At 60.2% G+C, this 57,140-nt stretch carries 48 protein-coding genes and 2 pseudogenes (1 of these 50 only partly in view); 23 read left to right on the top strand and 27 right to left on the bottom strand.

The features are described 5' to 3' along the window. Positions 1 to 638: 638 nt before the first annotated feature. A pseudogene (locus AC1DKH_RS06340) lies at positions 639 to 737 on the top strand (hypothetical protein); the annotation flags it as partial. Between the two features lie 212 nt (positions 738 to 949). Here the strand turns inward: AC1DKH_RS06340 and AC1DKH_RS06335 are convergent. Genes AC1DKH_RS06335 through AC1DKH_RS06320 form a run of 4 tightly spaced genes read right to left on the bottom strand, consistent with a single transcriptional unit; the run spans position 950 to position 5,759 of the window. Next, on the bottom strand, positions 950 to 1,975 hold the full coding sequence (locus AC1DKH_RS06335; RefSeq protein ID WP_477797749.1) for a DUF2955 domain-containing protein: 1,026 nt from the start codon (positions 1,973 to 1,975) through the stop codon (positions 950 to 952). Then, a complete protein-coding gene (locus AC1DKH_RS06330) occupies positions 1,965 to 3,083 on the bottom strand; it encodes an HlyD family secretion protein (RefSeq protein WP_477797748.1) in 1,119 nt (372 codons plus the stop codon). The genes AC1DKH_RS06335 and AC1DKH_RS06330 overlap by 11 nt, the downstream gene beginning before the upstream one ends. Further along, entirely contained in the window at positions 3,076 to 4,587 is a 1,512-nt protein-coding gene (locus AC1DKH_RS06325) for an efflux transporter outer membrane subunit (protein WP_477797747.1), read from the bottom strand. The genes AC1DKH_RS06330 and AC1DKH_RS06325 overlap by 8 nt, the downstream gene beginning before the upstream one ends. Before the next feature lie 14 nt (positions 4,588 to 4,601). Further along, positions 4,602 to 5,759, bottom strand: a complete 1,158-nt coding sequence (locus tag AC1DKH_RS06320; RefSeq protein WP_477797746.1) for an AI-2E family transporter — start codon at positions 5,757 to 5,759, stop codon at positions 4,602 to 4,604. 585 nt (positions 5,760 to 6,344) lie between these two features. On the opposite strand from AC1DKH_RS06320, the gene AC1DKH_RS06315 reads away from it, so the two are divergent. The 5 genes from AC1DKH_RS06315 to AC1DKH_RS06295 all read left to right on the top strand — a co-directional run bounded on the left by AC1DKH_RS06315 (position 6,345) and on the right by AC1DKH_RS06295 (position 13,504). Continuing rightward, positions 6,345 to 7,247 (top strand): LysR family transcriptional regulator, encoded by a 903-nt coding sequence (locus tag AC1DKH_RS06315; protein ID WP_477797745.1) that lies wholly within the window; start codon positions 6,345 to 6,347, stop codon positions 7,245 to 7,247. A gap of 126 nt (positions 7,248 to 7,373) precedes the next feature. Further along, complete coding sequence (locus AC1DKH_RS06310; RefSeq protein WP_477797744.1) at positions 7,374 to 8,000, top strand: glutathione S-transferase family protein; 627 nt, start codon at positions 7,374 to 7,376, stop codon at positions 7,998 to 8,000. A 63-nt stretch (positions 8,001 to 8,063) separates the two neighbouring features. Next, on the top strand, positions 8,064 to 10,094 hold the full coding sequence (locus AC1DKH_RS06305) for a pyridoxamine 5'-phosphate oxidase family protein (protein ID WP_477797743.1): 2,031 nt from the start codon (positions 8,064 to 8,066) through the stop codon (positions 10,092 to 10,094). Positions 10,095 to 10,203: 109 nt separating this feature from the next. Beyond that, positions 10,204 to 11,400 (top strand): DUF3142 domain-containing protein, encoded by a 1,197-nt coding sequence (locus AC1DKH_RS06300; RefSeq protein ID WP_477797742.1) that lies wholly within the window; start codon positions 10,204 to 10,206, stop codon positions 11,398 to 11,400. Further along, on the top strand, positions 11,387 to 13,504 hold the full coding sequence (locus AC1DKH_RS06295; protein ID WP_477797741.1) for a hypothetical protein: 2,118 nt from the start codon (positions 11,387 to 11,389) through the stop codon (positions 13,502 to 13,504). Before AC1DKH_RS06300 ends, AC1DKH_RS06295 begins: the two co-directional genes overlap by 14 nt. A gap of 3 nt (positions 13,505 to 13,507) precedes the next feature. Here the strand turns inward: AC1DKH_RS06295 and AC1DKH_RS06290 are convergent, their stop codons facing one another. Then, entirely contained in the window at positions 13,508 to 14,137 is a 630-nt protein-coding gene (locus AC1DKH_RS06290; protein ID WP_477797740.1) for a LysE family translocator, read from the bottom strand. A gap of 145 nt (positions 14,138 to 14,282) precedes the next feature. Here AC1DKH_RS06290 and AC1DKH_RS06285 point away from each other — a divergent pair, with 145 nt between their 5' ends. Continuing rightward, positions 14,283 to 14,756 (top strand): Lrp/AsnC family transcriptional regulator, encoded by a 474-nt coding sequence (locus AC1DKH_RS06285; RefSeq protein ID WP_085723574.1) that lies wholly within the window; start codon positions 14,283 to 14,285, stop codon positions 14,754 to 14,756. A gap of 111 nt (positions 14,757 to 14,867) precedes the next feature. Here AC1DKH_RS06285 and lpdA read toward each other — a convergent pair whose 3' ends face one another. Continuing rightward, on the bottom strand, positions 14,868 to 16,268 hold the full coding sequence (gene lpdA, locus AC1DKH_RS06280) for a dihydrolipoyl dehydrogenase (RefSeq protein WP_477797739.1): 1,401 nt from the start codon (positions 16,266 to 16,268) through the stop codon (positions 14,868 to 14,870). A 215-nt stretch (positions 16,269 to 16,483) separates the two neighbouring features. Between lpdA and hflK (AC1DKH_RS06275) the strand changes: the two genes are divergently transcribed. From hflK (AC1DKH_RS06275) to cfaB, 5 genes are all read left to right on the top strand, one after another. Beyond that, entirely contained in the window at positions 16,484 to 18,442 is a 1,959-nt protein-coding gene (gene hflK, locus AC1DKH_RS06275; protein WP_477797738.1) for a protease modulator HflK, read from the top strand. Continuing rightward, entirely contained in the window at positions 18,439 to 19,482 is a 1,044-nt protein-coding gene (gene hflC, locus AC1DKH_RS06270) for a protease modulator HflC (RefSeq protein ID WP_477752220.1), read from the top strand. Before hflK (AC1DKH_RS06275) ends, hflC begins: the two co-directional genes overlap by 4 nt. Beyond that, positions 19,479 to 20,537 (top strand): protease modulator HflK, encoded by a 1,059-nt coding sequence (gene hflK, locus AC1DKH_RS06265; protein WP_477763089.1) that lies wholly within the window; start codon positions 19,479 to 19,481, stop codon positions 20,535 to 20,537. The genes hflC and hflK (AC1DKH_RS06265) overlap by 4 nt, the downstream gene beginning before the upstream one ends. Beyond that, on the top strand, positions 20,534 to 22,444 hold the full coding sequence (locus tag AC1DKH_RS06260) for a cation-translocating P-type ATPase (protein ID WP_477797737.1): 1,911 nt from the start codon (positions 20,534 to 20,536) through the stop codon (positions 22,442 to 22,444). The genes hflK (AC1DKH_RS06265) and AC1DKH_RS06260 overlap by 4 nt, the downstream gene beginning before the upstream one ends. A gap of 219 nt (positions 22,445 to 22,663) precedes the next feature. Beyond that, positions 22,664 to 23,848: a C17 cyclopropane fatty acid synthase CfaB gene (gene cfaB / locus AC1DKH_RS06255; protein WP_477752223.1), complete on the top strand. Its 1,185-nt coding sequence runs from the start codon at positions 22,664 to 22,666 to the stop codon at positions 23,846 to 23,848. Here the strand turns inward: cfaB and cls are convergent. Then, positions 23,845 to 25,284, bottom strand: a complete 1,440-nt coding sequence (gene cls / locus AC1DKH_RS06250) for a cardiolipin synthase (protein ID WP_477797736.1) — start codon at positions 25,282 to 25,284, stop codon at positions 23,845 to 23,847. The genes cfaB and cls overlap by 4 nt on opposite strands. Positions 25,285 to 25,417: 133 nt before the next feature. Between cls and AC1DKH_RS06245 the strand changes: the two genes are divergently transcribed. Continuing rightward, a complete protein-coding gene (locus tag AC1DKH_RS06245; RefSeq protein WP_223459046.1) occupies positions 25,418 to 25,939 on the top strand; it encodes a DUF3617 domain-containing protein in 522 nt (173 codons plus the stop codon). Positions 25,940 to 26,023: 84 nt separating this feature from the next. On the opposite strand, the gene AC1DKH_RS06240 is transcribed toward AC1DKH_RS06245, so the two are convergent. The 7 genes from AC1DKH_RS06240 to AC1DKH_RS06210 form a co-directional block, all read right to left on the bottom strand. Then, a complete protein-coding gene (locus AC1DKH_RS06240; protein ID WP_477797735.1) occupies positions 26,024 to 26,902 on the bottom strand; it encodes a His/Gly/Thr/Pro-type tRNA ligase C-terminal domain-containing protein in 879 nt (292 codons plus the stop codon). Between the two features lie 120 nt (positions 26,903 to 27,022). After that, positions 27,023 to 27,583, bottom strand: coding sequence for a gamma carbonic anhydrase family protein (locus tag AC1DKH_RS06235; RefSeq protein WP_477797734.1), 561 nt, complete (start codon positions 27,581 to 27,583; stop codon positions 27,023 to 27,025). Next, positions 27,580 to 28,455, bottom strand: coding sequence for a metal ABC transporter substrate-binding protein (locus AC1DKH_RS06230; protein WP_477797733.1), 876 nt, complete (start codon positions 28,453 to 28,455; stop codon positions 27,580 to 27,582). The genes AC1DKH_RS06235 and AC1DKH_RS06230 overlap by 4 nt, the downstream gene beginning before the upstream one ends. 11 nt (positions 28,456 to 28,466) lie before the next feature. Beyond that, entirely contained in the window at positions 28,467 to 29,333 is an 867-nt protein-coding gene (locus AC1DKH_RS06225; protein WP_477797732.1) for a metal ABC transporter permease, read from the bottom strand. Continuing rightward, positions 29,333 to 30,001 carry a metal ABC transporter ATP-binding protein gene (locus tag AC1DKH_RS06220; RefSeq protein ID WP_477797731.1) on the bottom strand — a complete coding sequence of 223 codons (669 nt, stop codon included), beginning with the start codon at positions 29,999 to 30,001 and terminating at the stop codon, positions 29,333 to 29,335. The genes AC1DKH_RS06225 and AC1DKH_RS06220 overlap by 1 nt, the downstream gene beginning before the upstream one ends. Continuing rightward, positions 29,998 to 30,894: a GTP cyclohydrolase FolE2 gene (gene folE2 / locus AC1DKH_RS06215; protein ID WP_477797730.1), complete on the bottom strand. Its 897-nt coding sequence runs from the start codon at positions 30,892 to 30,894 to the stop codon at positions 29,998 to 30,000. The genes AC1DKH_RS06220 and folE2 overlap by 4 nt, the downstream gene beginning before the upstream one ends. 145 nt (positions 30,895 to 31,039) lie before the next feature. Continuing rightward, positions 31,040 to 31,417 carry a glutamine synthetase gene (locus AC1DKH_RS06210; protein ID WP_477797729.1) on the bottom strand — a complete coding sequence of 126 codons (378 nt, stop codon included), beginning with the start codon at positions 31,415 to 31,417 and terminating at the stop codon, positions 31,040 to 31,042. A gap of 141 nt (positions 31,418 to 31,558) precedes the next feature. Here AC1DKH_RS06210 and zigA point away from each other — a divergent pair, with 141 nt between their 5' ends. Further along, complete coding sequence (zigA, locus tag AC1DKH_RS06205) at positions 31,559 to 32,764, top strand: zinc metallochaperone GTPase ZigA (protein ID WP_477763076.1); 1,206 nt, start codon at positions 31,559 to 31,561, stop codon at positions 32,762 to 32,764. 15 nt (positions 32,765 to 32,779) lie between these two features. On the opposite strand, the gene AC1DKH_RS06200 is transcribed toward zigA, so the two are convergent. Next, positions 32,780 to 33,136, bottom strand: coding sequence for an NADH:ubiquinone oxidoreductase (locus AC1DKH_RS06200; protein ID WP_477797728.1), 357 nt, complete (start codon positions 33,134 to 33,136; stop codon positions 32,780 to 32,782). Positions 33,137 to 33,163: 27 nt separating this feature from the next. Here AC1DKH_RS06200 and AC1DKH_RS06195 point away from each other — a divergent pair, with 27 nt between their 5' ends. Continuing rightward, the gene (locus AC1DKH_RS06195) at positions 33,164 to 34,135 is read left to right on the top strand and encodes a CobW family GTP-binding protein (RefSeq protein WP_477752230.1); all 972 of its coding nucleotides are present in this window, start codon (positions 33,164 to 33,166) and stop codon (positions 34,133 to 34,135) included. A 4-nt stretch (positions 34,136 to 34,139) separates the two neighbouring features. Here AC1DKH_RS06195 and AC1DKH_RS06190 read toward each other — a convergent pair whose 3' ends face one another. Beyond that, positions 34,140 to 34,553, bottom strand: coding sequence for a DUF3301 domain-containing protein (locus AC1DKH_RS06190; protein WP_056726805.1), 414 nt, complete (start codon positions 34,551 to 34,553; stop codon positions 34,140 to 34,142). Positions 34,554 to 34,672: 119 nt separating this feature from the next. Between AC1DKH_RS06190 and pdxY the strand changes: the two genes are divergently transcribed. Beyond that, the gene (gene pdxY / locus AC1DKH_RS06185; RefSeq protein ID WP_477797727.1) at positions 34,673 to 35,545 is read left to right on the top strand and encodes a pyridoxal kinase PdxY; all 873 of its coding nucleotides are present in this window, start codon (positions 34,673 to 34,675) and stop codon (positions 35,543 to 35,545) included. Between the two features lie 142 nt (positions 35,546 to 35,687). Here the strand turns inward: pdxY and AC1DKH_RS06180 are convergent, their stop codons facing one another. Further along, positions 35,688 to 36,170, bottom strand: a complete 483-nt coding sequence (locus AC1DKH_RS06180) for an acyl-CoA thioesterase (protein ID WP_046038855.1) — start codon at positions 36,168 to 36,170, stop codon at positions 35,688 to 35,690. A 286-nt stretch (positions 36,171 to 36,456) separates the two neighbouring features. Here AC1DKH_RS06180 and AC1DKH_RS06175 point away from each other — a divergent pair, with 286 nt between their 5' ends. Continuing rightward, a complete protein-coding gene (locus tag AC1DKH_RS06175; protein ID WP_477759772.1) occupies positions 36,457 to 38,220 on the top strand; it encodes a cation:proton antiporter in 1,764 nt (587 codons plus the stop codon). A gap of 22 nt (positions 38,221 to 38,242) precedes the next feature. Here the strand turns inward: AC1DKH_RS06175 and AC1DKH_RS06170 are convergent, their stop codons facing one another. The 4 genes from AC1DKH_RS06170 to uvrD form a co-directional block, all read right to left on the bottom strand. Then, on the bottom strand, positions 38,243 to 38,650 hold the full coding sequence (locus AC1DKH_RS06170) for an SMI1/KNR4 family protein (protein ID WP_077430996.1): 408 nt from the start codon (positions 38,648 to 38,650) through the stop codon (positions 38,243 to 38,245). 206 nt (positions 38,651 to 38,856) lie between these two features. Continuing rightward, the gene (locus AC1DKH_RS06165; protein ID WP_477752233.1) at positions 38,857 to 39,735 is read right to left on the bottom strand and encodes a Tim44 domain-containing protein; all 879 of its coding nucleotides are present in this window, start codon (positions 39,733 to 39,735) and stop codon (positions 38,857 to 38,859) included. Positions 39,736 to 39,914: 179 nt separating this feature from the next. Then, positions 39,915 to 40,355 (bottom strand): EamA family transporter, encoded by a 441-nt coding sequence (locus AC1DKH_RS06160; protein ID WP_116579800.1) that lies wholly within the window; start codon positions 40,353 to 40,355, stop codon positions 39,915 to 39,917. 159 nt (positions 40,356 to 40,514) lie between these two features. After that, the gene (uvrD, locus tag AC1DKH_RS06155; RefSeq protein ID WP_046038860.1) at positions 40,515 to 42,698 is read right to left on the bottom strand and encodes a DNA helicase II; all 2,184 of its coding nucleotides are present in this window, start codon (positions 42,696 to 42,698) and stop codon (positions 40,515 to 40,517) included. Positions 42,699 to 42,954: 256 nt separating this feature from the next. Here uvrD and AC1DKH_RS06150 point away from each other — a divergent pair, with 256 nt between their 5' ends. The 3 genes from AC1DKH_RS06150 (at position 42,955) to AC1DKH_RS06140 (ending at position 47,294) form a co-directional block, all read left to right on the top strand. After that, complete coding sequence (locus tag AC1DKH_RS06150; protein ID WP_477797726.1) at positions 42,955 to 45,831, top strand: EAL domain-containing protein; 2,877 nt, start codon at positions 42,955 to 42,957, stop codon at positions 45,829 to 45,831. A gap of 187 nt (positions 45,832 to 46,018) precedes the next feature. Further along, positions 46,019 to 46,885 carry a transcriptional regulator HexR gene (gene hexR / locus AC1DKH_RS06145; RefSeq protein WP_007954250.1) on the top strand — a complete coding sequence of 289 codons (867 nt, stop codon included), beginning with the start codon at positions 46,019 to 46,021 and terminating at the stop codon, positions 46,883 to 46,885. 199 nt (positions 46,886 to 47,084) lie between these two features. Beyond that, positions 47,085 to 47,294, top strand: coding sequence for a PA3496 family putative envelope integrity protein (locus AC1DKH_RS06140; RefSeq protein ID WP_007971698.1), 210 nt, complete (start codon positions 47,085 to 47,087; stop codon positions 47,292 to 47,294). Here AC1DKH_RS06140 and AC1DKH_RS06135 read toward each other — a convergent pair. Next, complete coding sequence (locus tag AC1DKH_RS06135; RefSeq protein WP_477752235.1) at positions 47,236 to 48,198, bottom strand: LysR family transcriptional regulator; 963 nt, start codon at positions 48,196 to 48,198, stop codon at positions 47,236 to 47,238. The genes AC1DKH_RS06140 and AC1DKH_RS06135 overlap by 59 nt on opposite strands. Positions 48,199 to 48,388: 190 nt before the next feature. Between AC1DKH_RS06135 and AC1DKH_RS06130 the strand changes: the two genes are divergently transcribed. Next, a complete protein-coding gene (locus tag AC1DKH_RS06130; protein ID WP_046038868.1) occupies positions 48,389 to 49,804 on the top strand; it encodes an acetyl-CoA carboxylase biotin carboxylase subunit in 1,416 nt (471 codons plus the stop codon). A gap of 11 nt (positions 49,805 to 49,815) precedes the next feature. Beyond that, positions 49,816 to 51,624 (top strand): sodium-extruding oxaloacetate decarboxylase subunit alpha, encoded by a 1,809-nt coding sequence (gene oadA / locus AC1DKH_RS06125; protein WP_477797725.1) that lies wholly within the window; start codon positions 49,816 to 49,818, stop codon positions 51,622 to 51,624. A gap of 74 nt (positions 51,625 to 51,698) precedes the next feature. Here oadA and AC1DKH_RS06120 read toward each other — a convergent pair. From AC1DKH_RS06120 to AC1DKH_RS06105, 4 genes and pseudogenes are all read right to left on the bottom strand, one after another. Continuing rightward, a pseudogene (locus tag AC1DKH_RS06120) lies at positions 51,699 to 52,781 on the bottom strand (autotransporter outer membrane beta-barrel domain-containing protein); the annotation flags it as partial. A gap of 235 nt (positions 52,782 to 53,016) precedes the next feature. Continuing rightward, entirely contained in the window at positions 53,017 to 53,688 is a 672-nt protein-coding gene (locus AC1DKH_RS06115; RefSeq protein WP_477797724.1) for a GNAT family N-acetyltransferase, read from the bottom strand. Between the two features lie 267 nt (positions 53,689 to 53,955). Further along, positions 53,956 to 54,417: an N-acetyltransferase family protein gene (locus tag AC1DKH_RS06110; protein WP_477797723.1), complete on the bottom strand. Its 462-nt coding sequence runs from the start codon at positions 54,415 to 54,417 to the stop codon at positions 53,956 to 53,958. Positions 54,418 to 54,427: 10 nt separating this feature from the next. After that, on the bottom strand, positions 54,428 to 55,051 hold the full coding sequence (locus AC1DKH_RS06105) for an FMN-binding negative transcriptional regulator (protein WP_477797722.1): 624 nt from the start codon (positions 55,049 to 55,051) through the stop codon (positions 54,428 to 54,430). A gap of 92 nt (positions 55,052 to 55,143) precedes the next feature. On the opposite strand from AC1DKH_RS06105, the gene pdxR reads away from it, so the two are divergent. Beyond that, positions 55,144 to 56,697: a MocR-like pyridoxine biosynthesis transcription factor PdxR gene (gene pdxR / locus AC1DKH_RS06100; RefSeq protein ID WP_477797721.1), complete on the top strand. Its 1,554-nt coding sequence runs from the start codon at positions 55,144 to 55,146 to the stop codon at positions 56,695 to 56,697. 88 nt (positions 56,698 to 56,785) lie between these two features. Here pdxR and AC1DKH_RS06095 read toward each other — a convergent pair whose 3' ends face one another. Then, positions 56,786 to 57,140 carry the 3' portion of a polyamine ABC transporter substrate-binding protein gene (locus tag AC1DKH_RS06095; RefSeq protein ID WP_477797720.1) on the bottom strand. 746 nt of this gene lie beyond the right edge of the window, so the window shows 355 of its 1,101 coding nt (coding positions 747-1,101); its start codon lies off the right edge, out of view; the stop codon is at positions 56,786 to 56,788.

Below are 57,140 nucleotides of genomic sequence, written 5' to 3'. Positions count from 1 at the left end.
CACTAATATTACGTTTCGGAAATATCGTTTTGCAGCGGCTATGATTTTTCGCCGGCATTACAGCTGGCGTCAAACTATTTGCATGGTTATTGGGTTGAAGTTTTGTTTTTACGGATACAACTTACACAGCCTAGTAAATTTTCTTACAGTAACTGGCTACGTTAGAGTCCATTCCGCTGAAGGCCTCGCAGACGTGAGCAACGGGCCACTGAGGGCCAGATTACCTACTCCAGGCCGGCTTAAGTCCCAAAGGCTTGACGCCAGAAAATATGATTTGAATCAATAATTAACCTCCCCCCGTTTCGAGGGAGGCTTTTTCAGGCGTCGCATCAGATGCTTGTCTTGTTCTTTCGGTGTTACAGCAATCTCTTGAGCACGAATGTGGGTCGCGCTCACCAGCTAACTGCTGTTTAACGATCTCCATCACAGCAGCCGTCATCGCTGCGGCTGAGACACCGCACATAAGGATTCTGTTGGCCGGCTCCAGTGGACTGGACAGCCGCTACTGCTCGAAAGCCCAAGGTCGATAGGTCACGCCGGAAAAATACAGTGATTTCGCGAAGCTTTCGAATTCGCGCAGCAGCACGAACAACGCGGCCCAAATGGTCATTTGCATAAGGTTGCTAACCAGCATTACCACCATCCCACTGCAACTGCTGTCGTGCTACGTCGCCGTGCTCAAAGGCACCGACGTTGACCAGCCGCGCAATTTGGCGAAGTCGGTCACTGTGGAATAGTTATCCACAGATGAAGAACCCCCTCTTCAGAGTAATGCTGTTCAGTTAAGGAAATTGTAGGAGCGAGCTTGCTCGCGATGGACTCAAGAGCGCCGCGTTTAGCCAGTAAATACGCGTTATCGTTGGCGACCATCGCGAGCAAGCTCGCTCCTACAGAGAACCACATTCGCTTAACTGAACAGCATTACCCTCTTCAGGGGGTTTTTCTGTTTCTAGGCGGTCGTAATTCGACGCCGCCGCCGCGTATCCAGCAAATGGACCATCGCACAGGCATACAAAGTCACCAGAATGAACAGGCCCATGCGGATGGCGAAGGCGGTGTAGACATCCTTGCCCGCTGCACTGTCCTGTACCGATTGGCCGAGCAGAATGATCAGGGTCGCCAGGCTGTTGAGCCAGAACCCAGGGTTCTGCCGGGTCTGGGCCAGACCGTAGAGCTTTCTGGCCGCCAGCAAACCGAACAGCAACATCCACAGAAAGAACATCCATAGGTTGACGAACAGGCTCAGCGCGCACCAGAAAAGGATCGCCATCAGGCCACCGAGCAGGGTCGAGCCGAGCAATTCCTGGCCGGCGGTGCGGGCGCTGGTCGCGCAGCTTTGTTGGCCGAGGCTGACGGCTTTCATGATGATCGGCAGGTAACTGGCCGGGTCGATCATGGCCAGCAGGAAAGTCGGCAGCACCACCAGCGTGGCCCGTAGCGCCAGCCAACCGCTTTCGGTTGGAGTAAGGCTCGCGCCGGGTTTGGTCGCGGGGGCGCTGGCCGGGTCGGGAAACAGCCAATGGCTGATGGTCAGCGTCGTGACGGCCAGGAACAGTCCCTTGGCCAGGGCCACGATCACCTCAAGCGCCAGGGCGAATTCAGCGGTTCCGGCCGAACTGATCAAGGTCAGGCCCACCACCAGGAAAGTCGCCACCAGCGGGTTGCCGCCGCGCAGGCCATACCCGAAGGCCATGAACAGGCACAGTCCGACCAGCAGCACACCACTGAACGGGTAGTAACGCAGCAGGGGAATCAACAGCAGGCCGGTCCCGGTGGTCAACATCAGGATCAGGATCAGACCCAGGCTGGCCTTGAACGGCAACGGTCGGTTCATCGCTGCCAGCATCATCAGCGCCAGCATCGGCGCGAGGAACGGGATGGGCAGGGCCAGACCAAAGCTCGCCGCCAGGCACAGCGCCGTACCGAAGCTCAGACGCAGGGCGCGCTGAACCCGGGCCGGACGCTCAATACGCATAGGACATCCAGCTCATCAGGCGCAGGAACAGGCGACCCAGAATATTCAGCGGGTTACTTTCACTCGGGAACGCCATGACTTCGGCTTGCCCGCCGGAGCGGATGCCTTGCGGGCTACTCAACTCACCGGGCTCGAACTCGATGATGACCGGGAAGCGCTGGGCAGGGCGTAGCCAATCGCGGCTGTTCTCCACTTTCGGCAGGCTGCCCGGCTGGGTGGTCTGACCGATATCGACGCCGTAGCCGACGCTACGCACATGGCCTTTGAAAATCTCCCCTGGAAGGGCGTCGAGGACGATGGACACCGGCGTCCCGGGCTGGACGCTTCCCAGATTGTTTTCGGTCATGTCGGCGCTGATCCACACATCGTGGATAGCGATCAGGGTCATCACCGGCGCACCGGCGGCGGCAAACTGGCCGACATCGGTGCGCAAATCGGTGATCAGGCCGGCCGAGCGTGCGTGGACCTTGGTATTGCTCAAGTCCAGCTCGGCTTTTTCAAGGTTGCTGGCGGCGCTGAGCAACTGGGCGTTTTCGTCTTCATTACCGCCCTGTTGTTCGCGTGCACGTTGTACTTCGGCCTTGGCTGCGGCGACCTGGCTGATGGACTCTTCCAGGGTGGCGCGGGATATTTCCAGGCGTCGTAGCGAGATGGTGCCCGGGTCTTCGCGGTACAGGCGTTCAAGCCGCTGGATGTCCTGGCGTGCCTTGAGCTCGTTGGCCTGGGATGCACGCAGGGACGCTTGCTTGGAGTCGACGCCGGCGGTGTTGGCGCCCACCTGGCGACGGGTCGACTCAAGGTCGGCGCGGGCGCGATCGACGGCAATCTGGTACTGCTCTGGATTGACTTCAAACAGCAACTCGCCGGCCTTGACGTCCTGGTTGTTGCGTACATGCACCTTGGTCACCCGGCCGGATACCTCAGCCGCCACCGGCACAACGAAGGCCTGCACCCGTGCCTGTTGCGTGTAGGGGGTGTAACGGTCGGCCATCAGGTACCAGACCAGACTCAGGATGATCAGCAGCACCACCCAATTGATCGCTTTTTTCGCAGGGTCGGCGGCGGGTGCCGGGGCTTTCTCGTCGACCGGTTGTTGGCTGTCAGTCATGGGCACTTTCCTTCGGTTCGTCGAGCAGATCGCCCCAATCGGTCCGTTCTTGCATTTGTTTGCGGGTGGCCGGGTCGACCATCGGCTGGTCGCTGTACCAACCTCCGCCCAAAGCCTTGTAGAGGGCGATCAGGCTGTTGACGGCGGTGCCACGGTTGACCAGGTAGATATCCTGCTGGGCAAACAGGGCCCGCTGGGCATCCAGCACGCGCTGGAAATCCGAATAGCCTTCGCGGTATTGGGCATTGGCCAGGGTTACCGAACGTTCGGCGGCCACCGAGGCTTCGCTGAGGATCTGGTCGCGCTCCAGCGCTTTGATCAAACCGGTAGCGGCATCGTCGGCCTCGCGCGCCGCCTGGCGCACGCTGTCCTGGTAGATAACGATCAGCTGCTGCAGGCGGGCATCCTGCACGCGAACGTTGTTGGTGATCCGGCCGTGGTCGAAGATGTCCCAGCGCAGGCTGGGGCCGGCCACGAAGTCGAGGGTATTGGGCGCAGCGTTGAGCGAAGTGGCGGACCAGACGATGCTGCCCAGCAGGCTGATGGAGGGATACAGGTCGGACTCCGCCACACCGATCAATGCCGATTGCGCCGCTACTTGCAGTTCGGCAGCACGGACATCGGGGCGCCGCACCAGCAGGTTGGCCGGCACATCCTGCAAGACCGCGGTATCGAGCAGCGGCACTAAGCCGGTGTTGCGATTGAGGTCAGGGATCGAGCCGGGTGGCTGGCCGATCAGAGTAGACAGCGCATTGCGCAAGCTCGCCACCTGGCTCTCGAAATCCGGGATGGTACTCAGGGTGCCCAGGTACTGGGTCTTGGCTTGTTGCAGGTCGAGTTCTGCTTCGGCCCCGCTGTTGAACAGGCGCTCGGTGATCTCGTAGCTGCGCTTTTGCAATTTGGCGTTACTGCGGGCGATGGCCAGGCGCGCCTCGGCGGTGCGCAAGGCGTAGTAGTTTTGCGCCAGTTGCGCGTGCAACAGCACCAAGGCATTTTCATAGTTGGCCTGGGCGGCAAACCAGGAGGCGTCGGCTGACTCGATGGCACGGCTGAAACGCCCCCAGAAATCCAGCTCCCAGCCGATATCGAAGCCGACGCTGTGTTGCCAGAAGTGCGTGTCCTGGGGGTTGCTGCCGCCCGATTGCTTACGGTTCAGGTACAGGCTGTCGGCGCTGGCCTGCTGCAATTGCGGGTAGCGGCCGGCCAGTGCGATGCCCAATTGTGCGCGGGACTCCATGACCCGCAGGCCGGCGACGTGCAGGTCGGGGTTGTGGGCATCGGCTTCGGCCATCAAATGGTCCAGCACCGGGTCGTTGAACACGCGCCACCATTGGCGGCTGTCAGGTTGCGCGTGTTGTTGGCCGGCGATTTCCAGGGCCGGGCTGTTCCAGTGGTCGACCCAGGGCTGGGCCGGCGACTGAAAATCCGGGCCCAGTTGTACGCAGCCCCCCAGGACAACGGTGCCACAGAGCAGGAGCCGGCTGATGCGAGCAGGGCGTGGCATCAAGCGCAAACTCCTCAGACAGGACGCTGATCGTTCATTGCCTCTGTCTTCGGTGTCTCGTTCAACGCCTCGATCTCGGGTGTCTCGTTCATTACCTCGGCAGACGGTTGGTCCTGGACCCATTGCCAGAACAGTTGGTAGCCCACCGCCAGCGCAACCGGTCCGATGAACAAACCGATGAAGCCACCGCTCACCATGCCGCCCAGGGCGCCAATCAGAATTACCGGCATGGGCACATCGACGCCGCGGCCCAACATCAATGGCTTGAGGACGTTATCGGCCATCCCGGCAATCAGGCTGTAGATGCCAAACACGATGGTGGCCAGGCTGGTCCCTTCGGTGGCGAAGACATAAGCGATCACCGGAAGGGTCACCAGCAGCACCGGTAATTGCATGATCCCCATCAACAGCGCCACCATGGCCAGCAGCCCGGCACCGGGGACGCCCATGAGCACGAAGCCCACGCCGACCAGCAACATCTGAATGAACGCGATACCCACCACGCCCTGGGCGACCGCGCGGATGGTTGCGGTGCAGAGTTCGGTAATGCGTGGGCCACGCTCTGGTCCGGAAAGACGCGAGGTGATGGCCATGGCGCTTCTTTCGCCGTTTTCGCCATAGGCCATGAGCACGCCGGCAATGATCAGGGCGCCGATGAACAACAGAAAGCCCACGCCAACGTCGGCCATTTTGCCCAACAAGGTCAGTCCAACGGACTTGATATAGGGCATCACCTTCATCACCACGCTGCTCATGTCGGTGGCGGCTTGCATCCAGTAGCCGTAGAGCGGCTTGCCAATGAGCGGCAGGGAAGCGATTTTTTCGCTGGGGAGCGGAATCTGCAGCGTATCGGACTTGAGGACCGCCAGGGTGCCCTGGACCGATTCACTGATCGAGGTGCCCAACAGGTAGATCGGCACCATCAGCAAGGCCAGGGAGACCACCACGATCAGGGTGGCGGCACGACCGTCCTTGTTGACCAGCTTGCGCTTGATGAGCGCATGCAGTGGATACAGGGTGATGGCCAGAATCATTGCCCAGAGCATGAGGTTGAGGAAGGGGTGGAAGATCTGGAAGCAGAACAGTACCAGCACCGTAATCAGCCCGGCACGAATCAGTACATCGAGCAAACCACCGGACAGTGCTCTAGCGGAAATGTTAGTGCGCAACATTTTCGAACTCCTTGCTGTGTCACACAGGTTGGCCAGCCAGTTCAAGTTCAACTCTTCCCTACTAAGTGAATCCTTGAAGCAAGATCCACGGACAGCCGTCCAAGCGTTAACAACCCAATAACGCCTTACTTCAAGTAGGGAAAATTTCAACGAGGTACCTACCAAATACTCAATAGGTAACAGGGTGGTTTGTAGTATAGGAGCAGTCGTATATTCCGCCTGTTTATGCAGGCTGGAGTTCTGCTGCAGTTGATGGAGACCGCTGACGAGCCCTTGCCTGGAAACGGTTTGGAAGCTGAACCAATGGCTCTTTTTCTCTACCGGGCATTAGCCGTTGCAGCGGGCTGATCCGGATAATTGCGAACAGTCGCACCCGTCGCAAGAAAATAATCCTCAATAATTATCAATAATCCCCGGTCCGTTTTTTGAGGTTTGTGACACGCTTGGTTTTTACGGTGCAGGCGCTAGAGTGCAGTAGCCCATTGATTTACTTGATGGTCGGACGCCCAACTATGTTGTTGAACACTTGCGCTTAACATTCCGGCCTTTGGTTGCGATTTATCTATCTGAAATGAGGACAGTCCCATGGACCGCTTCCAGGAAATGCAGGTCTTCGCTGCTGTCGCCAAGGAGCAGGGTTTTTCGGCGGCGGCGCGGCGTTTGGGTCTGTCGGCAGCCAGCGTCACCCGAGCGGTGGCGGCGCTGGAGAAACGTATTGGCACGCAACTGCTCACACGTACCACGCGCAGCGTGTATTTGAGCGAGGCCGGTCAGCGATATCTGGAGGACTGTCGGAGAATTCTCGCCGAGGTGCAGGAAGCCGAGGATTCGGCAGCGGGCAGCCATATCCATCCTCGTGGGCAACTGACCATCACCGCTCCGGTTTTGTTCGGCGAGCTGTTTGTCACGCCGCTGATGGTGAGCTACCTGACGCAATTCCCCGAAGTCTGCATCAACGCGCTGCTGGTGGACCGGGTAGTGAGCGTGGTCGAGGAGGGCGTCGATGTGGCCATCCGCATCGGCGAACTTCCTGACAGCAATCAACATGCGATCCGCGTGGGTGAGGTGCGGCGGGTGATCTGCGCATCGCCACAGTTTCTGGCCAGCCATGGTCGGCCCAGGCATCCACAGGAACTGGCTCTGGCGCCGATTATCGCGACCTCTGCTATCGGCCAACTCAGGAGTTGGCCATTCATTGAAGACGGCGAAACCTTGAGTGTCCGGGCTGAACCACGACTGGTGGTGACAGCGAATCAGGCGGCCATCACGGCAGCCTGTCTGGGGTTGGGCTTCACGCGGGTACTGTCTTATCAAGTCGCGAGCAAGGTGGCTGCCGGAGAGCTGGAAATCATTCTGGCCGACTTCGAACTGCCGCCGTTGCCCATCCATGTGGTCTATCAGGGCGGACGCAAAGCGCCGGCCCGGGTGCGCAGCTTTGTTGATTTCGCGGTGAAGACCCTGCGCGAGCATCCGGCGCTCGCGCGTTGAGTTATTTCACCCACTGAAATAATGGATTGCGTTTGCTGGTGATTCTGTTGTTTTGGTTGTAGGTGGAAGATACGACCCATCGGCGCTGGTCTTCCTGAGCAGCACCACTGACCCGAGGTGTCGACCATGCAAGCGATCAAACTCTACAACTTCCCGCGTTCCGGCCACGCTCACCGTGTCGAGTTGATGCTGTCCCTGCTGAAATTGCCGACCGAACTGATCTTCGTTGACCTCGCCAAGGGCGAACACAAGCAACCGGCATTCCTGGCGCTCAATGCATTCGGCCAAGTGCCGGTGATTGATGACCAGGGCGTGGTGTTGGCCGACTCCAACGCGATTCTGGTGTATCTGGCGCAAAAGTACGGCAACGGTCGCTGGCTGCCGACTGATCCGGAGGGTGCGGCCAAGGTCCAGCGCTGGTTGTCGGTGGCTGCCGGCCCGATTGCCTTCGGTCCTGCCCGGGCAAGATTGATCACTGTGTTTGGCGCGCCTTACAACGCTGCAGAAGTGATTGCCTACGCCCATACCGTACTCAAAGTGATCGATCACGAACTAGCCAATACGCTGTATCTGGCCGGCACTGAACCGACGATTGCCGACGTCGCCGCCTACAGCTACATCGCCCATGCGCCTGAGGGCAATGTGTCGCTGGACGAGTACGCCAACATTCGAGCCTGGCTGGCCCGCATCGAAGCCTTGCCGGGTTTTGTCGGCATGCCGCGCACCGTTGCCGGTCTGCAAAAAACCGCCTGATACTGGTGGCCCGGTATTGCCGGGCCGCCCCGTTCTGCGCCAATGGCGCACGGGAGAAACCGTATGGACCGTTCACCCTGGCATGCCGGCGAAAAACAATTGCAGGCGCACGTGGGCGTTGCCGAACGAATGGAGGTGTTCGGTCGTAAGGTGATTCGCAGCGAGATGCCGGACCAGCACCGCACGTTCTATCAGCAATTGCCGTTCATGCTGTACGGGGCGGTGGATACCGACGGTCATCCCTGGGCCAGCATCCTTGAAGGTGAGCCTGGTTTCGCCCACTCGCCAGAACCGGGCTTGCTGCAATTTCGCAGCCTGCCTGCCGTTGACGATCCTGCGCAGATGAGCGACGGCTCGGCCATTGGCCTGTTGGGTATCGAGCTGCACACTCGCCGTCGCAACCGCATCAATGGTCATGTCCGCGCCATGACAACCGGCGGTTTCGGGGTGACGGTGGATCAGTCCTTCGGCAACTGCCCGCAGTACATTCAGTTGCGCCAGTTTCGCTCGGTGCCGCTGACCGATCCTTCGACGCGTGCCGCCCAGCATTTCAACGAACTGGATGACGCGGCCAAAGCCATGATCGCCGAGGCAGACACGTTCTTCGTTGCCAGTTATGTGGATGTCGACGGTGAACGTTCGGTGGATGTGTCGCACCGTGGCGGTCAGGCCGGTTTCGTACAAGTGGAAGGCAATCGCCTGACCATTCCGGACTTCGCCGGCAACCTGCATTTCAACACCTTGGGCAACCTGCTGCTCAACCCCCGGGCCGGATTGCTGTTCATCGATTTCAATAGCGGTGATTTGCTGCAGCTCAGCGGACGCACTGAAATCATCCTGGAGGGCCCTCAGGTCGAGGCGTTCCAGGGAGCCGAGCGCCTGTGGACAATCGATGTCGAGCAGGTGGTACGTCGCCCCGCCGCTCTGGCGCTGCGCTGGCGTTTCGACGGTGTTTCACCCACCAGTTTGCTCACTGGCACCTGGGAGCAGGCCAAGGCGCGTTTGCAGGCCAAGGCCCTGGGCGATCAATGGCGGCCGTTGCGGGTGGCGCGGATTGAAGCGCAAAGCCACAGCATTCGCTCGATTTACCTGGAGCCCGCTGACGGAGCCGGGTTGCCACTGTTCCAGGCCGGGCAGCATTTGCCTCTGCGTTTCAATATCGACGGTGAAGTGCACATCCGCACGTACAGTTTATCGAGCGCGCCGTCCGATGATTTTTTCCGCATCAGCGTGAAGCGTGACGGGCGGGTGTCTACGCATTTGCACGAGCAGATTCGTGTTGGCGATGTATTGGAGGCGCGGGCGCCGCAAGGGCATTTCACCGTGGCACCCCATGAGCGTCGGCCATTGGTGTTGCTGGCGGCCGGGGTGGGCATCACGCCGCTGTTGTCGATGCTGCGGGAGGTGGTTTACCAGGGCTTGCGTACCCGCCGTATCCGCCCGACATGGTTTATCCAGAGTTCGCGTACGCTGGGTGACCAGCCGTTTCGCCGCGAACTGGATCGCTTGCTCGAAGACGCCGGTGACGCGGTGCGGGTGGTGCGTTTGCTCAGCCAACCGGAACCCGAGGCGATGCAAGGAGAGGACTTCGACCTCAGTGGACGGATCGATGTCGCGCTGCTCAAGGATCTGCTGACAGTCGAGGACTACGATCAGCTGGATTTTGTCGTCTGTGGTCCCGGGAGTTTTACCCAGGCGTTGTACGACGGCTTGCGCGAATTGAACATTCGCGATTCGCGGATTCACGCCGAAACCTTCGGCCCGTCCACCTTGCGCCGGCGACCGGACCCCGATGCGGTGGTCATCGAGCAACCGCCAGCCGCCACCACGTCGGTGCCCGTGGTGTTCCAGCGCTCGGCCAAGGAAGCGCGCTGGCAGCCAGAGGGCGGCAGCTTGCTGGAGCTGGCGGAAAGCCGTGGCCTGCGCCCGGAATTCAGTTGCCGAGGCGGCTCCTGTGGCACCTGCAAGACGCGCTTGATCAGCGGACAGGTACATTATCCACTGCCGCCCGCGGAGGTGCCGGATGACGGACAAGTGCTGATTTGCTGTGCGATTCCGGCGCAGGGGGCGCAGCCGTTGGTGCTCGATATCTGAAGATCATTGCAGGCCAACATTGCCCGCCGGTCGATGGCTGGGTAGGGTAGTGGGCAGAACGAAAAAGGGCCGCAGAGGCCCTTTCTGCATTTCAGGAACAGGCGTTTCAATGGTTTTTTTCACTCGCTCGATGGTCTTGCTGATGGCGCTGGCGCTCACCACCGGGTGCGAAAGACAGGATGCACCGCCGCTGGATCAACAGCTTTACGTCTGGCAGCGGCAGTGGACGCCGGCCCACGACGCTGCCCTCAGGGACAGCCACGCCGATTTTTCGACGTTGCGGGTGCTGGCCTTGCAGGCTTTCCCCAACGCGGGCTGGAGTCGGGCCCGAATTGACCCGGCACTGCTCAAGCGTGATGGCCGGCCGGTGATTGCGGTGGTTCGCCTGGATGGGCAGCTCAAGGCACTGGATCAGGATGAGGTCACTGCGCAGATCCAGCAGGTGATCAGCGATTGGCAGGGACAGGGGTTGAACCTCACCGGCGTGGAAATCGACCACGATGCCGGTAATGCCCGACTACCGGCGTACCGCGAGTTTCTCGTGCATTTGCGCGAAGCATTGCCGACTTCGCTGCCGCTGAGCATCACGGCGTTGCCGTCCTGGCTCGACAGTCGTGAACTGCCGGCGCTGTTATCCACAGTCGACAGCAGCGTGTTGCAGGTGCACGCGGTGAGCGATCCGCGTCGCGGCTTGTTTGATGCCGATCAGGCGCGGCAATGGGCGCAGGCCTGGAGCCGCATCACAACAAAACCTTTCTTTCTGGCGCTGCCGGCTTATGGCGTAGCGTTGCTGCCGTCGGTGGGCGGCGCACCTGTTGTGGAAAGTGAATTGACGGTGGAGCGCGAAGGCCTGCGCCGGGAATTACTCGCCGATCCGCAGTCATTGCGCACCCTCGGCACCGAGTTGCGTGCCGATCCGCCCCAACATCTGGCGGGCCTGATCTGGTTTCGCCTGCCATTGGCCAACGACCGTCGGGCCTGGAGCTTGATCACTTTGCGCGCCGTGGCGCGTGGTGATGTCCTCGGCAGTCAATTGAAACTGCAACTCTCGGCTGACAATGGCCTCTATGACATCGGCATCGGCAACCAGGGCAATCTCGACAGTACCTGGCCCGAACGCCTGACACTGGCGGTCAGTGGCTGTGAGGGGGCTGATGCCCTGGCCGGTTACGCGTTGCAACAGAGCCCGGATCTGCTTACCTTCACCCGCCTGCGCGACGGTCGAATACCGGCCGGCGGACAGCGTGCCATTGGTTGGGCTCGCTGCGCATACATTGATCAAGGAGGTTCGAATGTTCACCCGTAACTGGCCGCGTCATTTGCTTTGCCTGAGCCTCAGCCTGCCACTGGGTTCGGCGCTGGCCTGCGGCCCGGACTTCCCCATGCGCCTGCTGGATAACCGTGGCCAGTCGCTGGCGGAACTGCCGGAAGGCAACTTCAGCTTTGAAATCAGCCGCCTCGGCCACGCCATCAACGGGTTGAAGAACGTCACCGCTGGCGCCAACTACGCGGATGAGACTGGCCCTGTTGCGCTGCGGGATCAGGCCGAGCAGGTGGGACTTTCCGCTGAGCAACAAGTGTTGGTGAAACACCTGCGCAGCCTGACCGATGCCCGTCAGGTTGAAACCCAAGGGGCGCAACTGCCGCCTGAGCTCAGGTTGTACCTGGCCGGCGCTGTGGCATTTGGCGCGGGGGATACGGCCTTGGCCGCCGGCTATTTCAAGAGAGTGCTGGCCCTGCCCGCAGAACAACGGGCTTCGCGCAGCACCTGGGCGGCTTACTCGTTGGGGCGCGTGTTGTTCGCCATGAACGTCGAAGCCGATGCGGCCCCGGATTTGCTCGAACAATCGCGCAAGGCCTTTGAGCAAACCCGGCAACTGAGCATCGACGGCTTCAGCGATCCACTGGAACTGGGTGTCGCCAGCCTCGGCGAAGAAGCCCGGGTGGTGCGCACTGCCGGTGACTGGAACCGCGCCATCGAGCTGTACGCCACGCAAAATCTGCACGGTTCCGCGGTGGGCTACACCTCGTTGAAGCTGTTGATGGCGGACCTGATGACGCTGCCGGAGGATCAAGTGGCCGAGTTGCTCAAGGGGCAGCCCGTGCAGCAGTTGGTGACCGCGTCGCTGATCAGCCGGTTGGGTTGGTCGTTCGGCGATCAACCGGCCAACGAACAAAAAATGATCAAACTGCTGCAAAACAGCACCCGTGGCAGTCTCGAAAACGCCGACCGCCTGGCGGCGATGAATTATCAACAGGGCGATTACGCCAGCGCCAAGGCTTTCCTCGAACATGCCGGCGATGGCGGGTTGGCCTGGTGGTTGCGGGCAAAACTGGCGGTGCGCGAGGGCGATAAAATCGCGGCTGCCGCAGCCTACGCCAAAGCGGCCCAGGCCTTTCCGCAGAGTGAATCCTGGGGCGAGCGACGGACCCCGGACTACGATTACGAAACGCTTCAGCCCAAATGCCGGGTCGAGGGTGAAAGTGCGATCCTGGCCCTGCAACGCGGGGATTACCTGCAAGCCTTCGATCAGCTGTATCGCAGCCAAAGCATTTACTGGTTCGACGCCGCCACCGTTGCCGAGCGTGTGTTGACCCTTGAAGAACTCAAGCACTACGTCGACACGCAAGTGCCGGCCCCGCCGCCGCTTAGCCAGCAGGACCGCGACAACTACGTGCCTTTGCCGGTGGCGGCGAGCCTGCGCAACCTGCTGGGGCGGCGTTTGTTGCGCGAGGGGCATTACGAGCAAGCGCCGGCATACTTCGATAATGACGGCTTGCGGCACAAGGCGAGATTGTATGGCGAGCAACGTCTGGCGGCTGATTCAGCCTGGTGGCCGACCCGTCGCGCCGCTGCGCTGTTCAATGCGGCCTGGACGGCCCGCGAGTGGGGCATGGACATCCTGGGCTACGAAATGGCGCCGGATTACGCCACCTTCGGCGGTAACTTCACCCTGGCAAACGACGAGCTCAAGGTCGGTCCGTTGGTGGCCGAGGACGAAGTGAAGCGCCAGCAGGCCAGCGCTGCCCAGCCAGATCAGCGTTACCACTATCGCTTCGTGGCCACCGCGCTGGCAAGCAAGGCGGCGGATAACTTGCCTCATACCAGCCAGGCGTTTGCGGCGGTGCTGTGCGAGGCGTCTGGGTGGAACAGCAGCCTCGAGGAGCAAAGTGCGATTTATCAGCGTTATGTCAAAGAAGGGCCTTACGTGGAATGGGCCGCCGATTTCGGCCACCAGTGCCCGTACCCCGACTTCGAGAACGCCGACAAACGCTACGTGACCCAAGTCACCGACGCGGCGCGTTCGGCCTTGCGACCGTACAAGACGCCGTTACAGATCGGTAGCGTAGTGGCGTTCGCGGCAGCCGCGCTGTTGATGTTCAAGCGTCGCCGCCGCAAGGCGCAGTAAGGTTCAAGCCTGTTGCACAAAGGTCAGCCGCACGGCGAAACCGATCAACAGGCTGCCGAACAACCATTGTTGCAGGCGCTGGGCTGAGGGGCTGCGTTGCAGCCAACGGCCGAGTGCCGCGCCGACCAGGGCGTAAGCGCTGTCGAACAGCAAACCGACACCGACCAGCACCACGCCCAATGCCGCAAATTGTCCGAGCACCGGCCCGGCCTGTGGGTTGATGAATTGCGGTAGCAGCACCGAGCAGAACAACAGTGCCTTGGGGTTGAGCAGGTTGGTCAACAGTCCGCGTCGGATGGCTGCGCCCCAGCGCGGTTTTTCGCCGGTTGTGTCAGTGCTGGTCAAGCTCGGCAGCATCGTGGTTCGCAGGCACTGAATGCCGATCCACAGCAAGTACGCGGCGCCTGCCAGGCGCACCACATCGAAGGTCCAGGGCGCAGCCTTGAACAGTGCTGCCAGCCCCAGTGCCGCCAATGCCACATGACAACCCCGGGCGATGCCCAGGCCCACGGCGGTGGCCAGCGCGGCGCCTTTGCCCTGGCGGGCACCGGTCTGCAACAGCAGGATCATGTCAGGCCCCGGCAACAGATAGACCACCGCCAGCGCCATGAAAAACAGCCAGAGCCCTTCCATGTTGCACCCCATTCGTTGTCGATTCGGTCGTGCCAGTCTAGGGCTGGAGGGTGGGGCAGGTGCTTGCGTTGTCAGCTTATGTCTGGCTCAGTATTGGCATCATCTGCCACTTTCTTTCGCATGAACCATCGGGATCTGCCAAACCATGAAACTCGACGCCTACGACCGCAAGATTCTCGCCGCGCTGCAACGGGATGGCCGCCTGAGCAATGTGCAACTGGCAGACGAGATTGGCCTGTCGGCATCGCCTTGCTTGCGCCGGGTGCGGATGCTTGAAGAGGCGGGGGTTATTCGCGGCTACCAGGCCAATCTGGATCGCGACGAAGTGGGGTTGGGGCTGACGGTGTTTGTCGGGGTCAAGGTCGAGCGCCATAACGACGAACAAGCCGAAAGCTTTCGCCTGGCGGTGACGGCATTACCCGAGGTGATTTCGGCGTTTCTGGTGTCAGGGGAGTCGGATTTTCTGCTGCAGGTGGTGGTGCCGGACTTGCGTGCCTATGACCGCTTTCTCACCGGGCGCTTGTTGAAGTTGCCGGGAGTGAGTGATATCCGCAGCAATTTTGCAATTCATACGGTGAAGGCGCCGGGGGCGTTGCCGCTGGAGCATTTGCCGCTTTAGACCGAGTCGTCTGCATCGCGAGCAGGCTCGCTCCCACAGGTACAGCGCAAACCCTGTAGGAGCGAGCCTGCTCGCGATGGCGATCTATCTGTCACCCAATTCCTCGGGGCCTTACATCTGCGTCGCCATCCCCTCCACATTCATTGCCGCCTGACGCAAGGCCTCGGAGCGGGTCGGGTGTGGGTGGCAGGTCAGGGCGATGTCTTCGGCCGAGGCGCTGAATTCCATGGCCACGCAATACTCGCCAATCATTTCACTGACGCTCGGGCCGACCAGATGCACGCCGAGGACTTCGTCCGTGCGCTCATCGGCCAGCACTTTGGCGAAGCCTTCGGTTTCGTGGTTGATCTTCGCCCGGCTGTTGGCAGTGAAGGGAAACTTGCCGACCTTGTACGCCCGACCTTCAGCCTTGAGCTGCTCTTCGGTCTTTCCGACGCTGGCCAGCTCCGGTCTGGTGTAGACCACGCTGGGGATCAGGTCGTAATTGACCTCGCCCGCCTTGCCAACGATTTGCTCGACGCAAGCCATGGCTTCGTCCTCGGCCTTGTGCGCGAGCATGGGACCCGAGGTCACGTCGCCAATCACCCAGATCCCGGCGGCTTCGGTTCGATGTCCCTTGTTGGCGAGCATGCCGCGCTTGTCCGTCGCGAGGCCGACGTTCTCCAGGCCCAGGCCCTGTGTATAAGGTCGGCGCCCGATGGCCACCAGCACGTAATCGGCTTCCAGCAACTCGGCAGCACCGCCAGCGGCAGGCTCGACGCTGAGTTGCACGCCGGTGGCGGAGGTGGTGGCGCTGGTCACTTTTGAACTCAATTTGAAACTCAAGCCTTGCTTGCTCAGGGAACGCTGCAGGGTTTTGCCGGCTTCGATGTCCACGCCGGGACAAATCCGGTCGAGGAATTCGACCACCGTCACCTGCGCTCCCAGTCGCCGCCAGACCGAGCCCAGCTCCAGGCCGATCACGCCGGCGCCGATCACCACCAGATGCTTGGGCACCTCGGTCAGCGCCAGGGCACCGGTGGAGTCGAGGATGCGTTTGTTATCGATGTCCACGCCGGGCAGGGGCGTGGGCTCGGAACCGGTGGCAATGATGATGTCCCTGGCACTCAGTTCGGTCTTGCCGCCGGCGCTGTCGGTCACAGTGACTTTGCCCGGCCCGTCGATGTGGCCCCAGCCCTTGATCCAGTCGACCTTGTTCTTGCGGAAAAGAAACTCGATGCCCTTGGTCAGCCCGGTAACGCTTTCATCCTTTTGCTTCATCATCTGGGCGAGATTGAGGCTGGGTTTGACGTCGATCCCCAGGTTGGCGAATTCCGCACCCATGGCCGCGTCGTACAGTTCGGAGGCATGCAGCAATGCCTTGGATGGCATGCAGCCGACGTTCAGGCAGGTGCCGCCGAGTGTGGCGCGTCCTTCCACGCAGGCCGCCTTCAGACCCAGTTGTCCGGCGCGGATCGCCGCGTTGTAACCGCCGGGGCCACCGCCGAGTATCACGACGTCATAAATGCTCATGGATGTACTCCTGGATCGAAAGGGGGTAGGGATGGGTAAAAGTAGTTCCTGGATAAAATTACGAACGTAATATGTGCGTTCTGCCGCATTTCGGTCAAGGCTTCAGGTAAGCGACAGGTTGGGCATCTTTAGATGGCGCGCCTGAATACGGAAATTTCACCATTTTCGTTATATCGTAACGAACTGCCCTGTAAGCGAAGACACTCTGGAGTGGTATGCAAGTCGATCTCGATGTTGATGAAACGCCGTTAGCCGGGTTGCCGCGCTTTCAGCAGGCGTTCATTCAAGGGCGGCGTTTGCGCCAGTTCGCCATCGGTGCGGGCGTACTCGCGACGGTGGGTGTGCTGCTGGCGTTGTTTGCCGGGCTGTTTACGTCGCAAACATTGTGGCCAGCGTTGCTGTTGAACCTGAGCATGGCGTTTGTCGTGTTGATGGCGGGTTTGCAATCGGCCTGGTGGGTAGCCCAGTGGCGTGCCCGCGCCATGAATCCCGTGGTGCCCGTGGTCGTTGTCGACGAGTCTGTCGCGCCTTCGGGATGGTATGAACGTTTGCTGGACCGGATCGGCCGGCAATCGCAGCACCTGCTCGGGCAAATCGGCGCGCCGACGCTTTGGCTTGGTGGCTGGGCATTATTGGCGGTATTGGGCGTCGAACAGGCCTGGAACCTTGCATTGCCCTCGGCAGCACTGGGCCTGGCGGCCACTGTCGGGGCGGCGTGCTCTTTGCTGTTGGCCTTCGGCATGTTGGTGATGGAGCGACATCTGGCGCAGGAAAACACCGCGCAATGGCCTGAAGCCGCCGCGTTGGCGCAATTGATTCGTGTGCTGATCATCAGCCTGGTACTTGGTGCCTTTTGTCTGTTGTTTGCCGATGAAACGTCGGTATGGCCCGTACGCCTGGCGGTTTTGATCGGGCTGCTGCCGGGGCTGGTGGCGGCAGAACTGTTGCTGCGTGCGCTGTTGTCATTGTTCAGCCCGCGCCGCGAACGCCTTGAGCCGGAGCTACTGGCGCGCAGCGTTGTCGCTGACATGCTGCGCTGGCCACCACAGCCATTGCTGGCGTTGCAGCACGAATTGCATAACCGCTTCGGCATCGATCTGCGGCAAATCTGGGCCTTCACTTATATGCGCCGGGCATTCCTGCCGGTGTTGGCGGTGGTTTCGCTGGTTGGCTGGTCACTGACCGGCATTCACGAAATTGCCCTGCAAGGGCGTGGCATCTACGAGCGATTCGGCAAGCCAGTGGAGGTGTTCGGCCCAGGTTTGCATATGGGTTTGCCTTGGCCATTGGGCCGGGTGTTGAGCGTCGAAAATGGCGTGGTTCACGAGTTGGCCACCAGTGTTGGCGAAACCTCGGCCCCCGCTCAGGCCGACCCCGCCGAAGGCCCGGCCCCGGCAATTGCCAATCGTTTGTGGGACGCCAGCCATGTGAACGACAAATCCCAGGTGATTGCCAGCAGCCGAGCCGACAAGCAGAGCTTTCAGATCGTCAACATGGACGTGCGCTTCGTCTATCGCATCGGTCTGAGCGATCAGGCGGCGTTGTCTGCGACCTATAACAGCGCCGATGTGCCGATGTTGATTCGCAGCACTGCCAGCCGAGTCCTGGTTCACGACTTCGCCTCGCGCACCCTCGATGGTTTGCTGGGTGAGGACAGGGTGGGGCTGGCCGAAGAGATCGGCCGCGCGGTGCAGGCGGACCTGCAAAAACTCGATAGCGGCGTGGAAATTCTCGCCACCGTGGTCGAAGCAATTCACCCTCCGGCCGGTGCAGCCAACGCCTATCACGGCGTGCAAGCGGCGCAGATAGGTGCGCAAGCCTTGATCGCCCGTGAACGCGGCGCCGCTGCCGAGGCCACCAACCAGGCGCAGTTGCAGGCCAGCATCGCCCGCGATCAGGCGACGGCCAGCGCCCGAGAGATCAATGCAGGCGCCCAGGCGGCGGACCTGAAATTCAACGCCGAGCAAAAAGCCTATGCCAGCGCTGGCCAGGCCTTCGTGCTGGAGCAGTATTTCAGCCAGTTGTCCCAGGGTTTGGCCAACGCCAAATTGCTGGTTCTCGATCATCGACTGGGCGGCAGCAGCAATGCGCCGACCATCGACCTCCGTACGTTCACGCTGCCGGTTGACCCTGCGCCGTCGCGTAAAACCGCTCAGCCAGGAGCTGCCAATTGAGCCAGTCCCATACTCATGATCACGATGACCACGCCGGCCACGATCACGGCCATGGCGGGCATCACCACCACGGCCATCACCATCATCACCACGGCGATCCTCAGGAGGCCGGACCGTTTCCATGGCGCCGTATGGGTTGGGCTGCATTGCTGGTGGCGTTTGCGGTCGCTGCCGCGAGCCTGGTGCAGGTGCGTTCGGGGGAAGCCACAGTGATCACACGCTTCGGCAATCCATCGCGAGTTTTGCTGGAACCGGGACTGGGCTGGCGTTGGCCGGCACCGTTCGAGGCGGCGATCCCGGTGGATCTGCGGTTGCGCACCACGTCCAGCGGTTTGCAGGATGTCGGCACCCGGGACGGTTTGCGCATCATCGTTCAGGCCTACGTGGCTTGGCAGGTGCAGGGTGATTCGGACAACGTGCAACGTTTCATGCGCGCGGTGCAGAACCAACCCGATGAAGCTGCGCGGCAGATCCGCACCTTTGTCGGCTCCGCACTGGAAACCACCGCCAGCAGTTTTGATTTGGCGAACCTGGTCAATACCGATGCCAGCCAAGTACGCATCGCCGATTTCGAAGCACAACTGCGCAAGCAAATCGATCAGCAGCTGCTCACCACTTATGGCGTGCGCGTGTTGCAGGTCGGTATCGAACGATTGACGCTACCTTCGGTGACGCTCACCGCGACTGTCGACCGGATGCGCGCCGAGCGTGAAACCATCGCTACTGAACGCACGGCGATCGGCAAGCGTGAAGCCGCGCAAATTCGTTCCGCCGCCGAACGTGATGCGCGGATCGTGCAGGCCGATGCCACAGTGAAAGCGGCAGATATCGAAGCGCAATCGCGTGTCGAAGCGGCGCAGATTTATGGTCGTGCCTATGCTGGATCACCGCAGCTCTACAACCTGCTGCGCTCGCTCGACACCTTGGGAACGGTGGTGACGCCGGGGACCAAGCTGATTCTGCGCACCGACGCCGCACCATTCCGCGTGTTGGTTGACGGTCCGCCGAGCCTCGACAACAAATCCGGATCGCAGCCATGAGTTTGGTTCCACGTGGAACAAATGAGTTGAGTAGCCCCTGGATTCAGGCCGGGCGCTTGGCATTTATTGCCCTGTATGCGGTAACGGTGTTGGCGGCATTGGCGTGGGCGTTTTCCAATGTGCGGCAGATCGATCCGCAAAATCGCGCGGTGGTTTTGCATTTCGGCGCGCTGGATCGCATTCAGAATGCCGGGCTGTTATTGGCCTGGCCTCAACCCTTCGAGCAGGTGATTTTGTTGCCAGCGGCAGATCGGGTGATCGAGCGTCGAGTCGACAGTCTGTTGCGCAGTGGTACCGCGATGCAGGCAGATCGCGTGGCCAGTTTTGCCACGCCCATCAGCGATGCCCTCGCAGGCTCCGGCTATCTGTTAACGGGTGATGCCGGTGTGGTGCAACTCGATGTGCGGGTTTTCTACAAAGTCACCGAGCCCTATGCATTCGTGCTCCAGGGCGAACACGTGTTGCCGGCGCTGGACCGACTGGTAACCCGCAGTGCAGTTGCGCTCACGGCCGCACGGGATCTGGACACTATCCTGGTTGCTCGCCCGGAATTGATCGGCGCCGATAGCCAGGCGGCGGAAAGACGCGAGCGCTTGCGTGGTGATCTGGTGCAGGGCATCAATCAACGGCTGGCCGAACTCACTGCAACCGGGCAAGGCTTGGGGATCGAAGTGGCGCGGGTCGATGTGCAATCGAGTCTGCCCAGTCCTGCGGTGAACGCTTTCAACGCGGTACTGACGGCCAGCCAGCAAGCCGATAAGGCTGTCGCCAATGCGCGCACCGAAGCGGAGAAGCTGACGCAGACCGCCAACGAGCAAGCCGACCGTACGCTGCAAGTGGCCCATGCCCAGGCGAGTGAACGACTGGCCAAGGCGTCGGCTGATACGGCCACCGTGTTAAGCCTGGCCAAGGCACAACAACAAGGTACCGACCCGCAAATGCTGCTGCGGATTTACCGCGAGCGGATGCCGAAAATTCTCGGTCAGGCCGGATCGGTCACGACGGTTGATCCCAAAGACGATTCCCGCCTGATCATTCAGGGAGCTGCACAATGACCGCTCAAACCGCCGCCGTGCCGAGCCTGCTGTCTTCGGCCGAACAGCGCCGCGCTGCGCGCCAGTTGACCCTGGCCATGCTCGCATTGGGCCTGCTTGCGCTGGGCCTGATCTGGCGTTGGCTTGCGCCGGAGCAGACTGGCGTCAGTCAGCTGCTGCTGGGTTTTGCGTCACTGCTGGTTGCCGTGCCGGTCATGCGCTCGGCCTGGTACAGCTTGCGATATCCGAGCCTGCACGGCATCACCGATCAATTGATTGCCCTGGCCATGCTGGGTGCCTGGGCCACCGGGGATCTGCTGACGGCGGCGTTGTTGCCGATCATCATGATTTTCGGTCACGTGCTGGAAGAGCGTAGCGTGATCGGTTCCCAGGAAGCGATTCACGCCCTCGGCAAACTGACCCGCAGCCACGCGCGCAAGATTCAGGCGGACGGCTCCATCATTGAAGTCGACAACGGCACACTCAAAGCTGGCGATCTGGTCGAGGTGCGAGCCGGTGACCGAGTGCCGGCGGATGGCCGGGTGTTGTCCGGTCAGGCCAGTCTCGACACTGCTTCCATTACCGGCGAGTCGGTACCGATGGAGGCGGGCGTCGGCATGTCGGTGTTCGGTGGCGCAATTAACCTCGACGGTTTGCTGCGAATCGAAGTGACCCGTACCGGCCATGAGTCGACCCTCGGCAAAGTCATCGCCCTGATGCAAAACGCCGAGCGCTCGAAGCCGCCGATCACTCGTCTGCTGGAGCGTTACGCCGGCAGTTATATGGTGCTGGTCTTGCTGCTGGCCGCTGTGACCTGGTTCATCACCAACAATGCGCAAGCGATGCTCGCGGTGTTGGTGGCGGCCTGCCCTTGTGCGTTAGTGTTGTCGGCACCGGCCACGGCGATTGCCGGAGTGGCAGTGGCGGCGCGTCACGGCATTCTGATCCGCAGCTCCGCGTTCCTTGAAGAGTTGGCGGACCTGACCTCGCTGGTGGTCGACAAAACCGGGACGCTGACATTCGGCACCCTGCGCCTGCAATCCATCGACAGTCCGCTGGTAGATCGCAGCAATGTCCTGAAGCTCGCCGCCAGCCTCGGCTCGGCCAGCAGTCACCCGGTCAGCCGTGCGCTCGCGGGGTTGGTGACCCAGGAGCATTTCCTGCTGCTTTCCGACATTCGTGAACGCCAGGGCCTCGGTGTGGTGGCGATGACCGGGCAGGGCGAAGCGGCACTCGGCCGGCCGGAGTTGTTCGCGCAACTGGGCATCAGTACGACGGCGGTTCCCGATCACGACGGTCCTATTGCCGGGCTGGCGCTCAACGGGGAGTTTCTTGCCTGGCTGTTGCTGGCCGACAGCGTCAAACCCGAGGCGCAGTTTGCCTTGGGTGAGTTGCGTGATCTGGGGTTGGGTCGTCAGTTGTTGCTCACCGGTGACCGGCACAGCGTCGCGCAAACGCTGGCCCGGGATGTCGGGATCAGTGACGTCGAAGCGCAAGCCTTGCCCGAAGACAAACTGAACCGCGTGCTCAAGGAAATCGACAGCGGCTTCCGGCCGATGGTGGTCGGCGATGGTATCAACGACTCCCTGGCCCTCAAGGCTGGTGTGGTGGGGGTGGCCATGGGCGCCGGTGGTGCAGACATCGCCCTGGCATCGGCGGACATCGTGCTGATCGGCAGTGACCTGCGCCGCCTCGGCACCTGCGTGCGCCTGAGTCGTCAGTGCCGCCAGACGTTGCAGGTCAATGTGATCATCGGACTGGGCTGGACCCTGGCGATCGTAGCCTTCGCCGCGTTCGGCTGGCTTGGCACTGCCGGGGCGATGATTGCGGCGTTGCTGCATAACCTCAGCACCTTGCTGGTGTTGGGCAATGCCGGTCGTTTGCTGCGGTTCCAGGAGCCGTTGCTCAAGCTCAAGGATGAAACCTGAAGGCGAACGCTCTAAACCGGGTAATCACGGGGCTTCAATTTTTTAGAACTGTGCGCCCGGTTCGTAGTCATTGAAGATGAGGGCACATCATTTTTGTGCGTTCGCGGCGGCAGGTGTAGGCATCGCGATTCATTGAAAACGGCTATTGATTCGATAGCCAGCTATTTTTCAAAGATGGTCTACCCTCTGTTTAGACGTCTGAAACAAGGGGGATTCTCCATGCTCGCGCATCTTCCACCGGCCTTACAGAATCTGCAGCTACCGCTTCGCCTGAGACTCTGGGATGGCCATGAATTCAATCTGGGGCCGACACCCAGTGTCACGATTGTGGTCAAGGACCCACAAATGGTCACCCAGTTTACCCATCCAAGCCTGGATGCCCTTGGCGCTGCGTATGTCGAAGGCAAACTGGAACTGGAAGGCTCCATCAGCGATGTGATCCGCGTCTGCGATGAATGGAGCCAGGCGTTGCTGGATGAAAGCGACGACAATCAGCCGGTTCGTAGCGCCCACGACAAAGAGATGGACGCCAAGGCGATTTCCTACCACTACGACCTTTCCAACGCGTTCTATCAGCTGTGGCTCGACAGCGACATGGCGTATTCCTGCGCTTACTTCGAGACGGGCAGCGAAACCCTCGAACAGGCCCAGCAAGCCAAGTTCCGTCACCTGTGCCGCAAGCTGCGCCTGCAGCCCGGTGAATACCTGTTGGATGTGGGTTGCGGATGGGGCGGATTGGCGCGTTTTGCGGCGCGAGAATTTGGCGCGAAAGTGTTCGGTATCACCCTCAGCAAGGAACAGTTGGACCTGGCCCGGGAACGTGTAAAAGCGGAGGGCCTGGAGGACCTGGTCGAACTGCAACTGCTCGACTATCGCGATCTGCCGCAGGATGGCCGTTTCGACAAGGTTGTCAGCGTCGGCATGTTCGAACACGTTGGCCACGCCAATCTGGCCGAGTACTGCAAGACCTTGTTCGGCGCGGTGAAAGAGGGCGGCCTGGTGATGAACCACGGGATCACCGCCAAACACATTGACGGTCGTCCGGTGGGACGTGGTGCCGGAGAATTCATCGAGAAATATGTGTTCCCCAACGGCGAGTTGCCGCACCTGTCGATGATCTCAGCGGAGATCAGTGACGCCGGGCTGGAAATCGTCGATGTCGAGAGTTTGCGCCTGCACTACGCTCGCACGCTCGATCACTGGAGCGAACGCCTGGAAGACAACCTCGAAGCGGCCTCCAGACTCGTACCGGAACAAGTCCTGCGCATCTGGCGGCTGTACCTGGCTGGTTGCGCCTACGCGTTCGCTCGCGGCTGGATCAACCTGCATCAGATTCTCGCGGTGAAGGCCCACGCCGATGGCAGTCATGAACTGCCATGGACCCGTGACGATATCTACCTCTAGAGAATCGGTGAAATCAGCCGGGCGACCCGCATGCCGACCTGCTGCAGGCGGCGGGTCTCCTGGCCTTCTTCTTTGGCGATTTCGTGGGCGTTGGCAAAGTCATCGTTGAGCATCTGTTCCACCTCGGCGGCGAACGCGCGGTCGACGGTCAGCAACATCACTTCGAAATTCAGCCGGAACGAACGGTTGTCCAGGTTGGCGCTGCCGATGGCGCTGATTTCGCTGTCGATCAGCACCACTTTCTGGTGCAGGAACCCGGGTTGGTAACGGAACACCCGCACTCCGGCGCGCACCGCTTCGAAGGCGTAGAGGCTGGAGGCGGCGTAGACGATTCGATGGTCGGGCCTGGACGGCAACAGCAGGCGCACATCCACACCGCGCAGTACCGCCAGGCGCAAAGCTGCGAATACGGCTTCGTCGGGGATGAAGTACGGGCTGGTAATCCACACCCGTTTCGTCGCCGCATGGATGGCCTCGACAAAGAACAGTGAACAGGTTTCGTAGGCGTCTGCCGGCCCGCTGGCGAGCAACTGGCACAGCACGCCGTCTTCCGGATAAACCTCGGGCAGGATCAGCAGCGGCAGTGCGCGAGCCGCCCAGAACCAGTCTTCGGCGAAAGACTCCTGCATGCACGCCACCACCGGCCCGCGCACTTGCACGTGGGTATCGCGCCAGGGCGCCAGGGGCGGTTTCTCGCCCATGTATTCGTCACCGACGTTGTGCCCGCCGACGAAGCCGAGAATGCCGTCCACCACCACGATCTTGCGGTGGTTGCGGAAGTTCACCTGAAAGCGATTGAGCCAGCCACTGCGGGTGGCGAAGGCTTTGACCTCGACCCCGCCATCACGCAAGGCCTGTACGTAGCCGTGGGGCAGGGAGTGACTGCCGATTCGGTCATACAACAGGTAAATCGCCACGCCCTCGGCGGCTTTCTTCAACAGCAGGGTTTGCAGGCGTTGGCCGAGGCGGTCGTCGTGAACGATGAAAAACTGGATCAGCACAGCTTCTTTCGCCTGGCTGATGGCCTCGAAAATGGCCTCGAACGTGTTCTGACCGTCGATCAAGAGACGCATTTGGTTGTTGGCCAGGCAGGGCATGTGTCCGAGCTTGAGCATCGCTCTGAGTGAGGCGTATGCAGAAGAAGCACGGGCGGTGAGCGCTTCTTCTACCCAGGGTCGCCAGTTGAGTTCGGAAACAGCCTTGCGCATTTCTTCGTTGGCCTGCCGCCGGGCCTTGATGTAGCCATCGAAGGTACTGCGGCCGAACATCAGGTACGGGATCAGCGTGAAGTAAGGGATGAAAAACAGCGACAGCGCCCAGGCGATCGAGCCTTGAGCGGTACGGACGGTCAATACGGCATGTATGGCTGCGATCATGCCCAGCGAGTGCAACAGGGCGACGGTATAACCGAAAATATGCGGTCCGAAATAATCCATGGGGGGCTGCCTTGCTCCTGAAGATTCAGTGCTTAACAGACCATGTTCCGTGCAGAATGTCGCTAATTAATTGGCCCATGAACCGAAGCGCGCGGCTGACGTCTAACGGCCACTACTGATCAGGAGTTACTCGATGAACGTTCGTCTGCTGGGTTTGGCCATGGCACTGGGTTTGGCACTTCCTGTGGCGGCTCACGCGCAAATGCTGCAACCAGGATTGTGGGAGCTGACTACGAGCAACATGAAGGTCGATGAACAGAATATGCCGGACCTGCAATTGATCCTCGGTCAGCTCCAGAGCCAGATGACCCCTGAGCAGCGTGCACAGCTGGAAAAACAGGGCATCACTATGGGCGGTAAAGGGGTCCGGGCGTGCCTGACCCCGGAGCAAGTCAAGACCGATAACATTCCGCTGACCGATCCGCAGTCGGGCTGCAAGCAGGAAATCACCGACCGCTCCGGCAATCAGTGGAAATTCCGTTTCAGCTGCCCGAGAGCCCAGGGTGCGGGCGTGGCGACATTCCTCAGTGATCGCGAATTCACCACCAAGGTCAACGGGACGTTCAACGCCACCGGCATTCAGCAGAAGGGCAGCCTCGAATCCCGCGCCGTCTGGTTGGGACAGGATTGCGGCACGGTGAAGCCAAGAGCTTAAAAGAGCTTCGCGAGCACAGCTCCCACATTGATTGTGCGTTCTCTGTGGGAGCGAGCCTGCTCGCGAAAGCGTCCGCACAGCTCCCTAAATCCCCGGCCGACTCAACCATTCACACGCCGCCTCGACAGGCATCCGGCCAAAATCTTCCCCCGTGCGGCTGCGCACACTGACAAATCCCCCAGCTTGTTCTTTCTCGCCCACCACCACCAGATACGGCACGGTCTGGCTGTGCTGGCGAATCTTGTAGTGAACTTTTTCGTTACGCAGGTCGGCCCTGGCGCGCACGCCCCGTTGGCGCAAGGATTCGGTCACCGCTTGTGCATAAGTCGCCTGGCGATCATCCATGCTCACAACGACCACGTGGGGTGGAACGCACCACTGTTGCAGTTCCTGATGGCTGGACCAGCAGGTGCCGTAGATCCGTTGTTGTAACGTGCCGTTGATGTGGTCGAGGGTAAACGCCTGCAAGACTTTGGTGGTGGGGACATGCGGTCCATGGCTCTGGTACTCGGTGTCCCCCAGCCGGTACAGCGAGACCTCTTCGCGCGGTTGCCGACGACGGATCGAGTGATTGGTCGCTGCCAGTGATTGCATGCGCGCTTCGATGAGGGGCAGGTCTGCCGCGGTCAGCGGTGGCTCGACGGCAAACTCGTAAAAGAAACCGTCGCCCAATTCCTTGCCCGCACGCATTTGCGCATGCGGGTGGAGTTGCTTGACCGCCATCGCCAGCATCAAGGCACAGGAGCGGCGCAAGATCTCCAGGCCGTCCGGCTCCCGGGGGGTGACAATGCTGACCCGGGCATCCGCCTCGATCATGTATTCACAGTCCACCAGCACACCATTGACTCGGCCCGCTACAGCCGCGCTGGCCAGTTCGGGGCCGATGCTGGCGGCCACCTCGTGCACGGACAGTGGCTGGTCGTATTCACGCAATGAACCATCGGGCAGGGTGATCTGGATCATGGTCGGCGTACTCAGGTGCTTCTAACGAGCGTTATCGCATAAACCGTAGGGGCAAACATTAAGACGTTTGTCGTGCCAGGCAATTTGTCCTGACACGATGGCTGTTTTTGGCCACCCGCGTCAGAACTCGTTTTGCAGGGCTTTGTAGCCGCGCACCAGGTCGACGTTGGTGCGCGCCACGTCTTCGGAAAACTCCGAGGCACTGACGCTCACCGGCGGGTATTGCGAGAGGTCGGTGTTAGGGCCGATGCGCGTGGTGGAGGGCACGTAGAAGGCCTCAGGCAGGTCACGACCGTCGACCACCGAGTTGTGCCGCACCACGCAACCGTCACCGACCACGCAGTTGAACAGCACGCTGTTGAAGCCGATGAACACTCGATTGCCCACGGTGCAGGGGCCATGCACGATCGAGCGGTGGGCGATGGAACTGAACTCGCCAATGGTCACCGCCGCACCGGATTTGGAGTGGATCACCACACCGTCCTGGATGTTCGAGTTGGCACCGATGGTGATCGGCTGCATCTCGCCTGAGTCATCGACTTCATCAGCGCGGATCACCGCGTAGGGCCCGACGAACACGTTCTCGCTGATCACCACTTTGCCGCAGATGATCGCCGTTTTGTCGACGTAGGCCGACTCGGCAATCAGCGGTAAATCGCCGGAAGGGTTCTTGCGGATCATGGCTTGCTCAACGCGTTGTACAGGGTGTTGAGGTTGTACCCGAACAACCCGGTGAAGGTGCTGGCCGGACCGCTCGCCGCAAGGGCATCGGAGTACAAAGTGCCGCCGATCTGCGCGCCGCTTTCATCCGCGATTTGCTTGAGCAGGCGAGCATCCTTGATGTTTTCCATGAACACCGCTTTGACTTTGGCCTGGCGAATCTGGGTGATCAGTGCGGCCACTTCGGCGGCTGAAGGTTCGCGTTCGGTGGACAGGCCTTGAGGCGCCATGAACTCGATGCCGTAGGCCTGGCCGAGATAACCGAAGGCGTCATGGGACGTCACGATCTTGCGGTTGCCCGGTGGCAGTGAACCGAGTTTGGCCTTGGCTTCGGCGAGCAAGGCATAGACCTGTTTCAGATACGCCTGGCTGTTGCGCTCATAGTCGGCGGTGTTCGCCGGGTCGGCGGCGATCAGCGCCTTGGTGATGTTGGCGATGTACAACTCGGTGTTCGCCAGGTTATGCCAGGCGTGCGGATCAGGAACGGTTTCGCCGTCTTCATCCAGGCTACGCGGGATGACGCCGTGGCTTGCGCTGATGACCGGCGCCCGGGTCTCTGTGCTCGTCACCAGGCGATCCAGCCAGGGCTCGAAACCCAGGCCGTTCTTGATGATGAGCCTGGCTTTGAGCAGCGCTTTGGCGTCGTCCGGTGTCGGCTCGTAGGTGTGGGCATCCGCGTCCGGGCCAACCATGTTGGTGATTTGGATATGCTCCTTGCCGATCTGTCGGGTCATGTCAGCAAGGATGCTGAAGCTGGTGACCACCTGAAGTTTTTCGGCGGCAGACAGTGACATCGACACCATCAAGCTGAACAGCACGAGTAAAGCGCGCATCGGGTAACACCTCATTGGGATGTGAGCAAAGGCGGGTGGCGCAGCAAGCCGTGCACCGGCCCGAACACCACGGACAACAGATACCCACCGCCGGCCACCAGCACGATTGCCGGGCCACTGGGCAGCGAGTAATAGAACGAGATCAATAAACCGAGCCACACCGAGAGGCTGCCGAGCAAGGCGGCGACGACGATCAGCACCGGCAGACGACGACTCCAGAAACGCGCCGCGGCAGCAGGCAACATCATCAGGCCGACCACCATCAACGCGCCGATCGCCTGGAAGCCGATGACCAGATTCAACACCACCAGCGTCAGGAACACGCCGTGGGCCAGTGGGCCGAGTCGGCTGACGGTTTGCAGAAAAAGCGGGTCGAGGGTGTCGAGAAGCAGTGGTTTGTAGATCAGCACCATGGCAATCAGGCTCAGGCCCGAGACCCAAAGCATGCCGGTCAAGGTCGGGCCGTCGACCGCCAGCGCCGAGCCAAACAGCAGGTGCAACAGGTCCAGGCGTTTGCCGGCGATGCCGAGAATCAGCACGCCACCGGCCAGGGAAATCGGGTAGATCGCCGCGAGGCTGGCGTCCTCTCGCAGGCCGGTGCGTCGCGTAATCCAGGCCGCGAGGCCAGCCATGCTCAGGCCGGCACCGAGGCCACCGATGGTCAACGCAGGGAGGCTCAACCCGGCAAACCAGAAACCCAGGGCCGCACCGGGAAGGATGCCGTGGGCGACGGCATCGCCGATCAAGCTCATGCGCCGCAGGATCAGAAACACTCCCAGGGGAGCCGTGCTGCACGCCAGGACCAAACCACCGAGCAGTGCCCGACGCATGAAGACGAACTCGTGGAACGGTTGCCAAAGCTGCGCGGCAGCGATCATCAGGCCACCTGCGCTTGGGGTGGTTGGTGGATCAGTTCGATGCTCGGGCCGAATGCGCATCCACTGCTTTTGATCAGCAAGGTGTGTGGGATGTGCTCGCGGACGGCGGCGAGGTCATGGCACACCACTATCAGTGTCCGGCCTTCGAGGTGCCATTCGTGTATGTGCTTCCAGAGCAGTGCCTGGCCGAGTTCATCAAGGGCCGCGTGGGGTTCATCGAGCAACAGCAGGGGCGCGTCGGTCAGGCTCAATCGGGCGAGCAGGGCGCGTTGCAATTCGCCGCCGGAGAGGGCCATCAAGGGTCGGTCTTCCAGGCCGTTCAGGCACCAGTTTTCGAGGACGGATTTCAGTCGTTGGCTGCGGATCTCCGGTGACTGTTTGTTACCCCAGAAGCCGGCAGCGACCAATGCCTGAAGGCTGATCGGAAATTGCCTGTCCAGGTGTTGTTGCTGGGGCAGGAACGACACACCGCCCTTGAGGGGAACATCCAGTCGCACCTTTCCGGCCAACGGTTTTTGCAGGCCAGCGATGACCTTCAACAGGCTGCTTTTCCCGGAGCCGTTCGTACCGATGATGGCGGTCAGGCTGCCCTTTGGCAGTTCGAAGTCCAGCGCTGGTGTGAGTGGCTGCCCCGGTGCGCCCCAGCGCAAGGCGTGGCAAGCAATCATGTGGCCTCCCAGTTGAAACGGCTTTCGGCTACGGCGTCATGGGCGTGCAGGCTTTCGGCGTGGGTGACGCGAATATGGAAGGCATTGATGCCTGTGGAGCGTTTCAGGGCCAGATTCAAACGGCGTGCGGCGTCCTCGCAGAACATCAGGTTCTGACCATTGGCCAGGGCGAAGGCTTGTTCGTCGGCGCGTTTTACCGCTGTTTGAACGGCGGTGCAGAGTGCGGCTTCGGCGTCGTTGATGACGGCGATCAGGGGCAACTCGTCCAAAAAATCAGCCAACCGTACGAGCAACTTTGCGCTGCTGCGTTGGCTGTGAGGTGTGGCGACTATGCCGTTCGTGGAGCCGAGCCAGGCTAAAACGTCGGCGTGTTGCAGTGGTTTGTTGGCGAAATCATCGACGAATTGCTGCTGAATCAGCTGTCGAGAAAGGGCCGCGGAGCATGGGCAAGTTGAGGAATAAGGCACGTCGATTTTTAGTTCCACGTGGAACATCGCGTTTTTCAAACGTGCTTTGATGCTGACTGGATAGCTTTTCCAGCCAGCCAGCGGGCTGATCAGCGCCAGCCTTTTCAACAATAAATCGGCATGAATTGTTAGGTGCGCACTGCTGGACAGCCCTTCATGACTCTCAAGAAAACGCTGCAAAACCCGCCGCAATAAAGCCGGTGAAAGGCTTTCCTGCTCGAGCAACTCAAGCGCCAGATAGAGCCGTGACATGTGAATGCCGCGCGCGTTGCCATCGTCGAGGCTCACGCCGGCATCGACCTTTGCATTCAGTCGTTGGCCATCAAACAAAACGGGAAGAGCAATGCCGCACATGCCCACCCACTCCAGTGGCAGGGCTTGGCTTGAGGCCTGCGCGGCGATATCCGGCAGAGTCAGCGCATTCATGAGCAGGTCCATCGTGGGAGTTGATTTACAATGTTATAGTATAACAATGCAGTCGACGATGCCTTTTTCATGAACAGACTTTCATCATGCGCAACCGCCACATGTTCAGCCTGATTTCACGCCATCAACAGAAAAACAAAGAGACTTAACAGCCAGCGATCCGGCTGCAGGTGAACCTGGCGCTGCTGCCGCCAGAGCTGGAAAACCGGTTGATGGTGGTCCAGCCGACGCGCTGGTTGTAGCCAACCCAGGCCTCGCCGTCGGAAGCGATACCGGTGAAAAACACAAGCTGGCCGTAGCGGCTGTTGGTCTGCGCCCAATAGCGTTTTCCGGCCGTTTCGAAACCCCGCAGGTAGATGATGCTGCCGGCGGTGTTGACGCTGTAGGCGTTGCCATCCGCATCCACACAGGCCAGCAGGTTGGCGCTGCGGGTGCATCTGGCCAGGCTTGGGACCTGGGCCATCGCGTCGGCAGTCACCAGCAGGGAAAACATGATCAATGCAGGTTTGAGGGCGTTGCGCATGGGGTTTCTCACGAAGGGAGCGGCGTTCAGCATCGTGTTCTTTGCCCTGTCGGGCAAGAGGGATGGTTTGTTTTTGCTGTTATAGTATAACATTAAGCAAGCCCGACACAGCGACCGGGCATCCCTGTGAGGAATATGCAGATGTCCAATCGACTCCCCGTGACCGTTCTCTCCGGCTTTCTTGGCGCCGGAAAAAGTACACTTCTTAATTACATACTACGTAATCGCGATGGATTGCGAGTTGCAGTAATCGTCAACGATATGAGCGAAATCAACGTCGATGGCACCGAAGTCCAGCGCGATGTCAGCCTTAATCGGGCTGAAGAGCGGTTGGTGGAGATGAGTAACGGGTGTATTTGCTGTACGTTACGTGAAGACTTGCTGGAGGAGGTGAGTCAACTCGCCAGGGAGGGTCGCTTCGACTATCTGCTGATCGAGTCCACCGGTATTTCCGAACCGCTGCCGGTGGCGGAAACCTTCACCTTCCGCGATGAAAACGGCCAGAGCCTCAACGACATCGCACGTCTCGACACCATGGTCACGGTGGTCGATGGCATGAACTTCCTGCTCGATTACCAGGCTGCCGAAAGCCTGGCTTCCCGAGGAGAAACACTTGGGGAAGAAGACGAACGTTCAATTACCGATCTATTGATCGAGCAAGTCGAGTTCGCCGATGTGATTTTGCTCAGCAAGATCGACTTGATCAGCCGCCACCAACGCGAAGAACTGATCGCCATACTTGAACGGCTCAACGCCCGGGCGGAAATCATTCCGATGGCGATGGGCGAAATCCCTTTGAACAAGATTCTCAACACCGGTCGTTTTGACTTCGAAAAGGCTGCCCAGGCACCGGGATGGTTGCAGGAACTGCGCGGCGAACACGTACCGGAGACCGAAGAGTACGGCATCGCTTCCAGTGCTTACCGGGCTCGCCGGCCGTTCCATCCGCAGCGTTTCTTCAACTTCATCGACGGTCCTTGGGACAACGGCAAGCTGCTGCGCTCCAAGGGCTTTTTCTGGCTGGCGAGCAAGCACATGGACGCCGGCAGTTGGTCTCAGGCCGGTGGTTTGATGCGCTATGGTTTTGCCGGGCGCTGGTGGCGTTTCGTACCGAAAAACCAATGGCCGCAGGACGAAGAAAGTACCACCGGGATCATGAAAAACTGGACCGCCGACAGCGGGGATTGTCGCCAGGAACTGGTGTTCATCGGCCAGAACATCGACTTCACGCAACTCACGGCCGAGCTGGACGCATGCCTGCTGACCGATGAGGAAATGGCGCTGGGCGTAGAGGGCTGGCGTTTGCTGCCTGATCCATTCGGCCCTTGGTATGAAGAAGCCGCCTGATCCACTACTGGCGTTTCAAGGCTTGAGCCAGGTGCCCTGGCTCTGGGCCTCGCAGTACGGCTGCAAATACGCCGCGTCGGCGGCAACGCCGTAATAGTGAATATCCTGTCGGTAGGGCATATTGGCGACTTGGGCGTTGCTGCAGATACCAAATGCGCCGCCGGGGCATTGATCGACATACTGCACTTCGACTTTCTGCCCCGCCAGGTTCGGCTGGCAGAAGCCATCGGCAAAGAGCTTTGGCGGGATGTTGCGGTTCTGCTGGCAAAGCTGGACGTCAAGCCGCTCGCCCTGGCTGTGAACCACACACGCCTGGGCCAGTGCCTCGCCTGAAACGAGTGCCAGGAGCAACGACAAGCCGATCAACCGCATCCACCACCTCCTCAGAAATCATCAACCATGCTGCAGAATATCCCCACTCATGTCATTGCCGGCCCGTTGGGCGCCGGCAAGACCAGCCTGATCAAGCACCTGCTGGCCCAGCGCCCGGCTGGCGAGCGGTGGGCGGTGTTGATCAACGAGTTTGGCCAGATCGGTCTCGACGCTGCGCTACTGACCCGGGACGCCGATGGTATCGCACTGGGGGAAGTGGCCGGTGGCTGCTTGTGTTGCGTCAACGGTGCGCCGTTTCAGATTGGTCTTGGGCGCTTGTTGCGCAAGGCGCAACCGGATCGGCTGTTCATCGAACCCTCAGGGCTGGGGCATCCGGCGCAGTTGCTCAGGCAATTGAGTGAGGCGCCGTGGCAAGGCGTGTTGGCTGTTCAGCCTTGTGTGCTGGTGTTGGATGCCCAGTTGCTCGCCGCTGGCAAACCGCTGCCGGATGTTCAACAGCAAGCGCTGGGCCATGCGGGATTGCTGCTGTTGAACAAGTCTGAAGGTCTCGACGAAGACAGTCGCCAGCGAATCGCCGGACAATTGCCGCCGCTCCCCCTGTGCTGGACGCAACAGGCGGCTTTACCCTTGAGCGAATTGCCGGGGCTGAATGCCAAGGCGCTGGCAGGTGTGGATAACTTCGCCTTGCCCAAGGGATTGGCGCAGTTGCCGGCGGTCTGGAGCGATCCTGCGTTGCCCATTTGCTTGAGCCAGGAACAGGAAGGAGGCTGGAGCATCGGATGGCGTTGGCACGCAAGCCAGGTGTTTGATGCCGCTCTGGTTGGCCGGTGGCTTGAAAGCCTTGCCTGGAGGCGGGCGAAGCTGGTTATCCACAGCGCCCACGGCTGGGTTTCGGCGAACGCGGTGGATAACTCGGTGCTGCACTGGCAGCCCAGTGAATGGCGGCAGGACTCGCGTATCGAGCTGATTTTCAGTGAGGCGCAGAATGCAGAACGACTGCAGCGTGAGCTGGCAGCGTGCCGCCCCGGATCGTGTTAACGGCTCAAGGCCGCCACTTGGTATGGTCCTGACGCCACTGGCTCAGCTCGATCACTTCCGCGCGAGGTTTCGCCACGTCGACCACTGGTTCGGTTTCGTCGAACGGGACCGGGTAGGGCGCCAGCTCAATCTGTGCGCTGTGAGCGCCGAACTGGGTGATGGTGCCGTTGTGCCGGCTTTCACCGGTCACAGTGAATTCGAAGTTGTACACACGGGCCAGGCGTCGCCGACCACTGGCATCCTTGATGAACGCGATTCTTTTCAAGGCCACGTTGCCGTCCAGCAATTCGATCCCGAGTTTGCCGCAATGCTGCTTGACCCGCTCCAGCGCGCGCTCGCGCAAGCCGTGGTTGTGCCATAGCCATGCGCCGGCAGTGGCGAACAGCATCAGCACGAATATATTTCCAAGGGTCAGCATCAACAGGGTGCTCCAACAAGATAGTGTCAGCTTAACTGCGTCGCTGGTCTGTCGTACAGGCTGCGTTTAGTCGCATACTGCGCGGCTAGAATTTCAATCGTTTTACGGAAATCCACCGCATGAAACGTACACCGCATTTGCTCGCTATCCAGTCCCACGTGGTATTCGGTCACGCCGGCAACAGCGCCGCGGTTTTCCCGATGCAACGGGTCGGGGTGAATGTCTGGCCGCTCAACACCGTGCAGTTCTCCAATCACACCCAGTACGGTCAGTGGGCCGGTGAGGTGCTGGCGCCGCACCAGATCCCCGACCTGGTCGAGGGTATCGCGGCGATTGGCGAGTTGGGTAACTGCGATGCGGTGCTCTCCGGTTACCTCGGCAGTGCGGCCCAAGGCCGGGCGATCCTGACAGGGGTGGCGCGGATCAAGTCGATGAATCCCAAGGCGCTGTACCTGTGTGACCCGGTCATGGGGCATCCGGAGAAGGGCTGCAGTGTTCCGGCGGAGGTCAGTGATTTCCTGTTGGAAGAGGCCGCCGCCGTGGCGGACTTCATGTGTCCGAACCAGCTGGAGCTGGACAGCTTCTCCGGGCGCAAGCCGCAATCGCTGTTCGATTGCCTGGCCATGGCACGTGCATTGTTGGCGCGCGGCCCGAAAGCAGTGCTGGTCAAGCATCTGGACTACCCAGGCAAATCGGCAGAGGCCTTCGAGATGCTGCTGGTAACGGCCGAAGGCAGCTGGCACTTGCAGCGTCCGCTGCTGGCGTTCCCGCGTCAGCCGGTGGGCGTGGGCGATCTGACGTCCGGGCTGTTCCTGGCGCGTGTGTTGTTGGGTGACAGCCTGGTGGCAGCTTTCGAGTTCACGGCGTCGGCGGTGCATGAAGTGCTGCTGGAAACCCAGGCGTGTACCAGCTACGAGTTGGAACTGGTCCGGGCCCAGGACCGGATTGCCCATCCGCGGGTGCGGTTCGAGGCGACCTCGATCAGCCTTTGATTTTGCATTGACCCCATTCGCGAGCAAGCCCGCTCCCACATTTGATCTTCGGTGTTGCATAGATCCAGTGTGGGAGCGGGCTTGCTCCGGGCGGCGATCCGACGAAGGCTATCTAACGAACACCATCAGCCTGACAGACCACTTAGACGTCGCCCTTGATCTCCTGATAGCGCTTTTCCGACTCCTGACGAATCTGCCGACGCTGTTGAGCCTGCATATAGCGGCGCTTGTCCTCGCTGTTCTGCGGTTGCAGCGGTGGTACCGATGCAGGTTTACGCTGGTCATCCACCGCGACCATGGTGAAGAAGCAACTGTTGGTGTGGCGCACCGAGCGTTCGCGGATGTTCTCGGTCACCACTTTGATGCCCACCTCCATGGAGGTGTTGCCGGTGTAGTTGACCGAGGCGAGAAAGGTCACCAGTTCGCCGACATGGATCGGCTCACGGAAAATGACCTGATCCACCGACAGGGTCACCACATAGCGGCCGGCATAACGGCTGGCGCAGGCGTAGGCCACTTCGTCTAGGTATTTGAGCAGGGTACCGCCGTGAACATTGCCAGAGAAGTTGGCCATGTCAGGGGTCATCAATACCGTCATCGACAGCTGGGCGTTTCCGGGTTCCATAGCATTCTCACGGGTCAAGGCCAGGTTTGAGGGATGCACCTCTGCGGGTGCCTCAGCGGTTTTTTCAAACCAACAGTTATCGGGACGCCGGGTGCGGAGTCGCCGTCACGCCGGAACGATCTGTTTCCATATATTGCACCGCCTTTCTGTCAGAAGTCGCGGTGTTACCCTGCAAAAAGCCTTGCCTCAAGGGCATTTCCTACGTGCAATTCCGATTTTTGTTCTGCTCGATCAGACTTTTCCTGCTTCCGGGGATCGAGCAATACCATCCAGGGAGTCTCACGCCATGCATGCCATCAGTTTCATTCAGGATCTGGCAGTGATCATGTTGATCGCAGGCGTGGTAACCGTACTCTTCCATCGGCTGAAACAACCGGTAGTGCTGGGCTACATCGTCGCCGGTTTCATCATTGGCCCGCACACTCCGCCATTCGGCCTGATCCACGACGAAGAAACCATCAAGACCCTGGCCGAACTGGGAGTGATATTCCTGATGTTCTGCCTGGGCCTGGAGTTCAGCCTGCGCAAGCTGTTCAAGGTTGGGGCCACGGCATTCATCGCGGCGTTCCTGGAAATCGTGCTGATGATCTGGATCGGCTACGAAATTGGCCGCTGGTTTGACTGGAACACCATGGATTCACTGTTCCTCGGCGCGATTCTGGCGATTTCCTCGACCACTATTATCGTCAAGGCGCTCAACGATCTGAAGTTGAAGAACGAGCGATTTGCCCAGTTGATATTCGGGGTGCTGATCGTCGAAGACATTCTGGGCATTGGCATCATCGCGCTGTTATCCAGCATCGCCGTCAGCGGTACGGTCAGCTCCGGCGAAGTATTTTCCACGGTCGGCAAACTGTCGCTGTTCATGATCGTCGCATTGGTCATCGGCATCCTGATGGTGCCGCGGCTGCTGGCCTACGTCGCCAGGTTCGAAAGCAACGAAATGCTGCTGATCACGGTGCTGGGCCTGTGTTTTGGCTTCTGCCTGCTGGTGGTCAAGCTTGAATACAGCATGGTCCTCGGGGCATTCCTGATCGGCGCGATCATGGCGGAGTCGCGGCAACTGCTGAAAATTGAACGACTGATTGAACCGGTTCGCGATCTTTTCAGTGCGATTTTCTTTGTGGCCATCGGGCTGATGCTCGATCCGGCGATCCTGCTTCAGTACGCCTGGCCAATTGCCGTCATTACCGTAGCCGTAGTGCTCGGCAAGATGCTGTCCTGTGGCCTTGGTGCATTTATCGCCGGCAATGACGGACGCACCTCGCTGCGTGTCGGGATGGGTCTTTCACAGATTGGCGAATTCTCTTTCATCATCGCGGCACTGGGCATGACGTTGCAGGTTACCAGTAACTTTCTGTACCCCGTGGCTGTGGCGGTTTCGGTGATCACGACCTTGCTGACGCCTTATCTGATTCGTGCGGCTGATCCATTGTCGATCAAGCTTGCCGGCGCCATGCCAGACCGCCTGGGACGGGTGTTGGGGATGTACGGCGAATGGCTGCGTAGCATCCAGCCTCAGGGTGAGGGCGCGTTACTGGCATCCATGATTCGCAGGATTTTGCTGCAGGTTGGAGTCAATCTGGCGCTCGTGATCGCGATCTTCTTCTCGGGGGCGTACTTCGCCGAACGCATGTCGGCGTACCTGCAAGGCTGGATCAGCGATCCGAGCTGGCAAAAGGCGTTGATCTGGGGTGGGGCGCTGCTGTTATCGCTGCCGTTTTTGATTGCGGCGTACCGCAAGCTAAAGGCACTGTCGATGTTGTTGGCGGAAATGGGCGTGAAGCCGGAGATGGCCGGGCGCCACACGCAGCGAGTGCGCCGGGTAATCGCCGAAGTGATCCCGATCCTGTCGCTGCTGGTGATCTTTTTACTGCTGGCAGCCTTGTCGGCCAGTATTCTGCCGACCAACAAGTTGCTGGTACTGATCGCCGTGGTCGCGGCCGCCGTGGCGGCACTGCTGTGGCGCTGGTTCATTCGTGTGCATACGCGGATGCAGGTGGCGTTGCTGGAAACCCTCGACAATCACAAGGAGTCGTCCGGGCATTGACCACCCAGCGGCGTTGACTGGATCAGCTTTCCAGCCAGACGTCCCGCGCCCAGTGCCACACCGACTCCCAGGTTTCTTCGGCGATGAGCTCTTCTTCAGCTTGCCAAAGCACCACGGTGCCGTCTTCTTCGACCAGATAGTAGTCGTCTCCGTCCTGGCAAATCGGAATCATGCTGCGATCGACACCGGCGTCCCAGGCGTTGGCAGCAACGTCGGGCAGGTAGGTGTGGGATTGAGGGTCGGTCACGGTGACCGGTTCCAGGCTGCCGTAGACCACGTCGCTGACGGTCAGCAGAAACTCTCTGAAGACAAACGGAATGTCGATGAACAATTGTTCTTCGATTTCGACCAGCAGGTCTTCGTCAGGCAATTCCAAGGGGACCGGTACCGGTTCGTTGGCTTCACGCAGTTGTTCGATGATTTCTTCCACGTCCGGGATCCTCTTGCTTGTATGGCGCGGTTTATATGGGGCGGTTTATACAGTAGCTTGCTATAGATGCAACCGCGAAATAGAAAACCCCGGCCTGAGCCGGGGTTTTGTTTACAGCAGGTGAAGTTCTGTCCGGAACGTGCCTGCGCGTCGATCATACGGCGTTAAAAACAGGCTCGGCACCTTCCGAATAGAACTACGCGGGATCAGCCGTTCTGGCGGATACCGGCTACCAGCCAAGGCTGGTTTTCGCCCTGTGCACGTTCCATGTTCCAGCTTTCGCTGAAGACTTCACCCTGGTCGAAACGCGAGGTTTTCGACACGCCAGTGAAAGTCAGGGTGGCGATGGTCTTGTCGGCGCGATCGTCCACACCGTCCAGCTGTACATTGAGGTTGTCGATGTAGGTGGACTGGAAACCGTCGCCCAGGTCAGCACGCTCACGCTTGAGGAACTCCAGCATTTGCGGGGTCACGAACTCGGCGATCTTGTCCATTTCGTTGGCGTCCCAGTGCTGTTGCAGGGACTGGAAGTGATTGCGCGCCGCTTCGACGAAGTTTCTTTCATTGAACCAGGCTGGCGCGTTGATCACTGGACGAGTGGCAACAGGCGCTGGCGATCCACCGAAGATCGAACCGCCGGCGGGCTTTTGTTCGAATGCCTCACGTTGCATCGGTGCGTGGCCGGCCGGAGCGTAGTGCTCTTGCTGCTTGCGACGACGGGCGGCGATAAAGCGGAAGATCAGGAACGCAATGACCGCCATGATCAGGATGTCGAAGATCTGCATGCCCTGGAAGCCGCCACCCATGAACATGGAGGCCAGCAGGCCGCCGGCCGCGATACCGGCCAGAGGGCCGAGCCAGCGCGAAGCGCCACCGGCCTTGGCAGCGGCGCCAGCGGCACCGGCAGCACCAGCGGTCGCCGCAGCGCCGCCCATGCCTGGAGAAGAAGGAGCCATCTGGCTGGTCTGGTGTGTCGGCGCAGCGCCGGCGCTTTTGCCACCACCGAAGCGCTTGGCGGCATTGACGTCGAGACTCATCGTCAGGCCGATGCACAACGCCATGGCGATGCTAAGAAAACGTTTCATAAAGGGAATTCCCATTTGTGGAAGGCACGCGCGCCATGTTGCACAGCTGAAGTGTTACTGGCTAGCGGCAGAGTGTTTCGGGCTTTTGCCTGACAGGTCGTGTTCAGCTTCAGTCAGCGCAATAGGGCCTTTTGACTTTGATATGTCAGATGAGTGGATAAGTTTTGTAGGACGTTCGCCTAGCGCCGTAGGGCCAGCATGACGACACCGGCCGTGATCAGACCGATTCCGCCCCATTGGCGCAGGTCGAGTTTTTCTCCCAGCAGGACAACGCCAAGAACAGCCACCAGCACCACGCTGAGTTTGTCCACTGGGGCAACCAGTGACGCCGGACCGACCTTGAGTGCACGGAAATAACAGATCCACGATGCACCGGTGGCAAGGCCCGACAACAGCAGGAACAGGTAGCTCTTCGCAGAGATCGATCCCAATGACTGATATTGGCCCGTGGCGTACAAAATCAAGGCCAGGCTGACCAATACCACTATCGTACGTAGCAGGGTGGCGAAGTCTGAGTTGACGTTTTCGATGCCGACTTTCGCGAAAATGGCGGTCATTGCCGCGAATGCCGCCGATAACAGGGCCCAGAATGTCCAGGAAGAAAAGAAACCTGTGCCCATCTCATCGCACCTTTAAATTCAGATATCGGCCTGGAGCCTGTCTACAACCTGTGGGAGCGAGCTTGCTCCGGGCGGCGCTCCGACGATGACGGACTGACAGCCAGAAACAATGTCGACTGATCTACCGCTATCGCGAGCAAGCTCGCTCCCACAGAAAAGCTAGATCGCTTCCAGCTTCGCATACCCCAGCATCAACCACTTGCTGCCTTCGCTGAAGTTCACCTGCACCCGGGCCTGAGCACCGGCGCCCTCGAAGTTGAGGATCACGCCGTCACCGAAGATCGAATGGCGCACAGTCTGACCCAGACTGAAGCCGGTTTCCGGAATCTCGCTGCCGCTGAACAGGTTGCTACCACTCATCGACTGGTTGCCACCAAACGGACGGCTGACGCTGTTGGACAGCCGCACCTCCTGAATCAGGCCTTTCGGAACTTCGCGTACGAAACGCGAGACCTTGTTGTAGGTCTCGCTGCCATAAAGGCGTCGGGTTTCGGCATAGGTCATCACCAGGTTCTGCATCGCCCGGGTGATGCCTACGTAGGCCAGACGCCGCTCTTCCTCAAGGCGACCGGGTTCTTCCAGGCTCATCTTGTGCGGGAACAGACCTTCTTCCATGCCCACCAGGAACACATAAGGGAATTCCAGGCCCTTGGCGCTGTGCAGGGTCATCAGTTGAATGCTGTCTTCGTGCTCGTCGGCCTGCGTATCGCCGGCCTCCAGCGACGCGTGACCGAGGAACGCTGCCAATGGCGTCAGGTCTTCGTCTTCTTCGCTGTTTTCGAAGTTGCGCGCGGCGCTGACCAGTTCCTCGAGGTTTTCTACCCGGGCCTGGCCTTTCTCGCCTTTTTCCGCTTCGTGATAGGCGATCAGCCCCGACTGCTCGATGACGGTTTGGGTCATCAGGTGCAGCGGCATTTCCATGCACTTGGCGGCGAGGTTCTCGATCAGCTCGATAAACGCGCCAAGGGCACCGGCCGCACGGCCAGTCAGGCCTTTGTTGGCCACCAGTTGGCGCATTGCTTCCCACATCGATACATCACTGTGGCGCGCATGGTCGCGGATCGCTTCGACGGTTTTTTCGCCGATACCACGGGCCGGCACGTTGATGACCCGTTCCAGCGCGGCGTCGTTGCCCCGTCCTTCGAGCAAGCGCAGGTAGGCCATGGCGTTTTTGATTTCCGCCCGTTCGAAGAAGCGCTGGCCGCCATAAATGCGGTATGGGATGCGCTCGCGCAGCAAAGCTTCTTCCAGAACCCGCGATTGGGCGTTGGAGCGATACAAAATCGCGATATCGCTTCGAGACAAGCCGGTTTTCAGCGCACTTTCGATGGTTTCGACAACGTAGCGGGCTTCGTCATGTTCATTGAACGCGGCGTACAAATTGATCGCTTCGCCTTCGCCGCCATCGGTCCAGAGCTCTTTGCCCAGGCGCCCGGTGTTGTTGGCGATCAAGGCGTTGGCTGCCTTCAGGATACCCGCGGTGGAGCGATAGTTTTGCTCCAGGCGAATGGTTTCGGCGTCCGGGAAGTCTTCGGAATACTGGTAGATGTTCTCGATTTTCGCGCCGCGCCAGCCGTAGATCGACTGGTCATCGTCGCCCACCACCATCAGGCTGTCGCCACCCTTGGCCAGCAGGCGCAACCAGGCGTATTGCACGGCGTTGGTGTCCTGGAACTCGTCCACCAGGATGTGCCGGAAGCGCTTTTGATAGTGAGCGAGCAGGCCTGGGTGATCGCGCCACAGATCGAGGGCGCGCAGCAGCAACTCGGAGAAGTCGATGACGCCCGCACGCAGGCAGGCGGCCTCGTAGGCTTCATAGATGCCGCGCATGGTCGCCAGGAACAGGTCGCCGCTGGCTTGAATGTGTTGCGGGCGCAGGCCTTCGTCTTTCTGGCCATTGATGAACCATTGGGCCTGGCGGGCCGGCCAACGCTGTTCGTCCAGGCCGAGTTCGCGGATCACCCGCTTGACCAGCCGTTGCTGGTCATCGCTGTCGAGAATCTGGAAGGTCTGGCTCAAGCCCGCTTCCTGCCAGTGCGCCCGCAACAAGCGGTGCGCCAGGCCGTGGAAGGTGCCGACCCACATGCCGGCCGGGTTGATACCCATCAACTGCTCGATGCGCTGGCGCATCTCGGCAGCAGCCTTGTTGGTGAAAGTCACCGACAGGATGGAGTGGGGCGAGGCGTTTTCGACCTGGATCAACCAGGCGATACGGTGCACCAGCACTCGGGTTTTACCGGAACCAGCACCGGCCAGGACCAACTGACGACCCACGGGGGCAGCTACGGCCTGGCGTTGGGCATCGTTGAGGGAGTTCAGCAGAAGGGAGAGATCATCGCGCATCGGGGCATTCTAGGGGGCCGCGACACACCGGGCAAACCCCGCTTCGCTTTAACCGATGAAAGTTATGCGAAGGACGACCGGTCAGTCATCGGCTGCAGGCGCTGGCGGGGCGTGCCTTGAGCATTTTCAGTGGCGTCGGCGGCTGAAAAATTTGGCGATTTATTGATCAGCAGCAGTTTGGTCCGGGCAATTGCTTGTGTATGCTCCGAGCAGTTTCGGGCACATGCTCACCATTATAAGAACAAGAACATCGCCTATGACCCTCAGCTTCGACCTGTCGGGCCCCACTGTGGAGCCGCGGGTGATCCGTAAACAGTACGCCATGGAAATGGCGGTCGAACGCACGCGCCTGTTGTATCAGGGCTCGCTGCTGCCCACGTTGTTCATGCTGATCAATGGCCTGGTCTGTGCCGGTTTGCTCTGGAGCCCGCAGCGCTATTTCCTGGTCAGTGTCTGGCTGGTGTGGTTGTTGTCTTTGGTGGCATTGCGGGTGATTCAGGTCGCAGCCTTTGATTCGGCCATTCCCAACCGTCAGGCCCATCCCATTTGGCGGCGAATGTTTTTGCTGGGCTCCGGTCTAACCGGTCTGACCCTGGCCGGTGCCGGCATCGCCCTGGTTCCCGCCGATAACTTCATTCAGCAAGCCTGGGTCTTCGGCCTCATCGGTGCCGCAGCACTTTCGGCCAGCGTGGCTTATGCGGTCAGCTTGCCGGCCTTCCTGTCATTCACCTTGCCCTGCCTGTTGCCGGCCATTGCCTATATGTTTTGGGGGGCTGACGAACAGCAGCAAGGTTGGGGCTGGTTCGGGCTGATCCTGCTCGGTGCATTGAGCGTGGTTGCCTGGCAAGTCAATCGATTGATCGATCGGGGCTTGATGCGACGCTTTCAGAATCAGGCACTGATCGAGCATCTGCAGCAGGCGCAAAGCTGCAGTGATCAGCTCAATCAGAAGCTGGCCAGGGAGATAGAACAGCGTCGACGTGCCGAGGATGAATTGCGAGAGATTCAGATCGACCTGGAAAACCGTGTCGCCCAGCGCAGCCTGGAACTGGACGCCGCCAACCAGGCACTGAGCAAGAGTGAGGCGCGTCTGGCGCTGGCATTGAAGGCCAGCGAGTTGGGGTTGTGGGACTGGAATCTGCAAACCGACGAAGTCCATCACACGCAGATTCAGGAATTGTTCGGCCTTGAGCCGGAACAGGTCACGGCAATACTGCGTCACCTCAAGCCGCGCCTTCATCCCGAGGATCTTCCTGCGCTGAAAAGGGCGCTGGTCGAGCATTTGAAGGGCCGCACCGAGGACTATCAAATCGAGTATCGCGTGCGGCATGGCGACGGCCACTGGGTCTGGATCGAGGACCGCGGGCGGGCGGTCGAGCGCGCCAAAAACGGCCGGGTGATTCGCATGGTCGGCACTCGCCGCGACATCAGCGTCAGCAAAGGCCTGGAAGAGCAGCAACAACTGGCGGCGACCGTGTTCGAGGCGGCCAGCGAAGGGATCGTGATTTTCGATCCGAACTATGCCCTGATCGCGATCAATCAAGCCTTCAGTCGGGTGACCGGCTATGACATCGAGGACATGATCGGGCGCAATGTCATCGAGCTGCCATGCAGTCGCGATGCGCGTCGACATTACGCCGCAATACATCAGGCGCTGGAGCAGCAAGGCAGCTGGCAGGGCGAATTGGTGGAAACCCGCAAGAACGGCGAGATGTATCCGCAATGGCTGCAACTGAATGCTGTGCGCGATACCCGGGGAAATGTAAGCCATATTGTGGGCTTCTTCGCCGATCTCTCAGCCCGCCGGGAATCCGAAGAGCGCATGCGCTATCTGACCCATTACGATGAACTTACCGGTCTGGCCAACCGCGCGATGTTTCGCGAACGACTCAGCGAGGCTCACCAACGAGTACGACAGGGCGGTTATCGCAGCCTGGCGTTGCTGCACATCAACCTCGATCGATTCAAGCAACTCAACGACAGCCTGGGGCATGAAGTCGCCGATCAGTTGCTGCAGAAAATGGCCCGGCGGCTGGTGAATGCATTGCCTGAAGCAGACACCATCGCGCGCCTTTCCGGTGATGAGTTTGCCGTGCTGTTCAACTCTTACGGCAACCTTTCGAGCCTGGCGCGGGTGGCGACTCGCCTGGCGAGCAAGCTACGTTTGCCGGTGACCATTGAGGGGCATGAACTGGTGGTCAGCGTGTCGATGGGCATCAGCTTGTTGCCGGACAGCGCGCGGGAAATATCGGTATTGGTCAGTCAGTCGAACATGGCCATGCAGCACGCCAAACATCTGGGTGGCAATAATTTCCAGTTTTACACCGACAGTTTGCAAGCCAGCACGCTGGAGCGGTTACAGCTGGAAAACCATTTGCGCAAGGCCGTCGAAGAACAACAGCTGAAGGTGTTTTACCAACCCAAGCTGTGCCTTGCCACGGGCAAGCTCAATGCTGCCGAGGCGTTGGTGCGTTGGGATCATCCGACCATGGGCCGCGTGCCACCGGGGGATTTCATCGGCCTGGCTGAAGAAACCGGATTGATCGGCCCGATCGGTGAGTTCGTGCTGCGTCAGGCCTGCCGGCAAGCCTGTGAGTGGCAACGGCAGGGGCTTGAAGCGATTCGGGTGTCGGTCAATCTGTCGGTGCATCAATTGCGCCAGGGCAAGCTGGTCAGTCTGGTGCGCCAGGTGCTGGAGGAAACCGGGCTGGCGCCGCACCTCCTGGAGCTGGAGTTGACCGAAAGCCAGTTGCTGGATAGCGTCGAACACATCATCGCAACCTTCCAGCAGTTGCGTGATCTCGGGGTGAAACTGGCCATTGATGATTTTGGCACTGGCTACTCCTCCCTGAGCTACCTCAAGCGCATCCCGGTGGATTACGTGAAGATTGATCAGGCGTTTATCCGTGGCTTGGGTGAGGGCACCGAGGATGCGGCGATTACTCGGGCGATCATTGCCATGGCTCATGGCCTGTCGCTGAAGGTCGTGGCGGAAGGGGTGGAGCGGGGAGAACAGCTTGAGTTCCTGAAAGCCGAGCGCTGCGATGAAGTGCAGGGCTATTTGATTAGCCGCCCGGTTGAGGCCGAGACGTTGGCAGGTTTGCTGCACGCGCAAGCTGACGGGGATACGTAAGGCGCTTTTGTCCATTAAAACGCGCACCCGGCGCACCTGGAGAGGCGCCATGGCTGCTACATGAAGCGCGGGCACCTGAAATCGAGGGATCCGGTAACGCATTGAGCAGGCAAAAAGCCAATTCATGTAGTATAACTACAAGCGTGCTACATCCCCGGCACCTGCCAATAACAAAGAGTCCAGCCCCTTGAATCTGCTGCAACACATCGCCCAGTCTCGCCACCTGTTACGCAAGTCGGAGCTCAAGGTCGCCGACCACGTGCTGCTTGATCCTGCGGCCGTGATGCACAGCTCCATGGCCGACCTGGCCCACAGCGTGGGCATCAGCGAGCCGACCATCGTGCGTTTTTGTCGTGCCATCGGTTGTTCCGGCTTTCAGGACCTGAAGCTCAAGCTGGCCCAGAGCCTGGCGGCGGGTGCGAGTTTTGGCCAGTTTGCGATCCACGAAGACGATTCGGTCGCTGACTACAGCCTGAAAATCTTCGACACCACCCTGCATACGCTGATGGAGGTTCGCGAGAAACTTGATCCGCTGGAGTTGCAGCGGGCGGTGACACTGATGTCCCAAGCCCAGCGTGTCGAGTTCTACGGCTTCGGCGCCTCGGGTGCGGTCGCGGCGGATGCCCAGCACAAATTTTTCCGCTTGCTGCTCACCGCCGCGGCGTATTCCGACCCGCACATGCAGGCGATGTCGGCCGTGACGCTGAAGCCGACTGACGTGGCCATCTGCATTTCCCAGTCCGGGCGCTCCAAGGACCTGCTGATCACCGCCAACCTGGTGCGCGAAAGCGGTGCCTCATTGATCACCTTGTGCCCGAGCCAGACACCATTGGCCGAGCTGTCTACGGTCAATCTGGCGATCGATGTGCATGAAGACACTGAAATCTATACGCCGCTGACGTCGCGTATCGCCCACCTGGTGGTGATCGACGTGCTGGCGATGGGCGTGGCCATGGCGCGTGGCCCGAGCCTGGTCAACCACCTCAAGAGCGTCAAACGCAGCCTGCGCAGCTTGCGGTTGTCGCCCAAGTCGGTGAAAGCGCTGGACGACTGACGTCGTCGTAAGGTCGTTCCGACCTTAATCGCGAGCAGGCTCGCTCCCACCTTTGACCGCGATCTCCTGTGGGAGCGAGCCTGCTCGCGATGGCGTCCTCAAAGACGACAATTTTCACCGATCTGTAACCCGCAAGCCGCCAAACCGTCATCCCCCGCGCCTATCTTGAAACTCCCGTACTCGCCTTGGGAGACTCGAAATGGCCATGCCCTACGAAGAACGCAACAGCGCTGTCAAAACCCGTCGTCAGCAAGAAGATCAGCGCCGCATGGAATTTCGCCGCGCCATTGAAGATCGCTGCGAACGCCGTCAGCTTCTGGCCGAAATTGGCGATTTTCCGGAATTGGAGCTCAATTTCTGGCAGGCATCTCCCTCGACTTCCCGTCGAAACGCTCAACCAGCGCGCTGATCTGAATCCGTTCGCTACGGATAAACGCCAGGAAGGCGTGAGCCACCGGTGACAGGCGTTTCGCCTTGGCCTGCACCAGGCACCAACTGCGAAACAGCGGCAGCTCTTCGACCGGCAGCTCGATCAGTCCACCGGTTGCCAGCTCAAGGCTCAGGGCGTGGCGCGTCAACAGCGCAACGCCCAGGCCTGCCAGTACACATTCACGCTGGGCTTCGGCAGACGAGACCTCCTGGGTCTGGTTGAAGTGCACGCGTTTCTCTTTGAAGTATTCTTCGCACGCCAGCCGCGTCCCGGAGCCCGGCTCACGCAGCAGTAGTGTATAGGGCTCGAGATCCTGCAAGCGCAGCGGCCCCATATGACACAGCGGGTGATCCGGCGGCGCCACGGCGACGATCGGGTTGTTCAGGAACGGCAGGAATTCCAGGCCCATGTCCTGAGGCACCATGGACATGATCACCAGGTCGTCGCGGTTGTCCGACAGGCGCCGAATGACCTGACCGCGATTGACCACCGTCAGTTGCAGGTTCACTTCCGGGTGCTGGCGTTTGAATGCGGCAAACAGATGCGGCACGAAGTATTTGGCGCTGGATTCAATCGCCAGTTTCAGTTGCCCCTGCAACGAGCCCTGCATGTCCGACAGCTGCATGTCGAGGTTTTCCAGGCGCCCGAAAATATCCCGACTGGCCCGCTGTAACGCTTCAGCCGCTTCGGTCATGTAGAGTTTTTTGCCGACGTAATCGAACAAAGGCTGGCCAATCAGCTCTTCAAGTTGACGAATCTGTAGGCTGACGGCAGGTTGTGTGAGCGACATTTCCTCGGCCGCGCGGCTATAGGACCGCAAATCACAGACCTCGTTGAAGATCTGCAATTGCCGCAAAGTCATACGCATCAATGACTTACGCATTATCTGGTCACTCTCGTCGCTGGCTGGTGAATCAACTATAAGTCTTTACTTATGCACGACCCAATTTTTATTCATTTTTGTTAATCCCTTGTGGGCGCTAGTGTGGACCTGCGACCAAATTGAAACATTTGGTCACTCGTCGACCTGTTCTAGCAGGTCGTGGGTACCACCGGCTCAAGGGAAACTCCAAGTGATAACAAAGATCCTGATCGCCAACCGTGGTGAGATTGCCGTACGAATCGTACGTGCCTGCGCCGAAATGGGCATTCGCTCGGTCGCGATCTACTCCGACGCCGACCGTCATGCCCTGCACGTAAAGCGTGCAGATGAGGCCCACAGCATTGGTGCCGAACCTCTGGCCGGCTACCTGAACCCGCGCAAGCTGGTGAACCTGGCGGTGGAAACCGGCTGCGATGCGTTGCACCCCGGCTATGGCTTCCTTTCGGAAAACGCCGAGCTGGCGGAGATCTGCGCCGAACGCGGGATCAAATTCATCGGCCCTTCGGCTGAAGTCATTCGCCGTATGGGCGACAAGACCGAAGCTCGCCGCAGCATGATCAAGGCCGGCGTACCGGTGACCCCGGGCACCGAAGGCAACGTGTCGGGCATCGAAGAAGCCCTGACCGAAGGCGATCGCATCGGTTACCCGGTGATGCTCAAGGCCACGTCCGGTGGCGGCGGTCGCGGTATTCGTCGCTGCAACAGCCGTGAAGAACTCGAACAGGCTTTCCCACGGGTCATTTCCGAAGCCACCAAGGCGTTCGGTTCCGCGGAAGTGTTCCTGGAAAAATGCATCGTCAATCCGAAACACATCGAAGCGCAGATTCTTGGCGACAGCTTCGGCAACGTGGTGCACCTGTTCGAGCGTGACTGCTCGATCCAGCGCCGCAACCAGAAGCTGATCGAGATCGCCCCGAGCCCGCAACTGACCCCGGAACAGCGCGCCTACATCGGCGACCTGTCGGTGCGCGCAGCCAAGGCCGTGGGATACGAGAACGCCGGCACCGTGGAGTTCCTGCTCGCCGAGGGCGAGGTGTACTTCATGGAGATGAACACCCGGGTGCAGGTGGAACACACCATCACCGAAGAAATCACCGGCATCGACATTGTCCGTGAGCAGATTCGCATTGCCTCCGGCCTGCCGCTTTCGGTGAAACAGGAAGACATCCAGCACCGCGGTTTCGCGTTGCAGTTCCGGATCAACGCCGAAGACCCGAAGAACAACTTCCTGCCGAGCTTCGGCAAGATCACCCGTTACTACGCCCCCGGTGGCCCTGGCGTGCGCACCGACACGGCAATCTACACCGGCTACACCATCCCGCCGTACTACGACTCGATGTGCCTGAAACTGGTGGTGTGGGCGCTGACTTGGGAAGAGGCGATGGACCGTGGCCTGCGCGCCCTGGACGACATGCGCCTGCAAGGGGTCAAGACCACTGCCGCGTACTACCAGGAAATCCTGCGTAACCCGGAATTCCGTAGCGGCCAGTTCAACACCAGCTTCGTTGAAAGCCACCCTGAACTGACCAACTACTCGATCAAGCGCAAACCCGAAGAGCTGGCCCTGGCCATCGCCGCCGCCATCGCCGCCCACGCAGGCCTGTGAGGAATAGAACAATGAGCAAACAAATCCACGTAACCGACACAATCCTGCGCGACGCCCACCAATCGCTGCTCGCCACCCGCATGCGCACCGAAGACATGCTGCCGATCTGCGACAAGCTCGACAAAGTCGGCTACTGGTCGCTGGAATGCTGGGGCGGCGCGACGTTCGACGCCTGCGTACGTTTCCTGAAAGAAGACCCGTGGGAGCGTCTGCGCCAACTGCGCGCCGCGCTGCCTAACACCCGCCTGCAAATGCTGTTGCGCGGCCAGAACCTGCTGGGCTACCGCCACTACAGCGACGACGTGGTCAAGGCCTTCGTCGCCAAGGCTGCGGTCAACGGCATCGACGTGTTCCGCATCTTCGACGCCATGAACGACGTGCGTAACCTGCGCGTGGCCATCGAAGCGGTGAAAGCCGCCGGCAAACACGCCCAGGGCACCATCGCCTACACCACCAGCCCGGTGCACACCATCGAGGCCTTCGTGAACCAGGCCAAGCAAATGGAAGCCATGGGTTGCGACTCGGTGGCGATCAAGGACATGGCCGGACTGCTGACCCCGTACGCCACCGGCGAACTGGTCAAGGCGCTGAAAGCCGAGCAATCGCTGCCAGTGTTCATTCACTCCCACGACACCGCTGGTCTGGCCGCGATGTGCCAAATGAAGGCGATCGAAAACGGTGCCGATCACATCGACACCGCGATCTCCAGCTTTGCCTGGGGCACCAGCCACCCGGGCACCGAGTCGATGGTCGCCGCCCTTAAAGGCAGCGAGTTCGACACCGGCCTGAATCTGGAACTGCTGCAGGAGATCGGTCTGTACTTCTACGCCGTGCGCAAGAAGTACCACCAGTTCGAAAGCGAATTCACCGCCGTCGACACCCGTGTTCAAGTCAACCAGGTACCGGGCGGGATGATTTCCAACCTGGCCAACCAGTTGAAAGAGCAGGGCGCACTCAATCGTATGAGCGAAGTGCTGGCCGAAATCCCGCGCGTTCGTGAAGACCTCGGCTTCCCGCCGCTGGTGACTCCGACTTCGCAGATCGTCGGCACCCAGGCGTTCTTCAACGTGCTGGCCGGCGAGCGCTACAAGACCATCACCAACGAAGTGAAGCTGTACCTGCAAGGCGGCTACGGTAAGGCGCCGGGCACTGTGAACGAACAACTGCGTCGCCAGGCCATCGGCAGCGAAGAAGTGATCGACGTTCGCCCGGCCGATCTGCTCAAGCCGGAAATGGCCAAGCTGCGTGCCGACATCGGCGCACTGGCCAAGTCCGAAGAAGACGTGCTGACCTTCGCCATGTTCCCGGACATCGGTCGCAAGTTCCTCGAAGAGCGTGCTGCGGGCACCCTGACACCCGAAGTGCTGCTGCCGATTCCTGAAGCCGGCGGCGTCGCCTCGGCTGGTGGCGAAGGCGTACCGACCGAGTTCGTCATCGACGTTCACGGCGAAACCTACCGCGTCGACATCACCGGTGTGGGCGTCAAGGCCGAAGGCAAGCGTCACTTCTACCTGTCCATCGACGGCATGCCGGAAGAAGTGGTGTTCGAGCCGCTCAACGAATTCGTCGGCGGCGGCAGCAGCAAGCGCAAACAAGCCACTGCACCGGGTCACGTCAGCACCACCATGCCGGGCAACATCGTCGACGTGCTGGTCAAGGAGGGCGACACCGTCAAGGCAGGCCAAGCCGTGTTGATCACCGAAGCGATGAAGATGGAAACCGAAGTCCAGGCAGCCATCGCCGGTAAAGTCACCGCCATTCACGTGGCCAAGGGCGACCGGGTGAATCCTGGCGAAATCCTGATCGAGATCGAAGGCTGAGTTAACAGCCGCGATACAACGCTTTATACCTCGGGGGGGCATGTGCTCCCCTTTTTTTGCCCGGCGTTTGATGGTTAGAAGGTCATCCGCCACTGCGCTGTAGCGCCATGGTTTCGGCTGTCGGTGCCCATCTCGCCATTTATGCCAACGCCCAGCGTGTGCTGCGCCGAAAGCCCCAGCTCCAGACCCGCATCCACCATCAGACTGTCGCGATCCAGCGGCGCACCGGACACGGTTTCTTTACGGCCACCGGTGATCAACCGTTGGCGGGTTTCTGTGGCGATCTCCCCGTAGGTATGTTTCCAGCTGGCACTGAACCGTGGCGTCAGTTGCATGCCGTTATCCAGCGTATTGATCTTCGCCAGTCGCAGGCCAAAAGTGCTGTTGAGATTGTTCTGCTCCTGGCCCTCGACCTTTAACGCCGCAGCGCCTCCTTTTTCTGTGAATCCATCGCGCTGATAACGTTGGTAGCCAAGGCCGGCGAATGGCTCGATGTTGATGTTGGCGCGGCCGAGGTTGTATCCGACTTCGGCAAACGCCTGTAGGGTGTTGGCGTCGTACCTGCCTTTGGGGCGGTCACTGAAGCCATTGAAGTCCACCTGGCGTTGGGTGCTGCCGTCATGATTGCTGTAGCTGGCACCAACACGCAAAGACATGGAGCCGCTCTGGCGCAGGGCGTAAGCCCCCAAATGCCAGCTATCGAGGTCGCCGTCGAGGTCACGGCTGTCCAGGCGAGTCTGTGATTTACCCCCCATCATGCCGATGCGCCATTCTTCGTCAAATGCCCAATCCGCTCCCAGGACCAGACCTTGGGTCGAGTACTTCAAGGCGTCGTAGTCACGATCCAGTGTTCCGCCATACCCCAATGCCTGTAGCCAGACTCGGCTAGCACTATTGTCGGCCGCTGCCGGGCGCGAAGCTCTCTTTTGATTGCTGAAACCCGAGGCACTGCCTGACTGGCGCATCGCCGAGAGCATCGCGGCGCTCACGGAACTGTCACTGTTCAACGTCGCTTTGGCCAGGTTGGCGGTAGTGCCTGCGGCCAGTTGCTCGATCGTGTCAGACGCGCTTTCTGGGCTGGGTTGCTCCGGTTGTTGGGCGGATGCAACGTCAGCGCAACCCAGGACAAGTGCAATCGCCAAGGCGAGTTGTTGGGGTCGGTATTTGTGTTGAACAGGCATCGAGTTTGGCCTCTTTGTCAGAAGACCAAACTCTAAAAGGAAGGCCATCGGTACCGATGTCAGGCGGTTCCGGCAGTGGTGCGGGGAGTCTCAGATTGTCATGTAGTAATTGGCTGACTGTTCGACGGAGACAGTTTTTGCCCCTTCGAACTGACGTCTTTTCTTACAAGAAGTCGGGACATGGCCGGCTATCGCGATGCCTGGAAGCACTTTAAGCGCGACACTCCACCAACCCTTTAACCTGCCCCGAAGCCGTCTGATTCTCATCGCTCAGCCACTTCTCGAACCCGGCGCTAATCGCCGGCCATTCCGAGTCCAGAATCGAGTACCACGCGGTGTCCCGATTTTGCCCTTTGACCACCATGTGCTGGCGGAACACACCCTCAAAACTGAAGCCCAGGCGCTCGGCCGCGTATTTGGAGCGGGCGTTGGCGTTGTTGCATTTCCATTCCAGGCGACGGTAGCCCAGGGCAAAGGATTCCTTGGCCAACAGGTAAACCGCCTCGGTGCTTTTCGGCGAGCGCTGCATCGGCGCGCCGAAGGTGACGTGGCCGATTTCGATGCGGCCCTGGGCCGGGACGATGGACATCAGGCTGAGAATGCCCTGGACCTCGCCGCTGGCGCGGTCGATCACGCTGAAGAAATACGGGTCGCTGCTGGCCGCGTGATTGTTCAGCCAGTCGTTGAAGACGCTGCGCTCCGGGAAGGGGCCGTAAGGCAGGTAGTCCCAGAGTTTCGGGTCGGCACCGGGGCCCTGCAGGGCGTTGAACAGATCGTCGCCGTGGCGCGCCGGGTCGAGTTTTTCCAGGCAGATGTAACGCCCTTCGATCAGTTGGGTCGTGAGGGCCGGGACGCCTTTCCAGTCGGCGAGTGAAATCGACATGCTGTTCTCCTTGAACCTAGGGGGCTTTCTCAATTAGTTTTCACGCCGCGCCGGGCCTGCTGTTGTGCAGGGCAAGGCGCGAGAAGCGTGGTTTGGTCATTCCAAATAAGCTTCGAGCAACGCAGCCCTGCACAACAGCAGACCCGGCCCTTCGGGTTGTACCTTAAAACGGGCCAGGCTGCGTTGCAGGCCTTGGAAAGGGAACAACCATTTCCAGCGGCCTGCGCCTTGCCTGGCCCGCTTTAAGGCGACAACGCGACGGGAAAACTAATTGAGAACGCCCCCTATGGCTTTGCGAAACTGGATAAAACCTGGGCGTTCGGCGATGCGCTCGTAGAGCTGGATCGCGGTGGCGTTGGTTTCGTGGGTCAGCCAGTGGACCTTGTTGCAGCCGTCAGCCATGGCCGTGGCGTAGACGAACTCGATCAACTGCCGGCCGACGCCGGTGCCGCGGGTTTCCGGGGCCACCAGCAAGTCTTGCAGGTAGCAGGAGTTTTCGATGGCCCAGTTCGAACGATGGTAGATGAAATGCACCATGCCCACCGCTTTGCCGTCGGCCCAGGCGAGGGCGGCGTGGGTTGGCTCGTTCGGATCGAGCATACGCTGCCAGGTGCTTTGGGTGACGGCCACCGGCAATTCGGTGTTGTAGAAGCGCAAGTAGGCTTGCCACAGCGGCAACCAGGCCGCGTGATCACTGGCGGTGACTTGGCGAATGTCGATTTGACTCATGGTGACTTCCTTAGCGCATCAATTGGGCGAGGGTTTGGTCATTGACGTCGGGGCTGGCGGCCAGGCCTTTGCGCACGCCGGCGATGTCGGCAGGGCTGCGGTTCTGGCTGAGCTTGCGCTTGCCTTCCAGACGGTCGATGGGAATGGCGAAACCGACGATGGCCTTGAGCATGCCGTCGATGTAATCGGCGGGGGCATCGGCCACTGACCACGGTTGGGCGCGGCCAGCTTCATGACGATCGGTGAGGGTGCTGACGATGTCGAGCAGCCGCCCGCCATCGCTGAAGGTTTCGGCTCGGCCATAGGCGTGTACGGCGACGTAGTTCCAGGTTGGCACGACTTTGCCGTGTTCGGCCTTGCTCGGGTAGAAGCCAGGGCTGACATAGGCGTCGGCACCGGCAAAAATCAGCAGGGCTTCGGCGCCGTCGCGCAGCTCTTTCCACTGTGGATTGGCTTTGGCCAGATGCCCGTACAACGTGCCGTTCGAGCCTTGTTCGCAATGCAGCAGCACCGGTACATGGCTGGCTTGCAGGCCGCTTTCACCGTGGGTCACCAATATGGCGAGACGGGTGGCGAGGATCAGTTCATGCAGTTGGGACAACTCGTCGATGGCAAAAGCACGTGGCGTGTACATGGAGATATTTTCCTTGGCGAATATCTGCATCCTAGGCAGGCTATTGGTCTGTTGTAAGAGCCACTAATGACCAATTTCATGGGTCCATTGCGATGACTAGCGAACCACTGTCCCTGACCTTTAACCCGGCGGGTATCGAACTTGATCGTCGGCAAGGGCTGAGTCGGCAGCTCTACCAGGCATTGCGCACGCGTGTGTTGGACGGGCGACTGGCCAGCGGTACGCGTCTGCCTGCCAGTCGTGATCTGGCAGCCGCGCTGGCGATTTCCCGTAACAGTGTGGTGCGTGCCTACGATCAGCTGTACGCCGAAGGGTTTATCGAAGGGCGAGTGGGCGATGGGACTTATGTCGCGCAATTGCCCCAGGCAAGCGTGCCGGCAAAAAAACTATCCACAAAAGTATCCACAGGGTTTTCAACAGGCTTATCCACAGCCTTATCCACAAATTGGCTCGATTTACCTGTGGATTCATCCAGCAAAGTTATCCACAGCGGTGCCTTGTCCCGCGTTGAAAAGAACCATTTACCCATGCCGCCCAGTGGTCCGCCCAGGGCTTTTCGGGTCGGTGTTCCGGCGTTCGATCTGTTTCCGTTCGAGGTCTGGGCCAAGCTGAATGCGGCTTTCTGGCGTAAACCGGATTTGCAGCAACTGTGCTACGGCGACCCGGCCGGCGATGCACGCTTGCGCGGAATGATCGCCGCGTATTTGCGCAGTTCCCGTGGCATGCAGTGCATGGCTGAACAAATTGTGATCACCAGTGGTGCGCAGCAGGGGATCAGCCTTTGTGCACAGCTGCTGGTGGAGCCCGGTGACGCGGTGGCGATTGAAAATCCGGGGTATCGGGCGGCCGGTCATGCATTCGCCGTGGCAGGTGCCCGGTTGCATGGGGTGGCGGTGGATAGTGAGGGTATCGACTGCGGTGAACTGGCACAGCTGGGCGATTGCCGTCTGACCTACGTTACCCCGTCCCATCAGTACCCCACCGGGGTGGTGATGAGCCTGGCTCGCCGTCTGGAATTGCTGGCCTGGGCCGAACGCACGCAGGGCTGGATCGTCGAGGATGACTACGACGGCGAGTACCGCTACAGCGGTGCGCCGCTGGCACCTTTGGCGGCCCTGGATCGGCAAGGCCGGGTGCTCTACGTCGGCACGTTCGGCAAAGTAGCGTTTCCGGCGTTGCGCCTGGGTTACCTGGTATTGCCGATGGATCTGGTGCAGGCGTTTGCCCAGCGTCGGGCGGTGGACGTACGGCATTCCGAGGTCAGTACCCAGGCCGTAATGGCCGAGTTCATGGCGGCCGGGCATTTCCAGCGGCATATCCGCCGCATGCGGCGTGCGGCGCTGAGCCGGCGTAATGCGTTGCTCAGTGGCTGGCCGGGGGGCATTCCCGGTGTCGGCCAGTTACCCACGGTCGCCGCCGGGTTGCACATGACAGTGCTGGTCGACAGCATTGAGCGAGAACAGGCGTTGATTGAATTGGCACGTAGCGTCGATGTCGAGATCAATGGCTTGAGTAGCTATTGGCTGCCCGAGTCCACGATCCCGATGGATCAGCGTGCCGGGTTGGTTCTGGGGTTTGCAGCAGTGCCGGAAAAGGCTATCGAAGCCGCGTTGGAGCGGCTGCGGGCGGTCTGGCGTTTTCTTTGAAACGAGCGCGTCGGGTCGCTGATGTGCCGCAGGCAAAAATAGACCTGCGCGAGCGCAGGTCCTGATGACGGCGGGAGCGAAGCGGGTATCAGGTCCCGGACTTGATCTTGGTCCAGGCCCGGGTGCGCGCACGTTCGGCATCGCGGGGCAACGGTTGCAGGGTGTAGAGCGTGCTCATCGCCGTGTCGGTCGGGTACAGGTTGGGGTTGTTGCGGATCGCCGGATCGACCATTTCCGTGGCGTCCTTGTTCGGGTTCGGGTAGCCGACGAAGTCACTGACCGGTGCAATCACTTGCGGCTGCAGCAGGTAGTTGATGAAGGTGTAGGCGTCTTCGGGGTTTTTCGCCCCCTTCGGAATTGCCAGCATGTCGAACCAGATCGGTGCGCCTTCCTTCGGCAAACGCATGTCGACGACCACACCATTCTTGGCTTCCTTGGCGCGG

The organism is Pseudomonas sp. 05L36 (assembly GCF_056398125.1).
The sequence above is the reverse complement of the archived record's forward strand: the minus strand, read 5'-3'. Positions and strand labels throughout refer to the sequence as shown.

Coding starts and splice junctions, on each gene's coding strand:
- AC1DKH_RS06335 (WP_477797749.1), bottom strand. CDS start 1,975: ATGCGTATTGAGCGTCCGGCCCGGGTTCAGCGCGCCCTGCGTCTGAGC.
- AC1DKH_RS06330 (WP_477797748.1), bottom strand. CDS start 3,083: ATGACTGACAGCCAACAACCGGTCGACGAGAAAGCCCCGGCACCCGCC.
- AC1DKH_RS06325 (WP_477797747.1), bottom strand. CDS start 4,587: ATGCCACGCCCTGCTCGCATCAGCCGGCTCCTGCTCTGTGGCACCGTT.
- AC1DKH_RS06320 (WP_477797746.1), bottom strand. CDS start 5,759: ATGTTGCGCACTAACATTTCCGCTAGAGCACTGTCCGGTGGTTTGCTC.
- AC1DKH_RS06315 (WP_477797745.1), top strand. CDS start 6,345: ATGGACCGCTTCCAGGAAATGCAGGTCTTCGCTGCTGTCGCCAAGGAG.
- AC1DKH_RS06310 (WP_477797744.1), top strand. CDS start 7,374: ATGCAAGCGATCAAACTCTACAACTTCCCGCGTTCCGGCCACGCTCAC.
- AC1DKH_RS06305 (WP_477797743.1), top strand. CDS start 8,064: ATGGACCGTTCACCCTGGCATGCCGGCGAAAAACAATTGCAGGCGCAC.
- AC1DKH_RS06300 (WP_477797742.1), top strand. CDS start 10,204: ATGGTTTTTTTCACTCGCTCGATGGTCTTGCTGATGGCGCTGGCGCTC.
- AC1DKH_RS06295 (WP_477797741.1), top strand. CDS start 11,387: ATGTTCACCCGTAACTGGCCGCGTCATTTGCTTTGCCTGAGCCTCAGC.
- AC1DKH_RS06290 (WP_477797740.1), bottom strand. CDS start 14,137: ATGGAAGGGCTCTGGCTGTTTTTCATGGCGCTGGCGGTGGTCTATCTG.
- AC1DKH_RS06285 (WP_085723574.1), top strand. CDS start 14,283: ATGAAACTCGACGCCTACGACCGCAAGATTCTCGCCGCGCTGCAACGG.
- lpdA (WP_477797739.1), bottom strand. CDS start 16,268: ATGAGCATTTATGACGTCGTGATACTCGGCGGTGGCCCCGGCGGTTAC.
- hflK (WP_477797738.1), top strand. CDS start 16,484: ATGCAAGTCGATCTCGATGTTGATGAAACGCCGTTAGCCGGGTTGCCG.
- hflK (WP_477763089.1), top strand. CDS start 19,479: ATGAGTTTGGTTCCACGTGGAACAAATGAGTTGAGTAGCCCCTGGATT.
- AC1DKH_RS06260 (WP_477797737.1), top strand. CDS start 20,534: ATGACCGCTCAAACCGCCGCCGTGCCGAGCCTGCTGTCTTCGGCCGAA.
- cfaB (WP_477752223.1), top strand. CDS start 22,664: ATGCTCGCGCATCTTCCACCGGCCTTACAGAATCTGCAGCTACCGCTT.
- cls (WP_477797736.1), bottom strand. CDS start 25,284: ATGGATTATTTCGGACCGCATATTTTCGGTTATACCGTCGCCCTGTTG.
- AC1DKH_RS06245 (WP_223459046.1), top strand. CDS start 25,418: ATGAACGTTCGTCTGCTGGGTTTGGCCATGGCACTGGGTTTGGCACTT.
- AC1DKH_RS06240 (WP_477797735.1), bottom strand. CDS start 26,902: ATGATCCAGATCACCCTGCCCGATGGTTCATTGCGTGAATACGACCAG.
- AC1DKH_RS06235 (WP_477797734.1), bottom strand. CDS start 27,583: ATGATCCGCAAGAACCCTTCCGGCGATTTACCGCTGATTGCCGAGTCG.
- AC1DKH_RS06230 (WP_477797733.1), bottom strand. CDS start 28,455: ATGCGCGCTTTACTCGTGCTGTTCAGCTTGATGGTGTCGATGTCACTG.
- AC1DKH_RS06225 (WP_477797732.1), bottom strand. CDS start 29,333: ATGATCGCTGCCGCGCAGCTTTGGCAACCGTTCCACGAGTTCGTCTTC.
- AC1DKH_RS06220 (WP_477797731.1), bottom strand. CDS start 30,001: ATGATTGCTTGCCACGCCTTGCGCTGGGGCGCACCGGGGCAGCCACTC.
- folE2 (WP_477797730.1), bottom strand. CDS start 30,894: ATGAATGCGCTGACTCTGCCGGATATCGCCGCGCAGGCCTCAAGCCAA.
- AC1DKH_RS06210 (WP_477797729.1), bottom strand. CDS start 31,417: ATGCGCAACGCCCTCAAACCTGCATTGATCATGTTTTCCCTGCTGGTG.
- zigA (WP_477763076.1), top strand. CDS start 31,559: ATGTCCAATCGACTCCCCGTGACCGTTCTCTCCGGCTTTCTTGGCGCC.
- AC1DKH_RS06200 (WP_477797728.1), bottom strand. CDS start 33,136: ATGCGGTTGATCGGCTTGTCGTTGCTCCTGGCACTCGTTTCAGGCGAG.
- AC1DKH_RS06195 (WP_477752230.1), top strand. CDS start 33,164: ATGCTGCAGAATATCCCCACTCATGTCATTGCCGGCCCGTTGGGCGCC.
- AC1DKH_RS06190 (WP_056726805.1), bottom strand. CDS start 34,553: ATGCTGACCCTTGGAAATATATTCGTGCTGATGCTGTTCGCCACTGCC.
- pdxY (WP_477797727.1), top strand. CDS start 34,673: ATGAAACGTACACCGCATTTGCTCGCTATCCAGTCCCACGTGGTATTC.
- AC1DKH_RS06180 (WP_046038855.1), bottom strand. CDS start 36,170: ATGGAACCCGGAAACGCCCAGCTGTCGATGACGGTATTGATGACCCCT.
- AC1DKH_RS06175 (WP_477759772.1), top strand. CDS start 36,457: ATGCATGCCATCAGTTTCATTCAGGATCTGGCAGTGATCATGTTGATC.
- AC1DKH_RS06165 (WP_477752233.1), bottom strand. CDS start 39,735: ATGAAACGTTTTCTTAGCATCGCCATGGCGTTGTGCATCGGCCTGACG.
- AC1DKH_RS06160 (WP_116579800.1), bottom strand. CDS start 40,355: ATGGGCACAGGTTTCTTTTCTTCCTGGACATTCTGGGCCCTGTTATCG.
- uvrD (WP_046038860.1), bottom strand. CDS start 42,698: ATGCGCGATGATCTCTCCCTTCTGCTGAACTCCCTCAACGATGCCCAA.
- AC1DKH_RS06150 (WP_477797726.1), top strand. CDS start 42,955: ATGACCCTCAGCTTCGACCTGTCGGGCCCCACTGTGGAGCCGCGGGTG.
- AC1DKH_RS06140 (WP_007971698.1), top strand. CDS start 47,085: ATGGCCATGCCCTACGAAGAACGCAACAGCGCTGTCAAAACCCGTCGT.
- AC1DKH_RS06135 (WP_477752235.1), bottom strand. CDS start 48,198: ATGCGTAAGTCATTGATGCGTATGACTTTGCGGCAATTGCAGATCTTC.
- oadA (WP_477797725.1), top strand. CDS start 49,816: ATGAGCAAACAAATCCACGTAACCGACACAATCCTGCGCGACGCCCAC.
- AC1DKH_RS06115 (WP_477797724.1), bottom strand. CDS start 53,688: ATGTCGATTTCACTCGCCGACTGGAAAGGCGTCCCGGCCCTCACGACC.
- AC1DKH_RS06110 (WP_477797723.1), bottom strand. CDS start 54,417: ATGAGTCAAATCGACATTCGCCAAGTCACCGCCAGTGATCACGCGGCC.
- AC1DKH_RS06105 (WP_477797722.1), bottom strand. CDS start 55,051: ATGTACACGCCACGTGCTTTTGCCATCGACGAGTTGTCCCAACTGCAT.
- pdxR (WP_477797721.1), top strand. CDS start 55,144: ATGACTAGCGAACCACTGTCCCTGACCTTTAACCCGGCGGGTATCGAA.